The following is a 57,671-nucleotide window of genomic DNA, read 5'->3' as shown; positions in this document are numbered from 1 at the left end:
ACTATTTACAATATTTCTAAATACATTGAATTTACTCTCAGTAAATATCTCAGATAAATCTTTTATTTTCATGCCAAATCTTGTATCAGGACTATCGCTCCCATAATTATCCATGGCCTCTTTATAAGTAATTCTGTCGAAGTTTAAATCAACTTTAATATCACCAATAGAAAAAATATCTCTTACTAACTCTTCCATCTCTGACATAAATCTGTCCTGTTCGAAAAATGACATTTCAATATCTATTTGGGTAAACTCAGGCTGTCTATTAGCTCTTAGATCCTCGTCCCTAAAACATCTAGCAATCTGAAAATATTTCTCTACTCCAGATGACATTAAAAGTTGCTTAAATAATTGAGGTGATTGTGGTAATGCATAAAACTTGCCTTTATTTACTCTGCTTGGAACCAGGTAATCTCTTGCACCTTCTGGAGTACTCCTGGTTAAAATAGGAGTCTCTACTTCCCAATAACCTCTCTCAGTTAAAAACTGTCTGGTTTTTTGCATTACAAGGTGTTTTATTTTTAAAGCATTCTTCATTTCTGGCCTTCTTAAATCAAGATATCTATATTCTAATCTTAAATCTTCACCAACATCTGCATTATCTTCAATTAAAAATGGTGGTGTTTCTGATTCAGCCAGTATTTCAATATCATGACCTTCTAGCTCAATCTCACCTGTAGACATTTCTGGATTAATATTATCATCAGGTCTTGCTCTCACTTCACCTTCAATTTTTATAACATATTCAGATCGTAATTCATCAGCAATCTTAAAGGCATTTTTAGATATAGACTGATCGAATACAGCCTGAACTATTCCACTTCTATCTCTAATATCTATGAATATTAATGAACCATGATCTCTTCGTTTTTGTACCCAACCACATACAACTACTTTTTCTCCAATAAAATCTTTATTTATTTCTATATTTTTATTGCTTCTAAATTTCTCAATAACATTGGATTCCATCTTGTCACTCCTAACATATACTAATTATCTAATAAATCACTAACCTTTTCTGATAATTCACTTAAAACTACAGAAAATTCTTCTCCACTTTTCATGTTTCTTAATGTAGCCTGGCCAGATTCAAGTTCTTCATTACCTAGAATAATTGTGTAATTACTATTTTTTCTATCAGCATCTTTCATTTGACTTTTAACACTCCGGCCAAAATAATCCTTATCAGCAGAAATCCCGGATTCTCTTAATTGATTTAAATACTTAAAACCTTCTCTTTCTGCACTTTCTCCAATAGTTACAATATAAATATCAATCCCTGATTCTATATCTAATTCCTTGCCCTCTAATAAGATTTCTAAACGCTCAAGGCCTAGAGCAAAACCAACTCCAGGGATATCTCTATCTCCAATTTCTTCAATTAAACCGTTATAACGACCACCAGCAAAGATTGCATCCTGTGAACCAAGCTCATCTGATTTTATTTCAAAAGCTGTATTTGTGTAATAATCTAAACCTCTCACAAGAGTAGGTACTTCTCGATATTCAATCTTTAAAGTATTCAGCCCATTTTTAACTTTTTCAAAATCATCTTTACATTTATCACATAAGTTATCAGTTATTTTAGGGGCGTCTTTAATAATCTCCTGACAACTTTCGACTTTACAATCAAGTACCCTTAAAGGATTAGTTTCAATTCTTCTTTTACAATCACCACATAACTCTTGATTAACTTCAGAAAAATAATTTTTTAATTTTTCCAAATAAGGTGGTCGACATTCTTTACATCCAACAGAGTTTATTTCAACGAAAAAATCAGATAATCCAACTTCTTTTAAAAAGTCAATACCTAATTTAATAATCTCAACATCAACTAAAGGATTATCGCTCCCTAATACTTCAACCCCAAACTGGTGGAATTGTCTATATCTTCCAGCCTGTGGCCGCTCATATCTGAACATTGGCCCTGAATAAAAAAACTTAAAAGGTAAAGCCTTACCATAAAGCTTATTTTCAATAAAAGACCTTACTACAGGAGCAGTACCCTCTGGTCTTAAAGTAATACTTCTTCCACCTTTATCTTTAAAAGTATACATCTCTTTCTCAACAATATCAGTCGACTCTCCAATTCCTCGAATAAATAGATCCGTAGATTCAAATATTGGAGTTCTTATCTCTTTATAATTATACTTTCTGCATATCTCTTTCGCTTTTTCTTCTAAATATTGCCATTTAAAAGAGTCCGGGGGCAAAATATCATTTGTCCCCCGGGGAGCATTAATAGTCATAAATAAATCCTTCCTTTCAATATAAACTATCTACTTTTATAAATCGCCTTCTATTTCAACATCTTCATCAGTCTCTAGATCTTCTGCTTCAAGTTCTTCAAGATCTTCAGCATCCAGCTCTTCTACGTCTTCATCGGCAGGGGGTAAAGCTTCATCTGTCCCCATTCCCTGCATATCCTGTTGTAATTCTATAAATTTATTCATTTCTTCTGAAGCACGCTCTTCATCACCTAATTCGTTAAAAGCTAGATTTAATTGATACCTTGCCATTAAATTATCACCAGCATATTCTGACGCAAGATCATATTTTTCTGTAGCTTCATCAAGATCTCCTTCTTCTCTAAACAACTCTCCAAAATGGTATGCAACTTCCCAGCTTTCAGGATGCTCTTCCATCGCTGTTTCCATTGTAACTATTGCATTATCAAAATCACCATCATAGAAATAGCTTTCTGCTAGATAAATATATAATGCAGGGTCATTCTGCATTTCAACTGCTTCATAAAAACTTTCTCTGGCACTGGCATAATCATCATTCTGATAATACCTCATACCTCTTAAAGCAGCATCATAAATTTCAATTTCAGCATTATTTCTGGCTTCTTGTAACCATTCTTCAAACTTTTCTTCTTCTAATTCAGCAATCAAGTTATCCCTTATTTCGCTTTTAGTTGATTCTAATTCTTCTTCAGACATTTCATCAATTTCTTCCTGAGAATAATTTTCATTTAACCTTTCATCAACTAAATCATCATCAACATCTACTTCTCCTTGAATATCTTCAATAGTAGCTTCCACTAAGTTTTGCTGTTGAATAGATGCTCGTATGCTGTCCCTAAAGTCTTCTATTGTGAAACCTTGATTAGCCATTAACTCTTCAAGTTCTTCCATACTTAATTGATTCTGTTCTAATACTTGATTTATCGCCTCTTCAACCTCTTCTTCACCAACCTCTACACTAATGTCTCGCTCCTGTGATTCTAGTTGTAATAACCTCTCTTCAATAATAGAATTTAAAATACTCAATCTAAATGGTAACATCTGTGTTCTTGAAAACTGTGCAGTCTGTTGAGCATAATTCTGTAACATATTAAAATACTGTTGACGTGAAATTTCATTGCCATTTACAGAAGCAATAGCATCATCAACGTCCATTGATTGCTGCTGGCCTCCGCCTGAGCCTCCACCCATGTAAGCGCCATAACCCATAAAAGCACCTGTTATAGCAAAAGCTAATACAACTAAATAAACAACAAATTTACTATTTTTTCTCAATTCATTAAACATTAATATAAATACCTCCTATTAATCTATTAAAAATAATATTCTTTAAATTCTTTAATAGTTGTTTCTGGACCATGTCCAGGATATACTTTAGTATCATCTGAAAGTTCAATTAAATTATTAATTGAACTATTCAGCTTATCCTTATTGCCGCCAGGAAGATCAGTTCTTCCTACTCCATGCTTAAAAATTGTATCTCCACTAAATAATAACCCATCATCTTCATTATAAAGACTTATACTCCCAGGGCTATGACCTGGACAATAAATTATATCAAACTTACTATCTCCAATAATTAAATTATCCTTTGATTCAAGAAAAAAGTCAGCACTTGGGCTTATGATTTCAATTCCCATATATTTTGATAAATTCTTTTCTGGGTCAGAAAGGTTTTCTGCTTCCTTACTCCTAATTCCTAATTTTACATTAAAGTTATTTTTTAAAAATTCATTTCCCCCAATATGATCAAAGTGACTATGGGTATTAATGATATATTTTAAATTTAAATCAAATTCTTCAATTTTATTTTTTATTTCAAAAACTTCTTTTTTAGAACCAGGATCAATAACAATAGCTTCATTTAAATCCCAGATCAAATAACCATTTACTGAATTCATATTAAAAGCAAATCTTATATAATCGATTTTTAAATCACCCCCAGCAAATTAATCTAAAACTCTTTTTTACTATCTAGCAATAAAGTCACTGGACCATCATTATTTAAAGTCAAATTCATATAAGCTTTAAATTCACCATGGGCATAATCAAGCCCAGTCTCTTTAACCTTATTTATAAAGTAATTATATAGTTTTTCTGCCTTCTCTGGGGAAGCTGCCTGACTGTAACCTGGCCTTCTGCCTGACCTGCAATCGCCAAAAAGAGTGAATTGAGAAACTATTAAAATCTCTTTATCTAGATCTTTTGCTGACAAATTCATCTTTCCTTCTTTATCATCAAACACTCTTAAATTAACAATCTTATCAACAAGATAATCTACATCATCTTTGCTATCTTCTTCTCCTACACCCAGTAAAATGCATAAACCCTCATTAATCGATCCAATTATCTCATTATCAACTTCTACTTTAGATTCAAGTACTCTCTGAACAACAGCCCTCATAAATTACCTCCTGTATATTTTAAAATCAACTAGGTTTTGCCCTACTAACCGATAAAACACCAGATATATTCTCTATTTTTCTTATGAGATCATTCATATGCTCTCTACTACTTAATTCAACAGTTATTTTCACATATGCTTGATTATACTTATTACTATTAGCTATAACTGAATGCAATTCTATTTTCTCATTGGATATTAAACTTGTAATATCATTTAATAATGCAGATTTATTAACAGCTTTAATAACTAAATCTACTTGATATGAATCAGATCTCTGATTATTCCATCTTACCTCAATAAACCTATCTTCATTATCTAAACTCTTAAGATTTGGACAATCGGATCTATGAACAGATACACCTCGCCCCCTTGTTATATAACCAATTATATCATCTCCAGGAACTGGATTACAACACTGTGCAACCCTTACTAATATATCATCCATTTCTTTAACCTGAATGCCTTTATCAGGACTTTTCTTTTTAGGAGTTGTAATTAAATCCTGTAATTCATCTTTTTGCTTATATTTATCAGGTAATTGTTTTAGCACCTGTTTTAAAGCTATTTGATCATAACCAATTGCCTCATATAAAGATTCTGGATTATCTCTCCCTAAACTTTTTGCAAGATCTTTTATAATCTTATTTCTCTCTGAATCAGGAATCTCTACTTTTTCTTTATCAAGATAATCAAATAATGTCTTCTTTCCATTTGCAACAATCTGCTCTTTTTGTTGCTGTTTGAACCAGCGTTTTATTTTACTTCTAGCTCTTGAGGTTTTTACAAAGTTTAACCAATCCCTTGTTGGTCCTGTACTGCTATTTGAAGTTAATATTTCAACAAAATCACCGTTATCTAACTTATATTCTAAAGGAACTATTTTGCCATTCACTTTAGCTCCTACACAATTATGACCTACTTCTGTATGAATGTTATATGCAAAATCAACAGGAGTACCTCCTCTTGGAAGTGAAACAACATCACCCTGAGGAGTAAAAACAAATACTTCATCCTCAAATAAATCAATCTTTAATGTCTCAATAAATTCATGAGGTTCCTGTAGATCTTTTTGCCATTCTAGCAGCTGTCTTAACCAGGATAGTTTTTCTTCAAACTCTTCATTGTCATTATCCCCTTCTTTATACCTCCAGTGAGCTGCAATACCGTATTCTGCTGTTCTATGCATCTCAGGAGTCCTAATCTGAACCTCCAGGGGATCTCCTTTCGGCCCAATTACTGTTGTATGAAGTGATTGATACATATTTGATTTAGGCATTGCAATATAATCTTTAAATCTGCCTGGCATAGGTTTCCATAAGTCATGAATAACACCTAAAACTTCATAACATTCCCTTACTGAATTAACTATCACTCTGATAGCAGTGAGATCATATACTTCACTAAAGTCAACTTCTTTCCTTTCCATCTTTTGATAAATACTGTATAGATGTTTCGGTCTTCCATAAATTTCAGCATCTATTTCCTGTTCAGATAATTTATCATTTATATGAGAAATTGCTTTCTTAATTTCCTGTTCTCTTTGTTTTCTATTTGCAGCAACTTTTCTTGAAATTTCATAATACATATCAGGTTTTAAATATCTAAAACTCAAATCCTCAAGCTCCCACTTGATTCTAGACATACCAAGTCTATGAGCTAAAGGGGCATAAATTTCAAGAGTTTCTTCAGCTTTTTCAACCTGTTTATACTTCTTCATATAGCCTAATGTTCTCATATTATGAAGTCTATCAGCTAATTTAATCAAAACAACTCGAATATCATCAGCCATAGCCAGGAACATTTTACGTAAACTTTCTGCCTGCTGTTCTTCTTTAGTTTTAAATTCTAACTTAGTAAGTTTAGTTACCCCATCTACTAAAAGTGCAACCTCTTCACTAAATTCTTTAACAATATACTCTCTTTTAATCTCAGTATCCTCTAAAACATCATGCAAAAGAGCTCCTATAATAGTCGTCAAATCTAACTCAAGCTCAGATAAAATATAAGCAACCCCAAGAGGATGTTCATAGTAAGGTTCTCCAGAAACACGGTATTGACCCTTGTGAGCAGAATGACAAAGTTCGAAAGCCTTTTCCAATCTATTAATATCTGGATCTTCCATATAAGTATTTATTTTTTTGATTATCTTTTTAAGATCCATAAAAATTCTCCTATTTTAAAAAAACCGATTTAATCACTGATTAATGAGTAAATATCATACCCCTTTAATTCAGCTCTACCTTCTAATGCTAATAATTCTAATAAGAAGCCAATCCCTACAACTTCACCTTCAAGTTTTTCTATTAGATTAATAGCTGCTCTAGTAGTTCCACCAGTAGCTAATAAATCATCAATTAATAATATTTTATCACCTGGTTTTACTGCATCTTTATGAATTTCAATAGTATTAGTACCATATTCTAATTCATATTCAGCTGAAATAACCTCAGCAGGTAATTTCCCAGGCTTTCTAATAGGAATAAACCCTTTATTTAATCTCATTGCTATCTGAGGCCCAAACAAAAAACCTCTGGCTTCGATAGCAGCAACATAATCTATTTCAAAATCAGAATAATATTCAACCATCTTGTCAATAACATAATTATAAGTTTCAGGGTTATGCAGAATAGGAGTAATATCCTTAAACAAAATCCCCTCTTTAGGAAAATCTGGTATCTCCCTGATAAACTCCTCAATATTCATTATAAATCCTCCTTTAATTAATTTTCAACATTAATATTATATACCATTATAAACAATAAGTCCAATTATATAATTAGCCACAGCTCAAATATTCTCCTATTAAAAAAACTCTGATATTCTATATCAGAGTTAGAATCTACCTGATCTTAAAATAGAAATCACAAGCCATATTCCCATTATGCCTGCCATAGAATAACCAATAAATCCTAAAATCGGAACCCCCCTAAAAAGAGGTTCAATTTCAGATTGAATTATCATTGAAGAACCAATAATAAGAGCTGAGATAATCATGCTAATAGAAATACGATTAGATGCAAAATCAATCTCTTTTATAAGTTTATCTAAATTCATATGTTTAAAATTAATTGATAACCTATCATCTTTAATCATTTTCATTATCTCTGAAATATCTGAAGGATAACCTTTTATATCATTTATAAACCTCCAGAGCTTTAAAGATGCTCTCTTAAAAACATTATTAGGTTTCAATCTATCATAAATCAGGTCCTGAATAAAATCATTACCAATTTCAACTATATTAAACTCAGGATCAAGGGTTGCGCCAACACCTTCATTTAAGCTTAAAGCTCTAAACAATAAGAAAAACTCCTGTGGAAGCCTTATATGATGCTTAAATACAATCTTTTGTAAATCTTCAAATAATAATTTAAAATTTATATCTTCTAGTTTCCTATTATAATAATTATAAATAAATTCTTCTATATCTAATTTAAACTTTCTGGTATTTAAATCAGACGGCATATCTCCAATTTCTAAAATTGTATCAGTAATTATTTCTACATTTCTTCTTAATAATGCTGCAAAAAGCAAAGAAAATAAATCTCTGTCCTCACTTGATATCTGACCCATCATACCAAAATCAATATAGGCTATTTTATTCCCATCAATAATAAAAATATTACCTGGATGAGGATCAGCATGGAAAAACCCATGGATCATCACCTGTCTTAAAAATGAATGGGCTCCAACCCTGGAAAGTTTTTTATTTTCAATATTTTCATATGATTCAATTTCACTTAATTTTTCACCCTGTATCTCTTCCATTATTAATACCCTTTTAGTTGAATATTTTTCATATACTCTTGGGCTTATTATTGAATCATTATCTGCAAAATTTGCCTGAAACCTTTTTATATTAGCTAATTCCTGTTTAAAATTCAATTCTTTTTTCAAACTTTCTTTGAATTCTTCAACTAAGCCAACTGGATCAATAAACTCAGGTAATATATTTCTTTCAACAGCCAATTCAGCAAGGTCCGTAATTATTTCTAAATCAACATTAATTTTTTCCTGGATATATGGCCTTTGTACCTTAACCATAACCGGATTGCCATTACTTAAAATAGCTCTGTGAGTCTGAGCTATAGAAGCGCCTGCTGAAGCCTCCTCCTCAAAAGTTTCAAAGACATTTTCCTGGTAATCATCGCCTAACTCATCTTTTAAAAGCATATCTATCTTTTCAAAACTCACAGGAGGTACTTTATCCTGGAGCTTTTTAAACTCTAATATATATTCAGGAGGAAAAATATCAGGCCTGGTACTCAAAATTTGGCCCAACTTTACATAAGTTGGGCCTAATTCTTGAAATACCTGCCTTAATCTAACAGGTAGACTAATATCATCTGGTGTCTCACTAATTTCAAATCTTTTTTTAAGTGGGACAAATTTCTTCAAGTCAAATCTATCCAGAATAAATCCAAGGCCATTTTTTACAAACACCTGGCTTATCTGTCTATACCTTTGAAGATGCTTATATTTTTTTCTGATATTTAAAGCCATATTATTATCCCACTTTATATTTCTGTCTTATTTTGAGATGCTCCATTTTCTATATTACTTAATTTACCTTCAATGCGAGCAACCCGTTCTTTTAATTTATCAAACTCATCAACTCTAACAACACCTAAATCATCTAGTTTTTCATCAAAGATATCTTCCAATTTATCTTTCTGCTCATCGCCTTTTTCTTGCCAGCGTTCTACCAGTTCCTTACCCTGTTTCTTAGTAAGTTCTCCTTCTTCAACTAAAGATTGAACTAGCTCTTCTAACTTATTAACTGTTAAATCAAGGGAACCAATACCACGATAAAATAATTCTTCTAATTTACCCATTTAAAATCCCCCTAAAGTTTTTATTTTGCAGTTTCAACTTTAGCCTGCCAGCTAACCAAAATAGGACTGGCGACAAATATAGATGAATAGGTTCCGACTGCCATACCAACAAAAAGAGCTAACATAAATGTCTGTATCGCTGCTCCACCAAAGAGATAAATTGCCAGAATAGCAACTAAAGTAGTCATGGAGGTGTTTATTGACCTTGGCAAAGTATCAACAACTGCTCTATTTGCAAGTTCTGTAAATGAACTCCTTTTATGGATCTTCATATTTTCTCTTATTCTATCAAAAATTACAATAGTATCATTTATTGAATAACCAATTATAGTTAATAAAGCTGCAATAAATGCTGTATTTATCTCCCTACCAAGTAATGCAAAAACCCCAATTGTAAAGACCACATCATGGGCTAAAGTCATTAAAGCAGTAATTGCAAATTTAAACTCAAATCTAAAACTAATATAAATTACAATTGCTATTGCAGCAACTAATAAAGCTAATAATGCTTGCATTCTTAATTCTTCACCTATAACAGCTCCAATAGATTCACTTCTCAATAAATCAGTGCCTTCAAAGTTTGCTGCCATAGCATCGTTAACTTCTTGAATCTCTTCCTGACTTAGTTCAGATGATCTAATAATAACGCCATATTCTTCTGCATCTCCACTGTCCTGAAGTTGAGCTTCAGTAGCTATATTAATTTCCTGTAATACTCCTCTTACCTGTTCAGTATCTACTGCTTCAGTAAAGGAGTATTCAATTATACTTCCACCCTGAAAGTCAATACCTAAATTCAAGCCACTTATGACTAAAAATAAAAGTGCTAATACCATAAATGCACCTGATATAGTAAACCATAACTTTCTTTTTGACATTAAATCAAGATTTTCAGTAAACTTCATTCGAAATTACCCCTCCCTAACACCAAATGAACTTGCAGACTGTAACAAATTAGTTCCAGAACTCAAGTCAATAAGCGTTTTTGTTACAAAAAATGCATTGAACATACTTAAAACAATACCAATAATCAATGTTACAGCAAATCCTCTAATTGCTCCACTGGTAAAGTAAGCTAAAATAGAGGCAGTAATTAAAGTAGTTACATTAGCATCAACTATTGTCATATAAGCCCTCTTGAATCCAGCATCAATAGCTGCTCTCAATGTCTTTCCACTCTTTCTCTCATCTTTTATTCTTTCAAAGATTATAATATTTGCATCTACTGCCATACCAATTGATAATATTAGTCCAGCAATTCCAGGTAAAGTTAACACTGCCTGTAACCCTGATAGAGTTCCCATAAATAAAACACCATAAATAATTAAAGAAGCAGCTGCAATAATACCTGGGAATTTATAATAAAATGCGATATAAGCTGCAACTAAAAGTAAGCCCAATAAACCTGCTCTAATACTCTGTTGAATAGCAATAGCTCCAAGAGTAGGACCAACTGTTCTACTTTCAATTACTTCAACAGGAACAGGTAATGCACCTTCACGAATCAATATTGCATGTTCCTGAGCTTCTTCAACACTGTCATAACCAGTAATCTGACCAGAATCTCTAATTACAGCCTGGATAGTTGGGTTAGTTAATTGTTCTTCATCTAAATAAACTCCCATCTGTTGTCCCATATGCTGTCTGGTTATATTCTCAAATTCCCTGGCACCTTCTCTGTTCAAACTAAAAGTAACAACAGGTCTTCCATATTCATCGTGGCTAGCTCTAGCATCACTTATATTCTCACCTGACATAACAGTTTCTCCATCTATTCTAAAAGTCAGCATAGCTGTTCTACCAATTGTAGATATTGCTTCTGATGGATTATCAACTGCAGGCAATTCTACAATAATTCTATCACTGCCCTCTCTCTGAATTACAGGTTCAGATAATCCTATCTGGTTAACCCTTCTTTCAATAACACTTAAAATACCTGTCATAACTTCATTATCAATATCTCTATCTTCAGTCGGCTGAGCCTGTAATACTATATGAGAACCACCTTCCAAATCAAGGCCTAAGTTTATCCCATAAAAACCATATAGGCCGACAGCCAATGCAATAATTAAAAATATAAATCCTATCTTAAATCTTCGTTTTTGCTTGTACCTCATATTCATCCTCCCAACAACAAATAATTAATTTTAATTGTTATCAATATTATAATCTTCATGCTGAATTAGTCTCATCTCTGTTACAGGCCAAAAGACCCAGGAAGCCTTGCCATGAATGGAATCTTCATCAACATAACCTACTAGAGACTCAAACCTGCTATCTGCACTATGATTTCTATTATCACCTAAAACAAAATAACTATCCTCAGGAACTTCAAATGGTCCTGAGCTTCCAATTTCACGCATTGGCTCTTTAATATAATCTTCTTCAACTGGCTCTCCATTAATATATAATGTTTCTTCTCTAATATATATCCTATCTCCAGGTAGCCCTAGAACTCTTTTAATATACCTTTTATCTTCTGCTCCTTGAGGAGTAAAAACAACTATTTCTCCTCTTTCAGGGCTTCTAAAGCGATATATCAGTTTATTAGCAATTAATCTCTCGCCATTTTGTAATGTTTCTTCCATTGAACTCCCTTCAACTACAAAGGACTGAGCAACAAATGTTATTATCAAAAAAGCTAAAACGCCTGCTATTACTAGAGATTGTATAAATTCTTTAATATCACTACTATCCACAAAAATTACCTCCATCCAGGCTTATTAAAGACTTACTCAATTTTAGTTATCATCATTTTCTTCATCGTCTTCACTCTTATCAATATGACTAATTGAAGATTTCAGTAAATCAATATCTACATTAGATGAAACTCTTAACCTAACAATATTATCTTTAATTTTAACAATCTTTCCTTTAATTCCTCCAGCGGTAACTATCTTATCACCTACCTGAAGATTGCTTAACATATCCTGATGCTCTTTTTGCTGCTTCTTCTGCGGCCTAATCAAGAAAAACCAAAAGACTCCAAAAATCAAGATCCACGGTACTAAAGATAAAATAAGTTCCATTAAAAAAACTCCTCCTTATATTCTTTGTTAATTCTCTAACCATCTTTTTTTATATTCAACAAAAGTCTTGATAATCCTTCATTTTATTGAAGATTAATTACATACAGTCTGGTTAATCTAAATAATTACTATAAAACTTATCAGCAAAATCACTAAAATAATCACCATTAATACTTTTCCGAATTTTAGCCATCAGATCAAGTAAGAAGAATATATTATGATAACTGGTTAAAATAACTCCTAAAATTTCATTCCTATTTAGAAGATGCCTGATGTATGCTTTGCTATAATTTCTGCAAACATAACAATTACATTCTGGATCCGGAGAACTAAAATCTTCACTAAATGAAGCATTCCTAATAGTAATTCTTCCCTGTGAGGTATAAATACTCCCATGCCTAGCAATCCTTGTTGGCATAACACAATCAAACATATCAATACCTCTCCTAACGCCTTCAATTAAATCTTCAGGTGTTCCAACTCCCATCAAATATCTTGGTTTTGACTCTGGTAACTCAGGAACAGTAACTTCCAGCATTTTATGCATTAGTTCTGTTTCTTCACCAACACTTAAACCACCGATAGCATAACCAGGAAAACCCAGTTTAATAGTTTCTCTTGCACTAATCTTCCTTAATTCAGGATAAGTTCCACCTTGAACTATACCAAACAACTGCTGATCCTTAACACCAACCATCTCTTCTTTACATCTTTCTGCCCACCTTAATGTTCTTTCCAGAGACTCTTTAACATAATTCTTATCTGCTGGATATGGTGCACACTCATCAAAGGCCATTATAATATCTGCACCTAAATCTTTTTGAATCTGGATTGATTTTTCTGGTGAAATAAAATGTTTAGAGCCATCTAGATGTGATTGAAAATATACACCTTCTTCTTTGATCTCATTTAAATCAGAAAGACTAAAAACCTGAAAGCCACCACTATCAGTTAAAATCAATCTATCCCAATTCATGAAATCATGAAGACCACCTGCATTGGCGATCAATTCTGAACCAGGTCTTAAATAGAGATGATAGGTATTAGCAAGAATAATACTTGCACCACATGCTTTTAAATCTTCAGGTCTTAATGCTTTAACAGTTGCCTGGGTACCAACTGGCATAAAAATTGGTGTATCAATCTTTTTCCCATCTATATCTATTAGCCCTTCTCTAGCCAGTGAATTACTATCTTTATTTTTTATTTCAAAATCTAATGTCATATTATCTTCTCCAATTTCTAAATAATAATCATCGCATCTCCAAAACTATAAAACCTATAGTTATTTTCAATTGCATAATTATATGCATCTAAAACTTCTTCTTTACCAATTAGAGCCGCAACTAACATAATTAAAGTAGATTCTGGAAGATGAAAATTAGTTAAAAGCCCATCAATAATTTTAAAATCATATCCAGGATAAATAAATATATCAGTCCAGGCTTTTGCCCCTACTCTATTCATTATTGAAGAAGCAGCAGATTCCAGAGCCCTTACAGATGTCGTCCCTACTGAAATTACTCTTCCACCATTCTTTTTCGTATTCATTATATCATTAGCAGTCTCTTTGTCAATTTCATAGTATTCCTCATGCATATCATGCTCTTCTACATCATCGACTTTCACAGGTCTAAATGTCCCCAATCCTACATGAAGAGTTAAATAACTTAAATCAACACCATAATCTTCAAGTTCTTTAAGAATCTCTTCAGTAAAATGTAAACCAGCAGTTGGTGCTGCAGCAGACCCTTCTTTATCAGAATCAGCATAAACTGTTTGATATCTATCAGGATTTTCAGGCTTCTTTTTAATATATGGCGGCAAAGGCATTTCTCCTAATTGATTTAACTTAGCCTGCAGATTTCCTGATGGCTTAAATTCTAAAACTCTGCCACCAAAATCAGTATACTCTAAAGCTTCAGCTACCAATTCATCATCAAATCTTATTTTTGTACCAATTTTCACTCTACGTCCTGGCTTAACTAATGCCTCCCAGCGATCTGGACCAAGCTCATTTAATAATAATATTTCTATCTCTATTCCAGAAATTTCTTTTTCACCATATAATCTTGCTGGAATAACTTTACTATTATTAAAAACTAATCTATCTCCAGGTCTGAGGTATTTTTTTAGTTGGTAAAATTTAAGATCATCAACTATATCACCAGATCTATTTAAAACCAGGAGATTAGAATGATCTCTCTGGTCAGCAGGTTCCTGTGCTATCAATTCTTCAGGTAAATCATAATTGAAATCAGATGTTCTCATTAACATACCTCCAAACAGAACTAGTCAAACAAAGTCTTCTCATCATCACCTTCATTAATATTTAAATGTTTATAGGCTAATTTCGTGGCTTTTCTTCCCCGGGGTGTCCTTTCTAAAAACCCTAACTGTAATAAATAAGGTTCGTAAACATCTTCAATTGTTTCAGTTTCTTCACTAATCGCTGCAGCAATAGTTTTTAAACCGACAGGACCACCACCAAATTTATTAATAATAGATTTTAATAATCTATAATCAAGCCTATCCAAACCTAATTCATCTATTTCTAATAATTTAAGTGCTTTACTGACTACATCAGGGGTAATAACTCCATCTGCTTTCACCTCTGCATAATCTCTAACTCTACGCAATAATCGATTAGCAATCCTCGGAGTTCCCCTGGAACGACAGGCTATTTCTTCTGAACCATCTTCAGAAATTTCAACTCCTAAAATCCTGGCTGATCTCTGAACAATCTGGCTTAACTCTTTATTATCATAAAACTCTAATCTATTTATAACACCAAATCTATCTCTTAAAGGAGATGAAAGCTGTCCAGCTCTTGTTGTTGCACCAACCAAAGTAAATTCTGGCAAATCAAGCCTTACAGATCTTGCAGAAGGGCCTTTACCAATCATAATATCCAGGCCATAATCTTCCATAGCTGGATATAAAACTTCTTCAACCATTCTATTCAACCTGTGAATTTCATCTATAAAAAGAATATCTTTTCCAGTCAAATTAGTTAAAATACTGGCCAGATCGCCAGGCCTTTCAATAGCCGGTCCACTGGTAGTATGAATATTAACATTCAACTCATTAGCAATAATATTAGCCAGTGTTGTCTTTCCAAGACCAGGAGGTCCATATAACATTACATGATCTAAAGCCTCTCCCCTTTGTCTGGCAGCCTGGATAAATATTTTTAATTTTTCTTTAACTTTTTTCTGCCCGACATAATACTTTAATTGTTTAGGTCTTAAAGTCTTATCAAAATCATCATCCTGCTTTTCTTCAGGAGTAACAACTCTTTCCTGATCCATAATATCCTACTCCTTGCCAAGATAATTTAATACTTGCATAATCCGATCTTCCAGGTCTCCTGCTAATTCATTACTTAACTCATTTACTGCATTATTAATTTCATTATCTTGATAACCAAGATTATTTAAAGCAGAATAAAGTTCATCATCATGGGCTAAAGTTTTTGAACCAGATTGACTACCGGCCACAAGCAAAATATCATCCAGTTTATCCTTTAATTCTAAAATTAATCTCTGCCCACTTTTTGGTCCAATCCCATTTACCTGCTTTAGAACATTTATATTTTCATTAACTACTGCCTGGGCAAATTTTTCTGGAGAAAGGGTCGATATTATACTCAATGCAACTTTCGGACCTATTCCGGAAACTGATAATAGCTTAATAAATAGTTCCTTGCTTTCCCTTTCTTTAAAACCAAATAATTCTAAAGCATCTTCCCTTACATAAGTATATATATATAACTCACAATCGTCACCACTTTGATAATAACTGAAAGCAGATGGTAAGTTAACCTGATAGCCAACTCCATTAACAGATACTATTAATTCCTCTGTTTTAGCTTCAACAACTTTACCATTTAAATATCCAATCAAATTTGGTCACCCCATCTTTTATTAAAGCCATAATTATGTCCATGGCAAATAGCTACTGCCAGCGCATCTGCAGCATCATCAGGCTCAGGAATTGACTCTAAATTTAATAAAGCTTTAACCATATGCTGTACTTGATGTTTGCTGGCTCTACCATAGCCAACAACTGCCTGTTTAACCTGCAATGGGGTGTACTCAGACACGTCTATACCAGCATCTGCACCTGCCAGCAAAATCACTCCTCTTGCCTGGCCAACCCTGATTGCTGTTTTCACATTCTTATTAAAAAATAGCTCTTCAACAGCCATACAGGCTGGCTGATTTTTTTCTATTAATTCTTGCAACTTATTATAAATTATTTTTAGTCGACTAACATCTGACATTTCAGCCTCTGTCTTAATCACATCATAATTAATCAACTTAAAAGAATTATTATTTTTTTCTATAAAGGCATAGCCTAAAGTAGCCAGGCCTGGATCTACCCCCATTATCTTCAAAAGAACACCCCCGACAATAAAATCAAAAGACACTGAAAAATCAGTGTCTTGAAAATTAAAGAATCATAAGATTACTCTTCATTTTCTATCTCCTCAAGAACTGATTCAGGGATATTAAAATTAGCATATATCTCCTGAACATCATCATGCTCTTCTAATTCATCCATCAAATTAAGGATTTTTTTTGCTCCTGATTTATCAAGGTCTACAGTATTATTTGGAAGCATAACTATATCTGAATCTTTAAATTCAAAGTTATTTTCCTCTAATTCTTCTTTAACAGACATGAATTCTTTAGGGTCCGTTAAAATTCTGATAATTTCACCTTCAAGCTTAACATCTTCAGCCCCTGCCTCTAAAGCTTCCAATAAAACTTCATCTTCATCAAAACTATTATTTGAATTATCCAACACTAACTGCCCTTTTCTATCAAACATCCAGGCAACGCAACCTGATTCACCCAGATTTCCCCCATTCTCAGAAAGTATATGTCTGATTTCAGAAGCCGCACGATTTCTATTATCTGTAGTTATCTCCAGATAAAGAGCTACACCTTCAGGACCATAACCTTCATAATCAAAACTCTCATAATCAACACCCTCTAATTCACCTGTACCTCTTTTTATAGCCCTTTCAATATTTTCATTGGGCATATTATTATCTCTTGCTTTATCAATAACCATTCTAAGTTCAGCATTCATTTCAGGATCGCCGCCACCTTCACGGGCAGCCACTGCTATTCTCTTGCTTAACTTAGAAAACAATTTTGCTCTTCTTCTATCCTCTTTCTGCTTTTTATGCTTTATATTGGCCCATTTAGAATGACCAGCCATAACAATCCCTCCTACATACATACTGCATATAATTTTAACATAAAACAAACATATTTTCAATCAAATAAACCCATGGCCAGGCCATGGGAATGAAATACTGGTAAGTTGGCCTGTAAGCCGGGTTCTGTCTTAAATGGTCATCTATCTGCAGCTATAGTTACCTATAGCCGTCAAGCGTCCTTACCCGGAGGAAAAGCGGGCAGCTTTATTTCCTCTCTATTTGGACTTACTCCAGGTGGGGTTTACCTAGCAGTCCAGTCACCTGAACTCTGGTGAGCTTTTACCTCACCTTTTCACCCTTACTGTTAAAAACAGCGGTATCTTTTCTGTGGCACTTGCCTGGGAGTCACCTCCACTGGGTATTACCCAGCACCCTGCCCTGTGGAGCCCGGACTTTCCTCAGTTTCATTCAAAACTGCGACCATCCGGCCAACTTACCAAAATATATTTTATTTTTTAGCCTTATTAATTATAGCACCAATTCTTATTAATATCAAGTAGTATATAAGTTCCAGATTGAGCTTTGACCTTCTAATTCTATTATATCAGGTTTCTTCGCTCTAGAATACTCCACTTCAGTTAAATAATTTTTGATTAACTCAGGAAAAACTTTTTCAGTACCATAATGTCCTGCATTTATTAAAGCAACTCCTGATTCAAGAGCAGATTGGGCCTCATGGTATTTAATATCCCCTGTAACCAGCACATCTGCACCCTGTCTGGAAGCAGCTTTAATAAAATCAGCACCACTTCCGCAGGCTATAGCAACTTTTTCGATTTCTTTATCTTTATTTCCTGCTACCTGGGAATAATCTAAATTCAATTTATTATTTGCAAATCTAGCAAATTCAGATAAACTCATAACATTATTTAAAAAACCTATCCTGGCAGGAAAATACTCGCCCTGCAACTGCTCAGGTTGAAAGAGATCAAAAACCGGTTCCTCATAAGGATGCATCTCAAAATAGGTTGATATTAAATTATCTAAATCCCTTTCATCTACAACAATCTCCAGCCTGTATTCTTTAACTTCCGATCTTTCACCATGAACTCCCTCAGCTGGATTGCTCCCTTTTAAGGGCCTGAATGATCCATTTCCTTTAAATGAAAAACTTACCTGATCATAATTCCCAAACTTTCCAGCTCCAGCATCAAATAGAGCAGTTCTAACTTTTTCAAAGTCTGACTCCGGTATATAACCAACAAATTTTTTAAAAGGTAAATTATTACTCAAATTTTCTACATTATCAAGTTCAAGCAAATTAGATAGATAGTCATTTAACCCATTCTCAGCATGGTCAATATTTGTATGAGCAGCAATTATACTCAACTCAGATTGAATAGCCTTAGTAATTATTTTGCCAGTGGTATTACCTGTATGCACATTTTTTATCCCTTTAAAGATTAAAGGATGATGAACTATTAATAATTGACAACCGGTTTCAATTGCTTCATCTACAATCTCTTCTGTGGCGTCTAAGGCAACACCTATCTTATCAACTGGCCAATCTGGATTACCAACCTGGATTCCAATATTATCCCAATCTTCAGCTAAAAAAGATGGAGCTAACTTATTAATCTTCCCAGCTATTTCACTAACAGTAATCATAATTTACCCCCTTAAATATAATAAAACCCTGTTCCAGTAAAGAACAAGGTTATTAATTACATGGTGGGCCCACCAGGACTCGAACCTGGGACTAATCGGTTATGAGCCGATTGCTCTGACCAACTGAGCTATGGGCCCTATTAAATTTCTCTCAGCACATGTTACATTATAGAATAAAAACTTTAATTCGTCAAGGGTTAATCCAAATAATCTTTTAATTTTTTGCTTCTGGTAGGATGGCGGAGCTTTCTTAAGGCTTTTGACTCTATCTGCCTTATTCTCTCCCTGGTGACTCCAAATTCCTTCCCGACTTCTTCCAGGGTACGGGGTCTGCCATCTTCAATTCCAAATCTTAACTCTAGAACTCTTTTCTCCCTATCAGTTAATGAATCTAAAACCTGGTCAATCTGTTCTTTTAAAAGAGAGTAAGAAGCTGCTTTGGCCGGAGCAGGGGCATCTTCATCTTCAATGAAATCCCCTAAATTGCTATCTTCCTCTTCACCAATTGGAGTTTCAAGGGATACAGGTTCCTGGGAAATCTTCATGATCTCTCTTACTTTATCAGGACTTAAGTCCATTTCTTCACCGATCTCTTCCGGGGTAGGCTCTCTTCCTAATTCCTGAAGAAGTTGCCTGGAAACCCTGATTAACTTATTAATCGTTTCTACCATATGCACAGGAATCCTAATAGTTCTGGCCTGATCAGCAATAGCTCTTGTTATTGCCTGCCTTATCCACCAGGTAGCATAGGTACTAAATTTATAGCCTTTAGTATAATCAAATTTCTCAACAGCTTTCATCAGGCCCATGTTACCTTCCTGAATTAGATCTAAAAATAATAATCCTCTGCCCACATATTTTTTTGCTATACTAACAACTAACCTTAAATTAGCTTCTATTAGTTCCTGCCTGGCTGTTTCATCGCCTTCTTCAATCCTTTTAGCAATACTTACCTCTTCCTCAGCTGTTAAAAGATCAACTTTCCCTATTTCTTTTAAATACATTCTAACAGGATCATCAATTCCCACACCCTGGGGAATTGATAAATCTAAATTTTCATCATCCTCAGGCTCATCTTCGCCTTCTTCAATAACATCTATATCCATTTCATTAAAGATATCATAGACCTGTTCTATATCCTCAGAATCAAGTTCAACATCTTCTAAAGCATCCATGATCTCTTTATATGTCAATTTTCCTTCTTTTTTTCCATAGTTAATCAACTTTTTAACTTCTTTAATCTTACCGGGACTTGCATAATCATCTGACATTATACGTCCCTCCTTTCTAATCTTAATAACCTTTTATAATATAATAATAAATCATTTATATAATTGCGATCATTAGAATTCCTTAATTCATGTAAAATATTACTTATCTCATCCTCTATATTACCGGTTATTACTTCTTTAATCAAATTTTTAAAGCCATTTTTTGATGGAAGTCTATCTTTAGCTAGAAAATATCTGGCTAAATTATCTCTTTTCTCCTCAGGTAGAACAGAAATAACCTCAGTAGCAGTAATCTCAATATCTTCCCAGAGTTGTCTGGCAATTTCAGCTGTATCATCAGAAAAATAAGCTGGGTTAAGTTTATCAATACCTAACTCCCGGTATTCCTGGTCCTGTAACATATAAGCCAAAACCTGCCATTCAGAATCATTAATATCTTGATCAGTCTTCTTTTTTTCTTCTCTATTTTTCTGCTTCCACCGTTTCGATTTCTTTTTCTCTTTCTTAACTTTCTGCATCTTGTTTTTTATTTCTTCATAGCCAATCTCAGTCTTTTCAGCCAGCACCTTTGCATAAGCATCCTGGGTCAGCTCATCTTTGATAGTAGCGAGAAAATCTACACCAGCCTGAGCTGCTTTTAACCTGCTATTAGCTGATTGGTCCTGATATTTTTCCATTATTAAATCAATTCTATACTCAATTAAGTCAGGAGCTTTAGATTCCAGCTCAATGAAAGCATCACTGCCTTTATTTTTAATGTAATCATCAGGATCAAGGTCCTGGGGTAACTCAATAATTGCTACATCAAGCCCTGCCTGACGCAAAATTTCCAGGCCTCTCAAAGTAGCCTTATCACCAGCAGTATCAGCATCATAGGCTATATATACTTTATCACAATATCTTTTTAATAAATTTGCCTGTTCCCTGGTTAAAGCTGTTCCTAAAGAGGCAACAAAATTCGTTAGTCCAAACTTATGGGCAGTCAAAACATCAGTATAACCTTCAACGATAACAGCTTCATTTTTATCCTGAATCCCCTCTTTTGAAATATTAAGACCATACAGTAATTTTTTCTTAGAAAAAACAGGGCTTTCAGGTGAATTCAAATATTTAGGAAAATCTTCTGGGTCTATAACTCTTCCTCCAAAACCAATAACTTCTGATCTTACATTATAAATTGGAAAGATAACTCTATCTCTAAAACGATCATAATAGCTATTATTTTTCCCAGCTACAACCAGACCGGATTTTATTAAAACTTCCTGATTAAAACCTTTATCAGACAGAAAATTATATAGCCCCCTCCAGCTATCCGGGGCATATCCTAAATTAAATTTTTTAATATCTTCTTCATTAAATCCTCGATCATTAAGATATTCTTTAGCTTTACTGGCAATATCATTGTTTAAAAGTAAATAATTATAAAATTTTGAGGCTAAATTATTAGCAGAAAAGATAGCCTCTCTTAGCTTCATCTTTTCTTTATCAATCCCGCCCTTAATATCAACTTCTATGCCTGCCCTTTCAGCAAGAGTTAAGACTGATTCCTGAAAAGACAAATTATCGATTTCCTGAATAAAATTTATTGAATCTCCTCCAGCCCCACAACCAAAGCAATAATAAAACTGCTTATTAGGATTAACAGTAAAGGAAGGAGTATTTTCCTGGTGAAATGGACATAGAGCAACATAATTTTTACCTGAACTGCTCAGGTCTACATACTCCCCGATTAATTCAACAATATCTATCTCTGCCTTTATTTGATTAATTATATCTCTTGATATAGAAGCCATAATTATCAATCCTATATTATATTTCGTTATAGTTAAATAAAATCCTGCATGTTCCTAAAAGAAAGAAGATGATGGAATAAAAAGCTCCCTTCCCTGATTTATCGCATACCGATCAGTCATGCCTGCAATATAGTCTATTACAGCCTGTTCTTTACCTTCATCATCGATCCGCTCATAAAACTCTGAAGGCATAGCTTCAGGTTTCTCATAATAATGAAAATATAACCTCTCTAGAAGTTTCTGAGCTTTTTCTTCCTCCACCTTAGCTTCAGAACCTATATATACATTATTAAAGAGAAAATCTCTTAATTTATTTGTAACCTTATCCACCTCATCAGACATTTTAATAATATCACTTTTAGAACTTGTAGATATTATATCTTTTACCATAATATCAATTCTATCAGATTGCCTTTTACCCAACACCTCAATGCAGCTATAAGGTATATCCTCCAGGCAAATAATATCTGCTCTCATAGCATCATCAAGATCATGATTGATATAAGCAATTCTATCAGCAATTTTTACTATCTGCCCCTCCAGAGTTTCAGGCAACTTTTCTCCTGTATGATTTAAAATACCATCCCTGACCTCATAACTCAAATTCAAACCGAACTTATTTCCATTTCGACTCTCTAACTTATCAACAACCCTTAAACTCTGGTAATTATGCTGAAATCCTTTGTCTGAAAGTCTATTTAGAACCTCCTCACCAGCATGGCCAAAAGGAGTATGGCCAAGATCATGGGCCAGAGCAATAGCTTCAGTCAAATCCTCATTCAATCCTAAAGAGCGGGCAATAGTTCTTGAAATTTGGGATACCTCAAGGGTATGAGTCAGTCTTGTTCTAAAATGATCTCCCAAGGGTGAAATAAAAACCTGGGTTTTATGCTTTAAACGCCTGAAAGCTTTTGAATGAATAATCCTATCTCTATCCTGTTGAAATATCATTCGATATTTGCATAATTCTTCAGGATTTCTTCTGCCTTTGCTTTCAGAGCTAAACTGGGCTCCAGGTGATAACTTATCCATCTCAATTTTCTCGAGCTTTTCACGGCTAAACATATTAAAAATATTCCTGAACTTCATTTGCCGATTCTTCAATCGACTTATTAGTTACATTAATTACCGGGCAACCAATCTTTTTCATTATCTGATCAGCATAATCAAGTTCCTCATTTATTCTTTTTATTGAGGCATATTGACTATCCTGACTCAAACCTAGAGCTTTTAATCTCTCCAGCCTTATCTCATTTAATAAGAGGGGGTCAATAGTCAGGCCAATAACTTTATTTTCAGGGTTTTCATACAATAATTTAGGCACGTCTACCTCTGGCACCAGTGGGATATTTGCTGCTTTATGACCCCGATATGATAGATATATACATAGAGGAGTTTTGGATGTTCTGGATACTCCAATTAAAACAACATCAGCAAGTTCAATCCCCTTTTTATCATTTCTATCATCATATTTTACTGTAAATTCCATTGCTTCAACCCTTTTAAAATAATTCTGATCTAGCTGATGTCTGATCCCAGGCTGCAAAACCGGCTTGGAATTAAGGAGATTTTCCATCTTCTCCATAATTGGACCCATAACATCAATCATAATTATATCTCTTTCTCTACCAAATGTATAAAACTCTTTTCTAAGCTCAGGATTAATCAGGGTATATACTATCATGGCATCTTTATCAGCAGCTTTTAAAACAATATTCTTTAACTCTCTCACAGTCTTAACATGAGAAAATTTTACTGTTTCAATTCGATCAGTGTCAAACTGACTGGCAGCAGCATCAACAACACTATTAGCTGTTTCCCCTAAAGAATCAGAAACTACATATACAGTTTTTTTATCACCCATGGACTATGCCTCCCTAATTTTCATCTAAAGCTATCTCATTTATATCCATAACTGGTTCAATTAAACTGGCAACTCTTTCTAATAAGCCAATTCTATTTTTTCTGACTTCCTCATCATCTACCATTACAACAATGTTGTCAAGGAAATTATCAACCATATCTTTTAAAGCTGCAATCTCTTCTAAAGCCTGATAATAATCGTCATTATTAAAGTAAGCCTCTATCTTATCATTAATCTTAACATACTCATCATAAAGAACTTTTTCTTCAGATTCTTTAATCAGATCAGAGTTAATCTCATCTAAACCTTCTGCCTGAGCAGCCAGGTTTCCACATCTCTGTAAGCCATATAATAACTTAACAAAACGGTCATAATCTTTATTTCTAAATTTCATTATAGCAGCAAGCCTATTTTTAAGATCTTGAAGATCATAAAAATCAACTGCTAATGCCGCATCTAATACATCATATCTAATTCCATTTTCAGAGAAATAATTTTCAACTCTCTGTTTAAAGAAACCAAAAACTTTTTCTTCAGTCTTAGTATCTATTTCAAGAAGATCACCAACAATTCCAACTATGCTATTCAGCTTAAGAGCAATCCTACCATCAAGAATTATTCTTATAATCCCGGTAGCCTTTCTTCTAAGTGCAAAGGGATCCTGGCTGCCAGTTGGAATATTGCCTAAATAAAAATTACTTACAATATCATCGATCTTATCAGAGATACTAAGCAGTCTGGCCTCTATACTTTCTGGCAGGCTATCATCGGCCCCAGCCGGTTTATAATGCTGGCCTATAGCCCTGGCAACCTCGCTGGTTTCACCGGCTTCAGCAGCATATTTAGCACCCATTATTCCTTGCAAAGATGCAAACTCTCTAACCATACTTGTAGCAAGATCAAATTTAGCCAGTTTTGCAGCTCTAATTAAATTATCTCGATCATTTCCAGTTAAATTAACCAGGCCTGCAACCTGGCCTGCTATCTTTTTTAATCTATCAACTTTATCAGCTAAAGAGCCAAGCTCCTCCTGATAAACTATTTCATTTAACCTTTCATTGAAATAGTCAAGCTCTTTAGATATATCATCATTGTAAAAGAAAACAGCATCTGAGAGTCTAGCCCTTATAACCTTCTCATTTCCATCTATAACATTTTCAATTTTTTCTGAATCTCCATTTCTAACTCCAATAAATGCTGAATGTAAGTTTTCCTCTTTAATAACAGGAAAATATCTCTGATGTTCTATCATTGATGTCGTCAATACCTCTTCAGGCAACTCTAAATATTCATCCTTAAAGCTCCCTTTAAAAGCTGTTGGATACTCAACAAGATTAACCACTTCTTCTAATAATCCCTCTGACCTATAAATCTCTTCATTTTCAGCCAGGATATTATCTATCTGCTTTAAAATTAATTCTTCCCGCTTATCCTGATCAACTATTACTGACTCATCTTTTAGTCTCTCAAAATAATCTCCTGCTTTAGCTATTTTAAATTCAGCCTCTCCTAAAAACCTGTGGCCGTTACTAAATCTATTAGATTTTAAACCAGCTAACTCAAATTCAATAACCTGTTCCCCTAATAAAGCCATAATCCAGCGGATAGGCCTGATAAAACGATACTCATTATCCCCCCAGCGCATCTTCTGAGGCTGTGGCAACTTATCAACAATATCAGGGATAATTCTTCCTAAAACCTCAGCAGTCGGCTCACCTTCTATAACTTTTTCAGCATATAAATAGCCATCCCTTTCGACTAAATCATCAACTTCCATTTGTTGTCCCCTGGCAAAACCCTGGCCAGCTTTAGTAGGATTACCATCGTCATCAAATGCTATTTCAACTGATGGCCCTCTAACGACCTCTTCTCTATCAGCCTGTTTATCTGATAAGCCCTGACCAAAGAGAACAAGCCTTCTTGGAGTTGAATAAGTTTTAAGGCTATCGTATTCTATTAATTCCTCTTTAAAACTTTCCCTGGCCAATCTCAGTAAATTATTTCTTAAATTAACTACCATTTTAGCCGGGATTTCCTCAGTCCCTAATTCAAATACAAATTTATTGCTCATTACCTGAATCCTCCTTTTCTTCCTGAACTTCCAGATATACCCTGGCTGTCCTTTGTGCTAAATTTCTTACCCGCTTAATATATTTAGTTCTCTCTGTAACACTAATAGCACCTCGGGCATCAAGTATATTAAAGATATGAGAAGATTTCAAAGTATAATCATAAGCAGGCAGGGCCAGATTATCATTTAATGCTTCCTCTGCTTCAGCTTCAAAATCATCAAATAATCTATGAAGGCGAGCTACATCTGCCACCTCAAAATTATATTTAGATTGTTCATATTCATTCCGGTAATAAATATCACCATAGGTTACTCCCTCAACCCAGGTAAGGTCATAAACATTCTCAACCTCCTGGAGATACATAGCAATTCTTTCAAGGCCATAGGTAAGCTCAACAGTAACAGGCCTGGCATCTAAACCGCCAACCTGCTGGAAATATGTAAATTGAGTAATTTCCATACCATCAAGCCAGACTTCCCAGCCAAGCCCCCAGGATCCTAGAGTTGGAGCCTCCCAGTTATCCTCAACAAAGCGAATATCATGTTCAAGGGGATCAATACCTAATTCTCTTAAACTATCAAGATAAAGATCCTGAATATTTTCAGGTGAAGGCTTCATAATAACCTGAAATTGAAAATGTCTCTGAACCCGGTTAGGATTATCGCCATATCTACCATCCTGTGGCCTTCTTGAAGGCTGAACATAGGCTGAATCCCAGGGTTTTTCTCCTAGAGCTCTTAAAAAGGTGCCTGGACACATTGTTCCAGCTCCTACCTCAACATCATAGGGTTGCTCAATAACACATCCCTGTTCACCCCAGTATTGACTTAACTTCTGAATAATATCCTGAAATAACATAAAACCATCTCCTTGGTTATAACATTTTAATTAAATCAAAAATACCTCACCCCGTAAGGGACGAGGTACTTCTATCTATAAAGATCCAGCATACTTAATGCTTTAAAATCTAAATCCAGATGATACTTAATAAAATCCAGCAATAATTTATTTAACTTATTAAAAGAATTATCAGCTATTGCAGGAAATTTATCAGCACCAAAACCTTTTGCTTTCGACCTGAGCAAAAATTTAACCTGATTTTTATTCAAACTCACTGAATGCTCACTATTTAAACTGGCTGGATTACATTTATTACAAAAAAACCGGCCTTCATCTATCAAAAAATAATAATCCTTATTGCCAGACAGAGCCTGGCAGTTATCACAGTCAGCTAATTGCAAGGGATAACCTAATAAAGAAAGGGCTGCAGTATTAAATATCACCATTAGCTTTTTAAATTGAATATCCCTCTCAATACCTTCCAGTTTTATCAGACTGAGAATAAGATGATTGAAGTACAAAGGGTTCTTCTCAGCAGTACCAGTCAGATAATAGAACTCCAAAATATAATTTCCATAAGAAAGCTTATTATAATCGTTTTTAACACCTGGAAAATTATATTTTGATTCAACATCAATTATCTTCCCTAATCCTTCGCCCTGGAAATAAGTCAAATTAAGCCAGTTAAACGATTGAACCAGGCCCAGATAAGAACTTTTAAAGGATTTGCCTCCACTAAAGGCCAGCCTTAAAAGACCGGCATCTTTAGTATAAAAGGTCACTAACTGATCCTTTTCCCCTAAATCTGAGCGTTTTAAAACGACTGCTTCAGTAACCTTTTCAGCCACTTTTAATCTAGTCTACTTCATCAGTAACTATTGCAACACCAGAGCTAGCACCAATTCTGTTAGCGCCGGCATCAAGCATGGCCAGGGCATCTTCAAAATTCTTAATACCACCGGATGCTTTTACACCAACATCTCTACCAACTGTTTTTCGCATAACACTAACTGCTTCAACAGTAGCATTACCAGGTCCAAAACCAGTTGAAGTTTTAACAAAATCTGCACCTGCATCCTTTGCAATCTCACAGGCCTTGACTATTTCATCTTCCTCCAGGTAACAGGTCTCTATTATTACCTTAACAATGATATCTGAAGTAATCCCTGCAGTATTTGTCGAATCAACGACTGATTTAATATCTGATTTAACCAGATCAAATGCCTTGGACTTAAAGGCACTTAAATTCATGACCATATCAATTTCCTGAGCACCATTTTTAATAGCATTCCTGGTCTCAAAAGCCTTGGTCTCAGTAGTATTTGCCCCTAGAGGAAAACCAACGACTGTCGTTACCTTAACTGAACTATCCTTTAGTAATTTATTGGCATAGGGCACAAAAATAGGATGAACACAGACTGTTGCAAATTCATGCTCCAGAGCTTCCTCACATAATTTCTTTATATCCTCCACCTTGCCAGTAGGATTTAAAAAGGTATGATCGATCATTTTTGCCATATCTTTAGGTTTAATTGCCATTTTTAAATTCACTCCTTAACTAAAATATAAATAATCTTACTAAAACTCTTTTAGTGACATCTATTTTTATATTCTCGATTAAAAATCATACTCCTGCTTATTTTTCATCTTTATACCCAAATCTTTTTAACCATTGATCATTTTTTCGCCATTTTTTCCTCTCTTTTACCCAGAGATCAAGGAAAACCTGACTGCCCTGTAATTTTTCAATCTCTTCCCTGGCTTTTTGACCAATTTTCTTTAACATCTTTCCATTTTTACCGATAATAATCCCTTTATGGCTCGATCTTTCAACAAAGATATTGGCCCTTACATATATCATACCATCATCCCGCTCTTTAATCTCTTCAATCATTACAGCAGTCCCATAGGGAATCTCATCCCGTAATAAATGAAAAATCTGTTCCCTGATTAATTCTGCAACTAAATCTCTCTCTAATTGATCAGTAAACATATCTTCAGGATAATACTTTGGACCCTCAGGCAACTTTTCAACCAGTATCCTCTCAAGATTGTCAAGCCCTTTCCCCTGAGTTGCCGAAATAGCAATAGGCTCAAGGCCTGTCTTCTCTTTATAGGTCTTTAATCTCTTTACAAGCTTTTTATTACTAACCTTATCAGCCTTATTGGCAACAAGAATTACCTCTGTACCAGTATCCTTAATCTGATCAAAGATAAATTGATCACCTTTGCCAAAACCAGTTGTGCTATCAACAACAAAAAAGATCAAATCTATATTCTTTAAGCTACTATAAATCTGATCAAGCATATATTCATCAAGTTTATTCTTAACTTTATGAACACCTGGAGTATCAACAAAAACAGCCTGAAAATCATCGGTAGTTAAAATAGCCCTTATCTTCTGTCTGGTCGTTTGAGGCCGGGCAGATACAATCGCTGCCTTCTCACCAATCAATCTATTTACCAGTGTCGACTTACCGACATTAGGCCTGCCAACAACAGTTATAAAACCTGATTTAAAAGCCATTATCTATCCATATCCTTTGAGGTGAAAAAACCTGGCAAAAGTTCTGCCGCAGTCGTAAATTCCTTATCTTCAGCCAGATTATATAGATGAATATCCATCTCTGGAGAAAACTCATTCATAACCTGACGGCAGGCCCCGCAGGGAGAAACAGGCCCAGGTGTATCACCAACAATTGCCATAGCCTTAAACTCAGTCTCTCCAGCAGAGACTGCTTTAAAGATAGCAGTCCTTTCAGCACAGTTAGTCAGGCCAAAAGAAGCATTTTCAATATTACAACCAGTATAAATATTACCGCCCACCGTCAAAAGGGCTGCTCCAACTGGAAATTCTGAATAGGGAACATATGCCTTCTCCCTTGCCTCTCTGGCCTTCTTTTTTAGCTTTTCTATAATCTCTTTATCCATATCTATCTAACCTCCATACATTTACCTATAAAAACCTAATTATATTCAACCCTGGCAGAAATCGGCATTATCTGAATCCAGGTTCTACCTGAATCTATCAGGACCTCCTGGCCATCATCATCTAAAAGGGTTATCCGGCCATCATTTCTTGTCCAACTAATTTCCTGCTTGCCTCCATTATTAAATAAATAACCTTTACCGCCAGAATCAAGATCTACAGATAATCTGCCAACATCATCAATCACATTTGTATCTGCATGCAAAACAACAATATTATCAGCAGTTAACTGCTGGCCTGATTCAACTTTATGGGGCTCGTTATTTATATACCTGGCATAACTATTTTCTGACTGATCATATCTGTAACTGACCAGATAATTACCCCAGTAAAAAAGATCAACTTTTTCAATTTTTTCAGCTTTAGCTACAGTTGGATTATCCCTTTTAGAGAAATTAAATTTATAAACTGACAGATCCTGCTGCCAGTCAAGGCCACCAAGATAATCCTTGATTTTATCATTTCCGGTAAAAAGGTTATGGGGCATTCTCCTGTCGCTGCAACGCCAGTAATACTGGCTCCGGCTAATCTCATCTAAACTTATAACATCATCAGAAGATATCCTGGCATATCCGCCTTCGCTGGCACCTGCATGGAGTAAAAGAGCTCCATGTTCAGCAGATAAAACCCCCATATAATCTCTAACACTTCTAATCGGGCCAACCTTCTCCGGTAAATCTCTGTAATAAACAGGTAAAAACCTGGTAATCCCACCTTCAGAGAGAACCTCATAAACAAAGTCAGCCTCTTCAAGTCCTGCCTGAGGCCTGGATCTTGGATGATTCTCAACAACTGCCATTACCGGCATTTTTATAGACTGCCTATCGCCTAAGCGATAATAATCTGGCAGTGTAAACTTATCATCAACAGCCAGCCCAAAGTTTCTCTCATAAAAACTGAAAAAGTCATGATAACCTAATTCATAAAAAACCTGATACATCTCATCAGCAACTCGATCAGTCTCTGCAAGAAAAACACAGCCTGCAGGTAAAATTAAACTTATTGCTATAATCAATATAAAAGCTAAATATTTTCTATAATTCAAACCCTTCAACCCCATATCTAAATAATAATCAGTCTAACGGGTAAATCCATGATCTTCTAATAATTCTTCTTCAGCCTTGCGCATTTCAGCTTTATCGGCATCAGATTTATGATTATAACCTAAAATATGAAGCAATCCATGGACCATTAAAAACCCAACCTCTCTCCGCAGGCTGTGGCCATAATCCTTGGCCTGCTCTAAAGCCCTGGGCAGAGAGATAATCACCTCGCCAAGAAGCTCTTCATCAATCGGGAAAGAAAGAACGTCAGTCACCTCATCTTTATCTCGATAAGTCTTGTTTAATTCCTTTATCTTTGAATTACCAACAAAGGTAATACTAATCTCAGCATCATTAATGCTTTTATCCAAAAGAAGGTTATCAGCCAGCTCCTTTAAATCAGCAAGCAGATTGGAGTCAAGGCGTTCATCATCAATCAAATTATTTAACATCACATTATTTTGCTTTGCCATTACTCTTCTCCCCCATTTCCTCTTCAATATCATCAGGATAATCAACCCTCTGATGATAGATACCAGTTAAAATTCGGGTAAAGCTTTCAGCTATAGTATTTAAATCTTTAAGGGTCAGTTCAGAGTTATCAAGTTGATTTTCAATCAACTTTTCTCTAATTAAGCCTTTAATCAGGACCTCAATCCTATTATGATTGCTCTTATTAAAGTTCTTGGAACGAACAGCAGCCTCACAAATATCAGCCAGCATAATAATAGCTGCCTCCTTGGATTCAGGTTTAGGGCCATCATACCTAAAATTAGATTCATTAAAGTTAGAGTTATCACTATCTTTTAAAGCCTCCTGATAAAAATAGGAGATCAAATTAGTCCCGTGATGCTGTTCTATAATATCAACAATTGCAGGTGGCAGATTATATTCCTTTGCCATCTCAACCCCATCCTTGGCATGGGATTTAATAATTAGAGCACTTAAATTAGGCTTAATGTTATCATGGGGATTCTCGCCACCAAATTGATTATCACTAAAGAAATACGGCCTCGATAACTTCCCGATATCATGATAATAAGCACCTACCCTGGCCAGCAGAGAATTTGCACCGATATTATCGGCTGCAGTTTCAGCAAGATTACCGACCAAAACACTATGGTGATAAGTTCCAGGAGCCTCAACTAATAATTTCCTCAATAAAGGTTGACTGGGATTGGAAAGTTCCAGCAACTTAACAGAAGAAGTCAGGCCAAAGAGACTTTCTAAATAGGGTAAAAGCCCATTGGCAAATATAGCCACTAAAATACCATTCAATAACCCTATACCCATAATAGTCAGAGTATCAATAGCTGAATAAGCCGGTTCAATAAATGAAAACATAACCAGAGTTACAATCAAAGCAGCACTTACATTAAAGCCAGCCCGGACTAAATCATTTCTCTGACTCAAATTCTCAACACTAAAGATTCCAACCATACTACCGACAAAAGCAAGGGCCGCAATACTAAAGGCACCACCAAAGATTAAAGGCAGCAATAAAGTTATATAAAAAGTTACAGCAACAGCAATTGAACTATTTAATAATACCGATAATAAAATCGGTACCATAGCTGCCGGAGCCAGATACATCAACAAATTCAGATCAAAAGCAGTCAGTATTCTGGCCAGAATAAATAATATCAATAGCAGAATCTGGATAAGATTTATACTCTTATTTTCTTTCCAGATCTTTGGGTGATACCCTCTAATATAATAGACCATAACCAGCGTAATTATAATAAAATAAAGGGCAATACCGGTTATCTGAAACCAGCTTAGATCAGATTTATTTAAACCAAACTGATCAAGTAATTCAAGATGCTCAGAAGTAAATTCTTCTCCTCTATTAATTATTACCTCTCCAGTAGCTATCTCTCTAGTTACCGGGTCAACCTGATTTGCCATCTCGCTTCTTAACTCTTCAGTTGCCGTCTCATCATAAATTAAATTAGGAACTAAAGCAGGCTCAATAAAACTTAATAAAAGCTCACGGACATCACCACTAATATCTGTATCGATTAGTCTCTGCTCCAGCTCATCATAGATTTCATCCATTTGATCACTGGCAACCCTGCCATTGTAAACCTCTCTCAATACACCTTCCGTTACCTCTTCAAATCTATCCAGCTCATCTGAGCTAAAACCAACCAGCAATTCAAGCTCTTCCTGGGAAAAATTTTGATTCAAAAAGTTAAGCTCATAATTCAGATCTGCAATATTATCTGTTTCAGAATCAAAATCATGAATAATACTGAAGGTCTGACTTATCTGATCCATTGTATCATTAAAAGCCACTCTATTCTCTTCATAAACAGGGTCGACACCTGTCCTGGCCAGCTCCCTCCTCAGATCAGTCTCCTCAGAATCAATTACAACAGCAGACTGAGGGGCTCTGATAGTTAGCGGGCTCTCATCGCCAACTTCATATTGACCGGTGGCTGGAATCAAATGGCCTGTCAGAATAAATATTATACCTAAACAGAAGATAATCCCGATAACCAGCTTCCTAGTATCGTCACTCAAATTGGCCGGGGATATCTTCGATTCCTTTAATATATCAAAATATTTTTTGATTTTCTCTAAATATTTATTCATTAATAACACCTACAGATAAAAACAGAATTTATTTACCACTCTCTTCATAAGCAGAGATGATCTTTCTAACCAGATTATGCCTGACAACATCAGTCTCATCGAGATAAATAAAATCAATTCCATGAATTCCAGCCAGAATCTTCTCAACCTCTCCCAGTCCAGATTTCTTACTATAAGGCAGATCAACCTGAGTTATATCTCCGGTTATTACAGCCCTGGAATTAAAACCAATCCTGGTCAACATCATCTTCATCTGCTCCGAGGTTGTATTCTGTGCCTCATCAAGAATTATAAAAGAATCATCTAAAGTTCTCCCCCGCATATAAGCCAGTGGAGCAACCTCTATAATATCTTTCTCCATATAACTATTAACCTTTTCAGGCCCCAATACATCAAATAACGAATCATAGAGTGGCCTTAAATAAGGGTCAACTTTCTCCTGCATATCCCCTGGCAGAAACCCGAGATTCTCTCCGGCTTCAATGGCCGGCCTGGTTAAAACTATCCTATTCACATTATTATTAAGAAGGTTTTTAACAGCCATAACTACCGCCAGATAGGTCTTACCTGTACCAGCAGGCCCAATCCCAAAGACTATATCCGATCTTTTCATCGCATCAATATAAATCTTCTGGCCAAGGGTTTTAGCCTTAATCTCCCTGCCCTTATAATTAACCTGTAAAACCTCATCATATAAATTCTTAAAACTTAAATCACTATCATTTTGAAGCTGTTCAATAATATATTTAAGCTGCCTTGAATTAACAGGGTTGTCACTCTCCTGTAAATCAAGCATCTCCTCAAGAGTTCTTTTGGCAATAAAGACATCCTCTTTATCGCCCTGTATCTTGATCTCAGTCCCCCTTGAGATAATTTTTACATCCAATCTATCTTCTATTATCTTTAAGTTATCATCTAACTGGCCAAAAATATTTCTGGCCTTATCATAATTATTTACTGTAATAATTTCTTCTGTATTGCTCACAATATTCCTCCTTGTAACAGATAATTATTTAAATATTTATCAAGCCCTTCAATTAATTATAACATATCAGGCTCTGCTTACAAATTAACATAAAAACAGCCATGTTCTCACATGGCTGAATATATAAGTTTATTTATAATTTAATCAAGGCTCAGGCCTGTTTAAAACAGATAATTACCCAATTATACTCCAGGTCTTATCCAGGAATGCTCCAGCTTTCCTCCGGGATTGCTCCGGGATTGCTCCGGGAATGCTCCGGGTTTGCTCCGGCTCAAATTCGATAAACTTTCGGTGATTCTTCGGTCTCTCTTCGGTTTAGATTCGGTTTAGATTCGGTTTAGATTCGGTATAGCTACGGTTTAAATACGACAGAGCTACCCTCATGATCTAATTTATCTCCTCCAGATAAATAGATGAAATTTATTACCTGAACAAATATTATATCATATAAACCAATAAAAAGCTATACCTAAACTAAAAATAATTAATTATTTTTAGCTGTCAGAGCTAAATGGCCTAAAACTACTGTATTAAACTCATCCATTTTTTCATAGCAGGAAGCATGCCCGGCATCATTAATTGTAATTAACCTGCTATCAGCAATTTCATCAGCAATCTCCTTCATCTTTTCTAAAGGAGTTAAGATATCCCTCTCTCCAGCAACTAATAAAACAGGCATCTCTATTTTGGCTAACTGATTTTCAATATCAAAATCATAGGAACTCTCGGCCAGCCGATTAAACCTGGTCAGCCACTTTTCATCTAAAACATCAGCAAGAATCTCTTCCCGGGATGCTAAAAACTCCTGATTATGCTTATAAAAATAATCAGAGTAGATAAAGGGCATCGCTAACTTAAAAAACTTCCGGCCATCCTTTAAATCAGCAGCCTCCTGCCAGGCCTGACTGGCAGCTTTAAGGTAGGGCGTAACCCTGGAAACAGTATTGGCTAAAACCATCGATTTTATCCGTTCAGGATATTTAATAGCCATTAACATGGCAACCATTCCGCCATAGGAAATTCCTACAGGAATTACCTGTTCAAGTTCAAGCTGATCCATTAATTTAATAATATCTTCTACATGAATATCGATCCTGTAATCTTCAGGATAACTATCTGATAAACCCTGGTCTCTAAAATCAACCCTTAAAACTCTATAATTATTCTCAGTATATACTGGAACAAAATCAGCCCAGCTGGCTGTGCTCATCATAATCCCATTCAAAATCAATATTACTGGACCACTTTCACCATCTAAATGATAATTTATTTTTAAACTGTCATCCACAACAAATTCTGCCATCAACATCACCTCAAATTAATAATCTTTTGACGCCTTTATATTAAAGATATCCTTTGGAAAGTAATCAGGTTTCTGAGTAATCTTGTGATCAGCTGAAATATATCTAACTGTCCCAGTCTTACTCCTCATAACCAGTGAATAGGTAGTCGCTTTGTTCCCATGATAGCGAACCCCCTTTAAAAGATCACCATCAGTTATACCAGTAACTGCAAACATAATATCATCGCCAGCTGCCAGATCTTCAGTCTTATAAATCTTATCAAGATCAGTAATTCCTAAATTCCTAGCCTTCTCTTTATCAGCCTCATCACGATAAACTAACCTGGCTTGAATCTCTCCGCCTAAACATCTAAGAGCAGCAGCTGTCAGAACCCCTTCAGTTGCTCCGCCGATACCGATGGCAAGATCTATTCCGTTATCTTTTAGGGCAGTGGCTATTCCGCCAGCAACATCACCATCAGCAAGTAGCTTTATCCTGGAACCGACTGCCCTAATCTCTGAGATCAAATCTGTATGCCGTTCTCTATCTAGCACAACTACAGTCAGATCTTTTACACTTTTATTTAATGCTTCAGCTACAGACCTTAAATTATCCTCAACACTGGCATCAATATTAATAGCACCCCTGGCTTCAGGTCCAGCCATTATCTTATCCATATAAATATCTGGAGCCTTTAAAAGTGTCCCTCTATCAGCCACAGCAATCACTGATAAAGCATTCGGCAGACCTCTGGCAACCAGACTGGTCCCTTCAACTGGATCAACTGCAATATCCAGTTCTGGTCCACCTTTCTGATCACCGATCTTTTCACCAATATATAAACGAGGGGCTTCATCTTTTTCACCTTCACCGATTACAACAACCCCATTTATATTTACAGTCTCAAACATAGTCCTCATAGCATCAACGGCTGCACCATCTGCTGATTTTTTCTGACCCTTACCCATCCATGGAGCAGAGGCCAGAGCAGCAGCTTCCGTTACTCGTACAAATTCTATCGCTAATTCTCTTTGCATTATTTAATCACTCCCTATCTCAGTTGCATAATCAACCAGCGCATTACTAATCGAAGTTTTACTTATTCTACCAATGACCTTTTCATCTTCTACAACAGGCAATGAATCAACCTTATTATCAACAATCTTTCTGGCAGCCATTAATAAAGTTTCATCCTTAATGGCTGTTATCAGCTTCGGTACCCTGGTCATCGCCAGACTTACCGGTATTTCATTTAAATCACGATTCCCCATGGCCATCTTTAATAGATCCTTTCTGGAAATAACCCCAACCAGTTCATCATACTCATCAATTACAAAGACAGTCCCGGTATCTTCAAGGAACATCGTCACAATTGCATCATAAATACTTGTATCTTCAACAAGGTTTACAGGTAATGACATAATCTCTTTAACCTTAATATTAAAAAGTGAATCAAGAGAGCCTGGTTCAGGCCTTTCTCCTTTATAGAAATAACCAACCCTGGGCTTAGCATCAAGTATATCAAGCAAAGAAAGCACTGAAAGATCATTTCTAATGGCAGCCCGGGATAACTCGAGATTATCTGCAATCTCCTGGCTGGTTATCGGTTGATTATTCTTTACAAGATCAATTATTTCTTTCTGTCTTTGATTTAATTCCATATCCTATCATTTCCTCATATTTCGCAAGATTAACCTCTGTTCAACCTGGGCTACAAGCCTCCTTGTATAATTTACAGTATCAGGATTAACACTGATACTATCGATTCCAGCTTCAACTAAAAACTCAGCAAATTCAGGATATACTGAAGGTCCCTGGCCACAGATAGAGACTGTATTACCATGTTTGCCAGCAACATTTATCAATTCCTGGATAGCAGTCTTAATAGCAGGATTCCGCTCATCAAAATAACCCATCCGGTTTAAAATTCCAGAATCTCTATCAGCCCCCATAATTAATTGGGTCAGATCATTGCTACCAATACTGAAACCATCTATTAGCGGACAGAAATCTGCTGCCTGAAAGATAACTGAAGGAACTTCAGCCATAATCCAGATCTTAAAATCTCGGTTCCGTTCCAAGCCTTCTTCTTTTAAGATTTCAAGAGCCCGTTCAACCTCCCAGGTGGTTCTAACAAAGGGAAGCATTAAATTAACATTGGTCAAATTATATTCATCCCGTACTTTTTTAACAGCCTTACATTCAAGTCTAAATCCTTCAATATAATCATCAGATATATACCTGGAAACTCCACGCCAGCCAATCATCGGATTATTTTCAACAGGTTCAACCTTTTCTCCGCCTTTAAGACCTCTAAATTCATTGGTCCTGAAGTCGCTCATCCGTAAAGTCAATGGCCTTGGATAAACCTCCTGAGCAACCATAGTAATCGCCTCTGAGAGTTGCCTAATAAATAAATCCCCTTCACCCTGCTGTAAAAGATAAATAGGGTGGGCACCAATCACATTTGAGAAGATAAATTCAATCCGCATCAGACCGATCCCATCAAAATCTAAATCTTTATAGCGGTTAATCAGATGGGGCTCACCTAAGTTCATGTAAATTTTTGTTCCAGTTACTGGTTGAGTCTTGATATTTTCTGGAGCCTGTAAAACTGGACCAGTACTCTGCTCAGCAGTTTCATCCTTTGATTTAACTTTGCCTTCAAAGACAACACCTCTGGTTGAATCAACTGTTACAATCTGATTATTCTCTAAAATCTTTGTGGCATCTCCACAGCCAACAATACATGGAATACCAAGTTCCCTGGAAACTATAGCTGCATGACAGGTTCTACCGCCTTCATCTGTAACAACTGCTGCAGCCCTCCGCATAGCTGGAACCATATCTGGATTGGTCATTGAAGCCACCAGAATATCGCCCTCTTTGACCATTTCAAGCTTATTAAAATCTTCAACAATCACAACCGGTCCACTGGCATTTCCAGGAGAAGCATTTAAACCTCTAACAACAGGCTGAAGTTCTGCTGCAGAATCAACTAAAACCTCATCATCCTCTTCAAGATCAAGGGTAGTTATCGGTCTGGACTGCAAGAGATAAACCTCAGAATCTTCACCGGCAATAGCCCATTCAATATCCTGGGGAGCATCATAAATTTTTTCAATTTTTAATGCCTGTTTATAAAGTTTATCTATTTCTCTATCAGTCAAAGATGATTCTATGACAGCATCTTCACCGAGATAAGAAGCTGTTTTAACAACTTCTGTGCCGACACCTGAATCTCCTTTTTCTACTATCATTTTTATTTTTTTGCCAAGGTTTTTCTCTATAACTTTTCCATTATTTTTATCAAGTAAATAATCATCAGGGGTAACAAGCCCGGAAACAACAGCCTCTCCCAGACCCCAACTTGAATTTATTAGTAAATGATCTTTATTTCCTGTAGTTGGATCGACTGTAAAAATAACTCCAGCTTTTTCGCCACTGACCATCTGCTGAACAACAACACTTAAAGCTACATCAGTCTGAACAAATCCTTGATCCTGGCGATAGTAAATAGCTCTGGCAGTCCAAAGTGAAGACCAGCATTTCTTAACATGGTATAGAAGTTCATTGGGGCCAGAAATATTTAAATAAGTATCCTGCTGGCCGGCAAATGAAGCATCTGGCAGATCCTCTGCAGTAGCTGAACTCCTGACAGCAACATTCTCTGTCTTAACTCCTTTAGCTTTTAGCTGTTCATAGGCCTCTAAGATATCAGCTTTGATTGCCTCAGGCATCTCGCCTTCAGCCATAAATCCTCTAATTTCCCTGGATAACTGCTGGAGTTCACTGGCATTTTCTGTATCAAGACCAACTAATAAGCTCTTAATCCTATCCTGGAGATTATTTTCTACTAAAAAATTTCTATAAGCTTCAGCTGTTATAGAAAACCCTGGGGGAACATTTACACCATTATTAGTAAGTTCTCCTAAATTAGCACCTTTCCCACCAACCAGATTAATATCGCCTTTACCAATTTCTTCAAACCATTTAATATACTTCATTTAATTATCACCCCTATATTATATTAAATATAGTATATCACAATTAGCTAAAAAAATAAATAGTGTACCATAAAAAAGCATAAAGCCTAATTAAATAGGCTTTATGCTACACTATTAATTTATTCTTTTTCCTTATATACCGGTTTATACGGTTTCAGACTTCTAGGTGGTGACAATATCTCTTTCATTATTATTCCATTCATCAATGACTTGTTATCAAAACTTAAGTCATGGCCAACTTCACCACTGCCGCCAATCTCACCTGATTGAATTGCAGATTTCTTTCTTGATTTTAAACCAACTAGTCTTTTTTTATCTTTTTTATCCTTTTCTTCCTGTCTTGCCTTATATTCTTTAACGGTATCTGACTCCAGAACTTCAGGTTTTTTCTTCTGTTCTCCCTTTTCTCCCCCAAATTTATCGTCAATCTCAGATAAATCAAGTTCAAAACCTGGAGGCGGTCCCTTTCTAGAACCTGGAGCAGGTCTGGAAGTTTTTGGCTGCTTCCGGTTAGAGCTTCCACCACTGCTTTTATCAGAACCACTGGCATCTTCAGCCTTTTCTTCAATACCTTTAAAGACTCGAATAATAAACCTGATTATCCGTGTAATAAATGCAATGAAGAAAAAGGCAAATAATAGGAGTGAAAGTAGACCTTCCATTTAAATCACCCCTTAGTTTTTATCCTTATTTTTGCTTTTCTTATTCTTTTCTCTATCCTTTTGAGTATTATCCCGCTCTTCTTCCTGAGACGATGAAATACTCTTTCTCATCTTAGTATCTGATTCTATATTTTTAAAGTTCATATAATCCATAACGCCTAAATTACCATTTCTAAAGGCTTCAGCCATGGCAAGAGGTACTTCAGCTTCAGCTTCAACAACCTTAGCCTGCATTTCCTGAACTCTGGCTTTCATTTCCTGCTCTTCAGCAACAGCCATAGCTCTTCTTTCCTCAGCTTTAGCCTGGGCAATATCTTTATCAGCCTCAGCCTGATCTTTCTGTAAAGTTGCTCCAATATTCTTGCCAACATCAACATCAGCAATATCAATAGATAAGATTTCATAGGCTGTACCTGAATCAAGACCCTTCTCAAGGACTGTTTTCGATATAGAGTCAGGATTTTCTAAAACATTTTTATGGGATTTAGCAGAACCAACTGTTGTAACAATACCTTCACCAACTCTGGCAAGAACTGTCTCTTCACCGGCTCCACCAACTAATCGTTCTATATTGGCTCGAACTGTAACTCTAGCAGTAGCCATTACCTGAATACCATCCATTGCAACTGCAGTAACCACTGGTGTATGAATAACCTTTGGATTAACACTCATTTTTACGGCTTCTAAAACCTTTCTACCGGCAAGATCAATAGCTGCAGCCCGTTCAAAGGTAAGCTCAATTTCAGCTCTATGGGCAGCAATCAGTGCATCTACAACCTCATTAACATTTCCTCCAGCCAGATAATGGGCCTCAAGCTTATCACTGCTTAATTTAAGTCCAGCTTTATGAGATTTAATCATCGGGCCAACTATCTGTCCTGGTGGTACTCTCCTTAATCTCATACCTATCAGATTAAAAAATCCAATCTTAACGCCAGCCGCTGTTGCAGAAATCCATAAACCTAATGGAATGAAATAGAAAAATACGATCAGAAATAAAATTACTAAAACAATAATAGCAATTGAAAAAATATCCATTCTCTCACTCCTCCTTTTTGGGTTTCACAATAACTCTTCTACCTTCAACTTTTACGACTATAACAGTTGTCTCGGCTTCAATATAACCGCCTTCACTTACAACATCGATCCTTTCACCATCAAAATCAGCAATACCTGCCGGCCTCAATGTACTAACAGTTCTACCTGTCTTGCCGACTAAATCTTTATAATCTTTACTGGAGACATATCCTGTCTCAGTTGTCAGACTCTCGCCTAGAGAAATTCTTCGCCAGAAATAACTTGTTCCAAAAAACTTAATTAAAATAATAGTCCCAATAGTAGAAAGGACTAGAACTGCAGCCATAATAGTCCAGGCCATTGAAGAATCTGGAAAGATAAAAAATAAGCTGGCAAAGATAGCTGCAATTCCTGTTATACCTGTAAAACCAAAACCTGGTATAACAAATATCTCAATAGCAATCAATAAAAGTCCAGCTAAAAATAAAACGACTAGACCCATACCTGCATATCCCTGGATCAAATAACCAGAGAAAAATAGAGCCAGACTGGCAACTCCAATCGTTCCACTAACACCAAAGCCTGGTATTAACGCCTCACCAATTAAAGCTATAATCCCTAAAGATAACAGAAAGACAGAAACAAATGGATTTGTTATTAACCCGGCAAAACTTTCCAGACCTGTCTTTTCTATTCTGGTTAAGTCAGCGTCAGAATATCCAAGATAGCCTAAAAATTCATCAAAGTTAGCAAATCTTCCATCAGCAAATCCTAATTCTACTGCCTGTGATGATGTCAATGATAATAATTTTCCACTCTCTATCACATCTTCAATTTCAATATCAGCATCTACCATGGCAGCTGCAATTTCAGGATCTCTGCCTCTTCTTTCAGCTGTAGCTGCAAATTCAGATCTCAAAGCTGAGATATATTTTTCATCATAGGGTCTTGTCTCTGCAGCCCCCATACTGCTTCCTTCACTCATATAAATCCTATCTGCACCTAAGGCAACTAAGGTGCCAGCCGACCAGGCCCGATTACTTATATAAGCAACAATTTCTCCAGGATAATTCACCAACTGATCTCTGATTGAAATCCCGGAATCAACCAGTCCACCATAGGTATCTACATCAACAATTACAAGTTCAGCCTGGTTTTCCAAAGCCTCTTCTAAACCTCTATTCAAAAATGTAGCCATTCCTGGATCTACATCACCATGAAGGGGAATAAAATAAACCCTGGCAGAAACAGGTGCTGCCAGTATAAATATAAATAAAATTCCGAAAATAAAACCTATAAAATATTTATTAAGTCCTTTGCTACCTGCCATATTTACTCCTCCTTAAATTTAGCCTGGAGGCCATTGGAGTTGTCTGCCGCCTAAAAGATGAAAATGGAGATGATTAACTGTCTGTCCGCCTTCTGGACCACAGTTATTGACAATTCTAAACCCATCTTCAAGCTCTCTTTCTTCAGCCAATTCAACAGCAACCTGATGAACTCTCCCAACTAAATTATAATCCTCAACATCTAAAATAGATGGAATGTGCTCTTTAGGGACAACCAAAAGATGAACTGGAGCCTGGGCATTTATATCAGCAAATACCATAAGCTGATCATCTTCATAGATAAATTCTGTATCCATTTCACCATCTCTTATCTTACAAAATATACAATCATCCATAGTTAGCCCTCCTTGAAATATAATATATTTAAGTCTTACTTGATTATACCATAGAATTAAAAATTTTGCAGATAATCTATTCAATTATTTTTACAGGATAGGGTTCTTCACCTTTAGCCTCTAACAATTCAACAGTTTTCAACTTATTAACTAAATCCTCCTGGTATTCAACTCCTACCCGGATATAATTGCCAGTATATCCAGTTATCATCCTGTCAGAACGGTTATCTTCAAATAAAACTTCCAGCTGGTTATCCTGTACAGAGCTCCTGTACTCCCTGGCCAGTTCAGCTCCTAATTGGTTCAATTTATTATATCGTTCTTTTTTAAGATCCCCATCAATATTATCTTTCATCCTGGCTGCTGGTGTCCCTGGTCTGGGTGAATAGGAAAAGATATGGAGTCTGCTGAAACCAGCTGCTTTTACAACTTTTAACGTCTCCTTGAAATCAGCCTCTGTCTCACCTGGAAAACCAACAATAATATCAGTAGTTAAACCGATCCCAGGGACTCTATTTTTAATATTCTCGATATACCCTAAAAATTCCTGCTGATTATATGGTCTATTCATTTTTTCTAAAATTCTGCCACTCCCACTCTGTAAAGGTAGATGGAGATGTGAACAGATTTTATCTGAATTCCTCATAATCTCAAGCATAGAATTAGTGACCTCGCCGGCCTCAATTGAGCTTAACCTGATTCTGAAATTACCTTTGATATCTATTAATTCTTTTAAGAGATCAGCCAGATAATCCTTGTTACCATCAAAATCTTTACCATAGGCTCCAAGATGGATCCCTGTTAAAACAAATTCTTTAACACCTTGAGCGGCAAGTCTTCTAAATTCTTCAATCACATCTTCCTGGGCACGGCTTCTGATCCTACCCCTGGCGTATGGGATTATACAATAACTACAGAACTGATCGCAGCCATCCTGTATCTTAATATTAGCTCTCGTTGTCTGATTTAAATCAACAAGCTTAAAATCTTGAAATTGATCAATCTCTTCATATTCTTCCCGGCTTCCTAACCACCTATCATCTCCACCAGCCTTTAAATCATTTAAAAGCTGAATCAGATTATCTTTATTAGATGTTGAGATCAAATAATCAACTTCCTCTACATCCTCAACCTCTTCTGGAGATACCTGGGTATAGCATCCAGCCATAATTACAATAGAATCTTTGCCGCCTCGTCTTTTAGCCTGACGGGCAAGACTTCTTGATTTACTGGCTGCTGAAATCGTAACAGCACAGCTATTTATTAAATATAAGTCTGCATCAGATTCAAAATCAACGATCTGATAACCGGCATTTTTAAACATCTGCTCTAATGCTTCAGCCTCATACTGGTTAACTCTGCAGCCTAAATTTTTAATTGCAGCTTTTACAACTGAATTTACCATTTAAATCACCATCCAAATCATATTTCCCCTCTTTCGTATAATATCAAACCTGTTACCAGAGGAGCAACTGTTTCAGTTCTTAAAATTCTTGGACCTAAATTAAACCCATAAGTATTATCAACAGATAAAATCTCATCAATCTCAGTATCTGTAAAACCACCTTCAGGCCCAACCAGAATTAAAAATCTTAGATCTTCATAATCACAACTGGTTTCAAGCTTATTTACAACCTCTTTTAAACCACTGGCTTCATTGCGGGCCCTGGCTATCAGGATTGCATCAAATTCAGAAAAGCTCCCTTTAAGTTGAGCTAAATCAACCGGGTCAAAAATTTCAGGGATTTCCCCTCGTTCTGATTGCCTGGCAGCTTCCTTAATAATTTTCTGCCACCGCTTTATTTTTTTTGCTTTCCTGGATTCCTTGATTTTAACAACTGTTCTTGCAGTCTCTAAAGGATAAAAGCCGACTGCCCCAATCTCTGTCGACTTCTGTAGAACATATTCAAAATTACCCTTTTTAGCTATTGCCTGGGCGATATAGATCTGAACCCTGGGTTCGCCGGCTGTTTCTTCAATTGCTATAATTCTACATTCAGCTATTTCCTGTTTAACTTCCAGAATTTCAACTTCATATTTTAGGCCATCTCCATCAAGCAATAAAATATTATCCCCTGATTCATGGCGGAGGCTATTAAAGATGTGATTATATAGCTCACCAGCAATAGGTACAATATCACCTTCATTTAGATTATCAGGCTTATCCTTTAGGAAAAATCTACGCATTGCTATCACTCCGTCTGGCAATTAATGATCGCCATTCATTTCTCTCTATCTCTTTTATTATATCAAAATTATTGGCCAACAATCTAGTTTTTAATTTTTCTGACTGTTTATCAATATACCCACTCAGAATGATAAAACCTTCATAAGCCACCCTGTCAATAATTCCATCAAAATTAGCATGGATTATTGGGGCAAGCAGATTGGAGACTACCAGTTGAAACTTTTTAAGTTCAGACTGGCTAATATCAATAACTGCCGTTTCAATCTCTCCTGATAAATCATTATGTTTAAAATTATTAATAGAGTTTTCGATGGCAGCTTCAGAAATATCTATAGCCATTACCTGACCAACTCCAAGCTTTTTGCCTCCAATTGCCAGGATGCCGCTCCCTGTTCCAATATCAAGCATAGTTTCAACCATTTGATCTTTTATTAGATCTGTTAAATTTTTTAAAGCCAGATATGTGCTTTCATGGCTTCCAGTTCCAAATGCCTGGCCAGGATCTATAATTATAACTTCTCTATCATCAGCTTCAACCTGGTCAGCCTTCCAGGGAGGCAATATAATCCAGTCATTCCCAACTTTAACAGGCTGATAATTCTCCTGCCAACTTTCAACCCAGTCTTTCTCCTGATATAGCTCTCTTTTTAAAGTATAATTAAAATCTCTTTTATTAAGATAAGAGATTAATTTAAGCCAGTATTTATCATATAACTTATTCTCATTATTTCTAATAGTAGCCTTAGTTTCAATATAACCAGAAAATAAAATTCTGCCGTCAGAGAGACTTTCAGCAAGAAACCCCTCAGGAAAAACCTGAGAGTATAAGTTCTCGCCAACAGCCTCAAACTCTGACGGCAGTTTTAAATGGTATGCTATATAATTCATTAGTTACCTCCAAAGGCATCTTTAACCCGGCTAAAAAATCCTTTGCTTTCTGGATTTATCTCATCTCCACTTATCTTGGCAAATTTCTGGAGAAGCTCTTTCTGTTCAGAATCAAGGGATTTTGGAATAACAACTTTAATTTTAATATACTGATCACCGCGACCACTGGAACGGAGATGATTAATACCTTTATTCTTTAAGCGAAGGCTATCTCCAGGCTGTGTTCCTTCAGGAATTTTCAATTTAACTTCTCCCTCAAGGGTTGGGACCTGAATCTCATCTCCTAAAGCTGCCTGGACAAAATTAATTGGCAGCTCATAATAGACATCATCACCCTTTCTTTCAAATAGGTCATGGGGCTTAACATCTACTCTTACAAAGAGATCTCCAGATGGTCCGCCTCGTTTACCGGCACCACCTTTACCAGATAATCTAATTCTCTGTCCACTGGAAATGCCGGCAGGAATTTCAACTTTTATATCTCTCCTCCGGGTTACTCTACCTTCTCCGTTACAATCAGGACATGGTTCATCAATAATTTCACCCCGGCCCTGACAGCGATCACAGGTCTTAATCTGGGCCATATTTCCAAATGGAGTTCTCTGATTAACCCTTATCTGACCGCTACCATCACATTTTGGGCAGGTCCTCGGGTTGCTGCCTGGTTTAGCTCCTGAACCATCACAGGTCTGACAGGTCTCCTGCCTTGGAATTCTAATAGTCTTTTCAGTACCAAAGGCAGCATCTTCAAAAGAAATTTCCATCCGATACTCCAGATCTCTTCCCCTTGTTGGCCTATTCTGGGAGCGCTGGCCCATTCCTGAGAAGCCTCCGCCCATAAACATTTCAAAGAGGTCTTCTAAGCCACCAAAACCTCCCCGGGCAAAGTCTTCATAGTTGAAGTCATCATCGCCAATACCGGCATGGCCATATTGATCATAACGGGCCCTTTTATCTTCATCACTTAAAATACCATAGGCCTCTGATATCTCTTTAAATTTTTCTCCGGCTTCAGGATCATCTGGATTACGATCAGGATGATATTTCTTTGCCAGTTTTCTATATGCTTTTTTAATTTCTTTCTGATCGGCATCGCGATCGACACCTAATATATCATAATAATCTTTTTGGCTAGCCATAAAGAATCACCTTCCTGCATTTAGAAAAACAGTTAAAAGAAGGGAGCATACGGCTCCCTCCTTCAACCAGTAAATCATTTTTATTAATTTCTATCTTCTTCATCAACTTCCTCATAATCAACATCTATCGTGTCATCATCTTCTGAACCAGCATCCTGCTGGGCTCCAGCAGCTCCTGCTCCAGGCTGTCCTGCTGCACCCTGGCCAGCAGCTTCCTGCTTGGAGTAGAGTTCCTGACTCAACTCAGTCATCTCTTCAGTCAATGTTTCCATCTTCTCATCGATTAAATCAACATCTATCTCTTCGCCTTCAAGGGCAGATTCGAGATCCTCTTTAGCTTTTTCAACCTTTTCAACCAGTGCATCATCAATATCATCACCGGCTTCATCCAGAGTTTTCTCTACAGAGTGGACCATTGCCTCAGCTTCATTTTTCTTTTCAATTTTTTCGACTTTCTTTTTGTCTTCCTCGGCATGCTTTTCTGCCTCTTTTACCATTTCTTCAATTTCCTCTTCACTTAAACCGCTATCTGATTTAATAGTAATATTCTGCTCATTGCCAGTACCTTTGTCTTTAGCGGAAACATTAACGATACCATTTTCATCAATATCAAAGGTGACCTCAATCTGTGGCACCCCTCTTGGAGCAGGTGGAATATCAGTCAACTGGAAACGTCCAAGGGTCTTATTATGCTTGGCCATCTTTCTTTCACCCTGGAGAACATGAATATCAACAGTTGTCTGGTTATCTTCAGCAGTTGAGAATACCTTGCTCTTAGATGTTGGAATAGTTGTATTTCTATCAATTAATTTAGTAAATACTCCACCAAGTGTTTCGATACCTAATGATAGTGGTGTTACATCCAGGAGAACAAGATCATCTACCTCTCCTGAGAGGACTCCAGCCTGAATTGCAGCGCCAACAGCTACAACTTCATCAGGATTGATTCCTTTATTAGGAGCTTTCCCGACATGTTCTTCAACAGCCTCCTGAACTGCAGGTATCCTTGTTGAACCTCCAACAAGAATGACTTCATCAATTTCACCATTACCAATTCCTGCATCTTTAAGAGCCTGTCTGGTTGGCTCCATTGTCTTTTCAACAAGGTCTTCAGTGATTTCATTAAACTTAGCCCTTGTTATATCAACATCAAGATGCTTTGGCCCATCATCTGTTTGAGTTATAAATGGTAGATTTACATTTGTTTCTTTAACACTTGATAACTCAATCTTTGCTTTTTCAGCAGCATCTTTTAAGCGTTGAAGTGCCATTTTATCTTTCTTTAAATCTATTCCATATTCATTCTTGAATTCTGAAGCTAGATAATCAATAACTCTTTCATCAAAATCGTCGCCACCTAATTTATTATTACCGCTGGTAGCAACAACTTCAAAGACGCCATCTCCAATCTCAAGAATTGAAACATCAAAAGTACCTCCACCGAGGTCAAAGACTAAAATAGTCTGATCTTTGTCATCATCAAGGCCATAAGCCAGTGCAGCAGCTGTAGGCTCATTAATAATTCTCTTGACTTCCAGCCCGGCAATCTTACCGGCATCCTTTGTTGCCTGACGCTGACTGTCGCTAAAATAAGCTGGAACAGTAATTACAGCTTCTTTAACTTCCTGGCCTAAATAATCCTCAGCATCCATTTTCATCTTCTGAAGGATCATTGAAGAAATCTCCTGAGGAGTATACTCTTCGTCCTTTAGATTAACTCTGTAATCAGTACCCATTTCTCTTTTAATAGATTGTACTGTCTGATCTGCATTTGTTATTGCCTGCCTTTTGGCATGTTCACCAACAATTCTTTCACCTTTTTTATTATAGGCAACAACAGAAGGTGTTGTTCTGCCACCCTCTTTGTTAGGAATAACAGTTGGTTCATCACCTTCCATAACAGCCATACATGAATTGGTTGTACCTAAATCAATACCTAATATCTTACCCATTATAACATCCTCCTTAAAACATTTTATATTTTAGCCAGCTACTTTAACCATAGCCGGTCTTACAACAACATCTTCATAAAGATAACCTTTTTGAACTTCTTCAATAACAGTTCCTTCTTCTTCTTCAGATTCAACTTTTTCAACAGCTTCATGATACTTATGATCAAATTCTTCACCAACAGCAGTAATCTCTTTAACCCCTTCCTGTTTTAAAACAGTCCAGAGCTGACGATAGATCATCTCTACGCCCTGAGAAAAACCATCATCATCACAACCACTGGCGAGAGCTCTCTCGAAATTATCTAAAACAGGAAGAATCTGCTCAATTATTTCTACTTTATACTTAATGGCAAGATCAGCTTTCTCTTCTCTTGTTCTCCGACGATAATTGGCAAAATCAGCCTGGGAGCGTTTTAATTTATTGAGGTATTTCTGATTTTCTTCTTCCAGACTGTCAACCTGTTCTTCTAATCTTTCTATCTTCTCCTGCATCTCTGCAGGTTGTAATTCACATTCGATAGTTTCATCTTTTTCTTTTTCAACATCTTGAGATTTATTGTTTTCTTGCTCTTTCATCTCTTCATCTTTAGAGCTCATATTTATCACCTACCTGTACTAGAAATTAACTTGCTCAATAATTCTGCAGCCAGATCAACTGAAGATATGACTTTTGAGTACTCCATTCTTGTTGGGCCAATAATTCCTATCCGGCCGCTTGCTCCTTTAGCTATGTGATATCTGGCTAAAACTAAACTGCAATTTTCCATATCCTCTAACTTATTTTCAGCTCCAATTCTAATTGAAAGTTCTTCGTTAATATCATTTAAAATCTTCTGGAGCTCTTCTTCTCTATCAAGGATTCTTAAAACCTTTTTTAAGCGATCAATATCATTAAACTCAGGTTGTTCTAAGATATATGAAGTTCCATCCAGATGAATTTTCATCCCACTTTTAGTGGATATACTGGACATCTCTTTTTGTAATGATTCAAGAATTTCAGCAGTATAATTAATCCGCCGCTGCAATTCAATCTGGAGATTATTTAAGAATTTCTTATCTACATCTTCAATTAGAACACCCTTTAATCGTTTATTTAAGATTCTATTTAAATCCTCTAGTTGCTTCTCATCCAGGTCTTTATTCAAATTAATTATTTTATTATTAACCAGACCATTATCTGTTATTACCACCAGCAGCAATCTCTTTTTACTGACCGGTAATAACTGAATTCTATTAACCCTGCTTTCAGTAAAAGCCGGCTCACTAATAAAAGCTGTATATTGAGTTAAATTAGCAAGTAATCTAGTCATGCCTGACATTACATCCTCAATACCAGAATATTCTTTTGCCAGCTGTTGCAGATAGCTCTCAATAGAAGGTGGAGAGTTTAACTCACTCTTCTCCAGGCTATTCACATAAAAACGATATCCCATATCAGTCGGGATACGTCCAGCTGAAGTATGTGGTTGTTCTAAAAACCCCATCTCTTCTAAATCAGCCATTTCATTCCTGATTGTTGCAGGGCTAAAACCAAAATCATATTTTTTAGCAAGAGTTCTTGAACCTACCGGTTCAGCAGTCAAAATATGCTCCTGGATGATGGTCTTTAAGACTCTAATCTTTCTATCTGTCATTTCTTCAACCATCTTAATCACCTCTGTTTAGCACTCAAGGCTAGAGAGTGCTAATAACTATTTATAAAATACCATACTGATATTTTTTTGTCAAGGCAGATTAGTCAATAAACGCCAAAAAAACCTGGTTAGCAAATAACTTGCCCTGATCGGTTAGTTTAATAACTCTATCAGTACTTTTTATCAGACCTTTATCCTCTAACTTATTGATTTTATCTCCATAAAAAACGTCTACTTTCTGACCAAATAGATCATAGAACTCTTTCTTTAAAATGCCCTGCTCCATTCTTAAACCTAAAAACATAAATTCACTTCTTAGCTCCTTAATGATCAACTCATCAATTTGATGTTCTGCCTCTTGATTTTTAGAGTTTAATTTAATATATGAATCTAAATCTTTTAAATTCTCGATTCTATTAAGCTCAATAAAGGAATGTGCTCCAGGCCCTAAACCTAAATAGGGGATAAACCTCCAATAAGAACTATTATGAGCTGATTGATAACCTGGCAAAGCAAAGCTGGATATTTCATAATGGTCATAGCCAGCAGATTTTAAGATCCTTTCGGTATTCTTATAATTTATGGCATCAACGTCCTCAGATATTTCAGGAAGCTCTCCATTTGCAACTGCCCTAAATAATTCTGTTCCTTCCTCCAGCTGCAGATTATATATAGAAAAGTGGTTCGGCCTATATTTTACCAGCTCTTTAAGGCTTGTAAGATAATCAAAACTTTTCTGCCCTGGTAGGCTTGAAATCAGATCCACACTAAAATTAACTCCAAGCTCATGCAGAAATTTAATAACTTCCCTGGCCTGTTTGCTATCATGGCGTCTGTCTAATAACTTTAATTCTTCATCATTTAATGACTGAACTCCTAAGCTAAACCTATTAATTCCAGCCTGCTTAAATTCTTTCAACTCTTCAAAAGAGTTAATATCTGCTGGATTTATCTCCAGTGTAATTTCTGGATCTAATTTTAAGCCAAAGTTCGATTTGACTTTTTCTATTATTAAATTAAAATTAGCTGGATTAAATAAAGAGGGAGTGCCTCCACCAAAATAAATAGTCGAAGGCTCTGGATATAAACTGCTAAATCTCCTCCCTGATAAATCCAGCTCAGCAATTAAGGCTTTTATATATTCTGATTTCAAATCAGCTTTTCCAGTCAATGAATAAAAGTCACAGTATGAGCATTTTGATTTGCAAAATGGAAAATGAAAATAGAGGGATAACCCTCTATCTCTAAATTTATTTAATAGCTCTTTCTTTGAATTAGTCATCATCGTTCCTCTCAAGAACAGCCATAAATGCATCCTGGGGTATCTCTACACTTCCAACCTGTTTCATCCGCTTTTTCCCTTCTTTCTGTTTTTCAAGTAGCTTTCTCTTTCTACTTACATCTCCACCATAACATTTCTGGAGAACGTCTTTCCGCTGGGCAGGAATATTAACTCTGGCAACAACATCATTGCCAATCGCAGCCTGGATAGGAACTTTAAACATATGACGGGGGATAATCTCTTTTAATTTTCTTGCAAGACTTTCTCCCAGTTTTCTGGCATTATCCCGGTGAACAATTGTTGATAAAGCATCAACTGGCTCTTTATTGACTAAAATATCAAGTTTTACTAGATCAGATTCCCGATAGCCAATCTGTTCATAATCCAGAGTTGCATAACCTCTGGTACTGGATTTTAACTGGTTAAAGAAATCTGTAATAATCTCATTCATCGGCATATGATAATTAATAACCACCCGATTCTCATCAAGATATTTCATATTAACAAATTCGCCTCGATTATCCTCACATAATTTCATAACAGCACCGATATAGTCTTCTGGCAAACTAATATAAGTCTTAACAAATGGTTCTGCAACTGTCTCTATCTCATTCTGTTCAGGAAAGTTAGATGGATTTTCTATCTCCAGTTCTTCTCCTGATTTCTTTTCAACTTTATAAATAACGCTGGGAGCGGTAATAACTAAATCTAAATCATATTCTCTTTCCAATCTTTCCTGAACAATCTCCATATGGAGCAGACCTAAAAATCCACATCTAAATCCAAAGCCTAGAGCCTCTGAAGTTTCAGATTCAAAGGTTAGGGCAGCATCATTTAACTGTAATTTCTCCAGTGCTTCCTGAAGAACTTTATAATCATTATTATCTGTTGGGTACATCCCACTAAATACCATTGGTTGAACTTTTTTATAACCTGGTAAAGGCTTGCTGGCTGGTTTATGATAATTCGTAATCGTATCTCCTACCCGGCAATTCCTGACATCTTTAATCCCGGCCATTAAATAGCCAACTTCTCCAGCAACAAGTTCATCAACCTCTTTAAATCCAGGATTAAAAATACCAACTTCATCAACCTCATATTTTTTCTCGCTGGCCATTAAATAGATCATATCGCCTTTTTTAACAGTACCAGAAACAACTCTGATATGGGGAATAACTCCCTGGTATGAATTGTAGATCGAATCAAAGACCAGTGCCTTCAGAGGCTGATCTAACTCAGCTTCAGGAGCTGGAATTCTTTCAATTATCGCATCTAAGACCTCTGTTATGCCAATCCCCTCTTTGGCAGAAGTTAAAAGAGCCTCATCAGGGTCTATCCCTAAATCCATCAATTCTTCCTTCACCCGATCAGGATTAGCAGCTGGCAGATCAATCTTATTAATAACTGGTATAATCTCAAGGTCATGCTCTAAAGCCAGGTAGATATTGGCCATTGTCTGGGCCTCAACACCCTGGGCTGCATCAATAATTAAAAGAGCACCCTCACAGGCTGCCAGGCTTCTTGAAACCTCATAAGCAAAATCAACATGGCCTGGAGTATCTATCAGATTAAGCTTGTAATCTTTATATTTAAGGGAAACTGCCTGAGCTTTTATCGTAATTCCCCTTTCTCTCTCTAGATCCATATTATCAAGAACCTGTTCCTGCATATCTCTATCTGTAATTGTTCCTGTCTTCTCCAAAATTCGGTCAGCTAAAGTAGATTTCCCGTGATCAATATGTGCAATTATACAAAAGTTTCGTATATTTTCGTTCTTCAAAGTAAAGCCTCCTGTTAAAATTATATAGACACGCTTACAATTATACCATTATATTAAGAAGCTAATCAAGCTAATAAGAAATTTAAACTCTTTTTGCTTGCAATTTATTATTATATTTGGTAAAATGATATTCGCTGAAGAAAAAAGATTTCATCTGGTTAAACCAGATTGATTAGGAGGTGTTTTAGAAATGCCAATAATTGAATCTGCTAAAAAGCGGGTAAGAACTTCTGCTAAGAAGGCCGAGCAAAATAAAAAGTGGAAAAAGGCTATGAAGCTTGCCATTAAAGACTATAAGAAGCTAATTGAAGGTGATCCTTCTCAGGAAGAAGCTAAAGAGAGTCTGGCATATGCTTACAAAATGATTGATAAAGCTGTTAAAAATAATATTATCCACGAGAATAATGCTGCTCGCAAGAAATCTCGCTTAACCAGAATGCTTAACGAAAAATTTAACTAAAAATAAACCAGGCCTCCTCGCTGTTATTGAGTGGCCTGGATTTTTTTATGGATTGAATTTTAATAAAAATTCTTCTACTAATTCTTCAGGTTTTCCGCCCTGGCCTGTGACAATATTATAATTTACCTCCCAGAGTTTTTCCATAAATAATTCAAGTTTTAAAAATGAAACCTTCCCGCATTGCTGATAAACTTTTTTGACTGGATAGGGATGTTCATTTATCTCTTTAGCAATTTTTTTATGATTTAATCTTTTTTTCTCTTTAAGTTCTTTTGTTTTGATTAATAATTCCAGTTGCCTGTGAATCATAATCAGAATATATATAGGACTCTGTCCATCCTTTATTAACTCTCTATATTCCTTTAAAGCTTCATTCTTTTTGCCGGCCATCCAGTTATCTATCATATTAAATATAATATTTTCTGCCATTAAACCATCCCGACTTAAAATCTGATAGGAATCTTTAAGTCCAATTTTATCTTTCTCATAATTTAATGTTATTATCTTTTCAATTTCTTTATCAAGGGCTTCCAATCTATTATCAAAAAGATACTCTAAATATTTTACCAGCCTGTTATCAACTGTTTTTGATGATTCCTTAAATTTCTTTCTAATCCAGTTATCTAAATCTCTATATTTAGGTCTTTTGAATTCAAAAAACTTACCATATTTCTTGAATTCTTTATAGATTTTAATTCTCTTATCTGGACTGCTATTTAAAAGAAAAACTACTGTTATTTTTTCTAAATCCTTTGAAAATAAATCAATAATTTTTCTGTCATATTTATTTTTGCTGGCAAATAGCTCTTCACATTCAACTATCACCAGTTTATATTCTGTCATCAGGCTAATCGTCTGGACTGCCTGAATTAAATTTTGCAAAAAATTTTCAGCCTGATCATCAATTCTCTCTCTATGTATTTCTTCTATTCCAGCTTTTTTGATCTCCTCTTCAATATTATTTAATTTTTCTCTAATCAGATAGCTCTCTTCACCTGCAAGCAGATAAAAAGAATTAAGGGATTCTGCCACGGTTTGACCTCCTTTTCGATTCAAATAATCTACTATAAATCATAACATATTTTATAAATAAAGAACAATAAAGTTTATTATAGAAATTAAAACTACTGCTTTCCAGGTTAAAGTTAAAAGAGATCTACTCTTCAACCAGTTAGGCCTGCTAGAATTATTAAAGACTGCAAAAATTGTGATATATAAGACTATCAATGGCAGCGGCATAAAAAAATAGCCTTGATAATGATGTAATCTTCCTATGAGATTTAGTTTGTAATTAAATGGCAGGCCAGCCAGATAGCTGCCTGTATTGATAAAAATCGAAATTAAAAAATCACTTATTTTAGATAAAAATAAGCCAATATCAGGAAATGCCCAGTGGAAAACTAAAATCATTAAATTTAAGATATAAATCGGAATAAAAAACGGTATCATAATCAAATTGCTAATCAGACCATTTAAGTTAAACCCCAGACTTATCCAGCTTAACCAGGGAAATGAACCTATGGTGGCAGCTAAAGATACAGCCACCGGTGATGGCAATTTTTTAAATCTATTTATAAAGAAATAGATGCTGATTACTACTAAAAATGATATCTGAAATCCGGCCTGGTAGAGCATACCTGGCTCAATTAAAAGGATTAAAATACCGGCAACCCCGAGTAAATTCATAATTGATATTTTAATATTATTGACTATTAATATTCTGGCAACAACCCACATAAACCCTGCTCTCATTAAAGATGGTGATGCTCCTGCCAGTAATATATAGCCCAGTAAAATTGAGATTTCAATTGTTAATTTTAAATAAGTATTAATAGGTAAATATTTAAACAACAAATAGACTAATAAAGCTGCATATCCAACATGCATGCCTGATAATGCCAAAAGATGACCAACCCCTGCATCCCTTAGCATAACAGTCAGAGAACTTATTCCTGATCTCTCACCTAAAATAATAGCCCCAACTAAGTTGGCCCTCTCGACAGAATAATATACCTCATAAACACCTAATAATTTTTCCTGAAAACTAACCAGTCTATCAACCCTTAATAAACCTATAATATCGATCCCTTTAAAATTAAACTCATATATCAACCTCAAAGCATGAATGAAGGCCAGACTTATAAAAAGATTATTATGTGATAGATTACTATAAAGATTAAATTTTAAAAAAATAATTATAAATACCAGAGTATATGATATAAAAGTTATATTGAAAGTATTATTTGCTAATATTAAGATTATAATCTCCTGCCAGATTACAAATAAAATAAAGATAATAAAAATGATGTGGGTATGGATATATTTTAACATCAGATTTTAATATCATCTTTAATATTATTATATGTCTGAACTCCAATCCCGGCAACATTCTTAATTTCTTCAGGATTTTTAAAACCATTATTATTATCTCTATATTCTATAATAGCTTCTGCTCTTACTCTACCAATCCCTGCTAAAGAAGAGAGCTCTTCTATTCCTGCTGTATTTATATTAACCTGCCCGCCTGATTGAATCTGTGTATTAAGCTTAGAATAATCAGCCGGAGCTTCTGACGAAAGATAGGAAGGAATTATAATATGTTCGCCATCATTTATTATCCTTGCCAGATTTATTTGATCCAATGCAGCTTTAGATGTCTCACCGCCTGCTACAGAAATTGCATCAATTAACCTAATCCCCTGAGAAAAACTAAAAACCCCTGGATTATTTACTTCGCCACCAATATGGACTATTATTTCGTCGTCTTTAATATTGAAATCTTTGCTATTAATACTGTTATCACCCATTACCTCTACCGCAGGTATTTCTTGAGTAGAAAAATTAAAATCTCTGCCCCCTGCCCAGAAAGCTATCACAGCTATTAGCACTAAAATAATCCAGTATTTCTCCTGATC

General features: G+C 35.6%; 55 protein-coding genes, 1 tRNA gene and 1 other RNA gene (2 of these 57 only partly in view). 1 reads left to right on the top strand and 56 read right to left on the bottom strand.

All coding sequences use genetic code 11. The features are described from left to right. The 53 genes from aspS to lepA form a co-directional block, all read right to left on the bottom strand. A protein-coding gene (gene aspS / locus I0Q91_RS03125; protein WP_270452804.1) for an aspartate--tRNA ligase crosses the window boundary here: on the bottom strand, nucleotides 1-972 show its 5' portion. The gene continues 804 nt to the left of window position 1, outside the view; 972 of the gene's 1,776 nt are visible here — the first part of the coding sequence; its start codon is at nucleotides 970-972; its stop codon lies beyond the left edge, outside the window. A gap of 20 nt (nucleotides 973-992) precedes the next feature. Then, entirely contained in the window at nucleotides 993-2,252 is a 1,260-nt protein-coding gene (gene hisS / locus I0Q91_RS03120; RefSeq protein WP_270452803.1) for a histidine--tRNA ligase, read from the bottom strand. A gap of 36 nt (nucleotides 2,253-2,288) precedes the next feature. Then, nucleotides 2,289-3,539 carry a SurA N-terminal domain-containing protein gene (locus tag I0Q91_RS03115; protein WP_270452802.1) on the bottom strand — a complete coding sequence of 417 codons (1,251 nt, stop codon included), beginning with the start codon at nucleotides 3,537-3,539 and terminating at the stop codon, nucleotides 2,289-2,291. Between the two features lie 26 nt (nucleotides 3,540-3,565). Beyond that, on the bottom strand, nucleotides 3,566-4,153 hold the full coding sequence (locus I0Q91_RS03110) for an MBL fold metallo-hydrolase (protein WP_270452800.1): 588 nt from the start codon (nucleotides 4,151-4,153) through the stop codon (nucleotides 3,566-3,568). A gap of 53 nt (nucleotides 4,154-4,206) precedes the next feature. Beyond that, the gene (gene dtd / locus I0Q91_RS03105; protein ID WP_270452799.1) at nucleotides 4,207-4,656 is read right to left on the bottom strand and encodes a D-aminoacyl-tRNA deacylase; all 450 of its coding nucleotides are present in this window, start codon (nucleotides 4,654-4,656) and stop codon (nucleotides 4,207-4,209) included. A gap of 25 nt (nucleotides 4,657-4,681) precedes the next feature. Next, nucleotides 4,682-6,820 carry a RelA/SpoT family protein gene (locus I0Q91_RS03100; RefSeq protein WP_270452798.1) on the bottom strand — a complete coding sequence of 713 codons (2,139 nt, stop codon included), beginning with the start codon at nucleotides 6,818-6,820 and terminating at the stop codon, nucleotides 4,682-4,684. Between the two features lie 29 nt (nucleotides 6,821-6,849). Beyond that, nucleotides 6,850-7,362, bottom strand: a complete 513-nt coding sequence (locus I0Q91_RS03095) for an adenine phosphoribosyltransferase (protein WP_270452797.1) — start codon at nucleotides 7,360-7,362, stop codon at nucleotides 6,850-6,852. A 129-nt stretch (nucleotides 7,363-7,491) separates the two neighbouring features. After that, nucleotides 7,492-9,162: an ABC1 kinase family protein gene (locus tag I0Q91_RS03090; RefSeq protein WP_270452796.1), complete on the bottom strand. Its 1,671-nt coding sequence runs from the start codon at nucleotides 9,160-9,162 to the stop codon at nucleotides 7,492-7,494. Between the two features lie 14 nt (nucleotides 9,163-9,176). Beyond that, a complete protein-coding gene (locus tag I0Q91_RS03085) occupies nucleotides 9,177-9,494 on the bottom strand; it encodes a phasin family protein (protein ID WP_270452795.1) in 318 nt (105 codons plus the stop codon). 20 nt (nucleotides 9,495-9,514) lie between these two features. Then, nucleotides 9,515-10,399 (bottom strand): protein translocase subunit SecF, encoded by an 885-nt coding sequence (gene secF, locus I0Q91_RS03080; RefSeq protein ID WP_270452794.1) that lies wholly within the window; start codon nucleotides 10,397-10,399, stop codon nucleotides 9,515-9,517. Between the two features lie 6 nt (nucleotides 10,400-10,405). Further along, nucleotides 10,406-11,611: a protein translocase subunit SecD gene (gene secD / locus I0Q91_RS03075; protein WP_270452792.1), complete on the bottom strand. Its 1,206-nt coding sequence runs from the start codon at nucleotides 11,609-11,611 to the stop codon at nucleotides 10,406-10,408. Between the two features lie 30 nt (nucleotides 11,612-11,641). Then, nucleotides 11,642-12,208, bottom strand: coding sequence for a signal peptidase I (gene lepB, locus I0Q91_RS03070; protein WP_427854491.1), 567 nt, complete (start codon nucleotides 12,206-12,208; stop codon nucleotides 11,642-11,644). A gap of 27 nt (nucleotides 12,209-12,235) precedes the next feature. After that, complete coding sequence (yajC, locus tag I0Q91_RS03065; RefSeq protein WP_270452789.1) at nucleotides 12,236-12,523, bottom strand: preprotein translocase subunit YajC; 288 nt, start codon at nucleotides 12,521-12,523, stop codon at nucleotides 12,236-12,238. Between the two features lie 112 nt (nucleotides 12,524-12,635). Further along, nucleotides 12,636-13,748 carry a tRNA guanosine(34) transglycosylase Tgt gene (gene tgt / locus I0Q91_RS03060; RefSeq protein ID WP_270452788.1) on the bottom strand — a complete coding sequence of 371 codons (1,113 nt, stop codon included), beginning with the start codon at nucleotides 13,746-13,748 and terminating at the stop codon, nucleotides 12,636-12,638. 17 nt (nucleotides 13,749-13,765) lie between these two features. Further along, entirely contained in the window at nucleotides 13,766-14,794 is a 1,029-nt protein-coding gene (gene queA / locus I0Q91_RS03055) for a tRNA preQ1(34) S-adenosylmethionine ribosyltransferase-isomerase QueA (protein WP_270452787.1), read from the bottom strand. Nucleotides 14,795-14,814: 20 nt separating this feature from the next. Next, on the bottom strand, nucleotides 14,815-15,834 hold the full coding sequence (ruvB, locus tag I0Q91_RS03050; protein WP_270452786.1) for a Holliday junction branch migration DNA helicase RuvB: 1,020 nt from the start codon (nucleotides 15,832-15,834) through the stop codon (nucleotides 14,815-14,817). Nucleotides 15,835-15,840: 6 nt separating this feature from the next. Further along, nucleotides 15,841-16,428 carry a Holliday junction branch migration protein RuvA gene (ruvA, locus tag I0Q91_RS03045; RefSeq protein WP_270452785.1) on the bottom strand — a complete coding sequence of 196 codons (588 nt, stop codon included), beginning with the start codon at nucleotides 16,426-16,428 and terminating at the stop codon, nucleotides 15,841-15,843. Next, nucleotides 16,425-16,922 (bottom strand): crossover junction endodeoxyribonuclease RuvC, encoded by a 498-nt coding sequence (ruvC, locus tag I0Q91_RS03040; RefSeq protein WP_345790924.1) that lies wholly within the window; start codon nucleotides 16,920-16,922, stop codon nucleotides 16,425-16,427. Before ruvC ends, ruvA begins: the two co-directional genes overlap by 4 nt. A gap of 71 nt (nucleotides 16,923-16,993) precedes the next feature. Next, on the bottom strand, nucleotides 16,994-17,755 hold the full coding sequence (locus tag I0Q91_RS03035) for a YebC/PmpR family DNA-binding transcriptional regulator (RefSeq protein WP_270452784.1): 762 nt from the start codon (nucleotides 17,753-17,755) through the stop codon (nucleotides 16,994-16,996). Between the two features lie 97 nt (nucleotides 17,756-17,852). Then, an RNA gene (gene rnpB / locus I0Q91_RS03030) (RNase P RNA component class A) lies at nucleotides 17,853-18,192 on the bottom strand. A 56-nt stretch (nucleotides 18,193-18,248) separates the two neighbouring features. Next, nucleotides 18,249-19,364, bottom strand: coding sequence for a Nif3-like dinuclear metal center hexameric protein (locus I0Q91_RS03025; protein WP_270452783.1), 1,116 nt, complete (start codon nucleotides 19,362-19,364; stop codon nucleotides 18,249-18,251). A gap of 61 nt (nucleotides 19,365-19,425) precedes the next feature. Then, nucleotides 19,426-19,502: transfer RNA gene (locus tag I0Q91_RS03020), tRNA-Ile, on the bottom strand. Between the two features lie 59 nt (nucleotides 19,503-19,561). After that, nucleotides 19,562-20,635: an RNA polymerase sigma factor RpoD gene (gene rpoD, locus I0Q91_RS03015; RefSeq protein WP_270452782.1), complete on the bottom strand. Its 1,074-nt coding sequence runs from the start codon at nucleotides 20,633-20,635 to the stop codon at nucleotides 19,562-19,564. Beyond that, complete coding sequence (dnaG, locus tag I0Q91_RS03010; protein WP_270452780.1) at nucleotides 20,635-22,389, bottom strand: DNA primase; 1,755 nt, start codon at nucleotides 22,387-22,389, stop codon at nucleotides 20,635-20,637. The genes rpoD and dnaG overlap by 1 nt, the downstream gene beginning before the upstream one ends. Before the next feature lie 54 nt (nucleotides 22,390-22,443). Further along, nucleotides 22,444-23,454: a deoxyguanosinetriphosphate triphosphohydrolase gene (locus I0Q91_RS03005; protein ID WP_345790931.1), complete on the bottom strand. Its 1,011-nt coding sequence runs from the start codon at nucleotides 23,452-23,454 to the stop codon at nucleotides 22,444-22,446. Between the two features lies 1 nt (nucleotide 23,455). Further along, on the bottom strand, nucleotides 23,456-24,253 hold the full coding sequence (locus I0Q91_RS03000; RefSeq protein WP_270452777.1) for a pyruvate, water dikinase regulatory protein: 798 nt from the start codon (nucleotides 24,251-24,253) through the stop codon (nucleotides 23,456-23,458). A gap of 13 nt (nucleotides 24,254-24,266) precedes the next feature. Then, nucleotides 24,267-26,324, bottom strand: a complete 2,058-nt coding sequence (gene glyS / locus I0Q91_RS02995) for a glycine--tRNA ligase subunit beta (RefSeq protein WP_270452776.1) — start codon at nucleotides 26,322-26,324, stop codon at nucleotides 24,267-24,269. Further along, entirely contained in the window at nucleotides 26,314-27,183 is an 870-nt protein-coding gene (gene glyQ / locus I0Q91_RS02990; protein WP_270452775.1) for a glycine--tRNA ligase subunit alpha, read from the bottom strand. Before glyQ ends, glyS begins: the two co-directional genes overlap by 11 nt. A 71-nt stretch (nucleotides 27,184-27,254) precedes the next feature. Further along, a complete protein-coding gene (gene recO / locus I0Q91_RS02985; RefSeq protein ID WP_270452774.1) occupies nucleotides 27,255-28,013 on the bottom strand; it encodes a DNA repair protein RecO in 759 nt (252 codons plus the stop codon). Between the two features lie 7 nt (nucleotides 28,014-28,020). Then, on the bottom strand, nucleotides 28,021-28,704 hold the full coding sequence (gene deoC / locus I0Q91_RS02980; RefSeq protein ID WP_270452773.1) for a deoxyribose-phosphate aldolase: 684 nt from the start codon (nucleotides 28,702-28,704) through the stop codon (nucleotides 28,021-28,023). Between the two features lie 97 nt (nucleotides 28,705-28,801). Then, nucleotides 28,802-29,692, bottom strand: coding sequence for a GTPase Era (gene era / locus I0Q91_RS02975; RefSeq protein WP_270452772.1), 891 nt, complete (start codon nucleotides 29,690-29,692; stop codon nucleotides 28,802-28,804). Further along, nucleotides 29,692-30,096 (bottom strand): cytidine deaminase, encoded by a 405-nt coding sequence (locus I0Q91_RS02970; protein ID WP_270452771.1) that lies wholly within the window; start codon nucleotides 30,094-30,096, stop codon nucleotides 29,692-29,694. The genes era and I0Q91_RS02970 overlap by 1 nt, the downstream gene beginning before the upstream one ends. A 35-nt stretch (nucleotides 30,097-30,131) precedes the next feature. Then, nucleotides 30,132-31,199 carry a DUF3048 domain-containing protein gene (locus I0Q91_RS02965; RefSeq protein WP_270452770.1) on the bottom strand — a complete coding sequence of 356 codons (1,068 nt, stop codon included), beginning with the start codon at nucleotides 31,197-31,199 and terminating at the stop codon, nucleotides 30,132-30,134. 33 nt (nucleotides 31,200-31,232) lie between these two features. After that, the gene (gene ybeY / locus I0Q91_RS02960) at nucleotides 31,233-31,670 is read right to left on the bottom strand and encodes an rRNA maturation RNase YbeY (protein ID WP_270452769.1); all 438 of its coding nucleotides are present in this window, start codon (nucleotides 31,668-31,670) and stop codon (nucleotides 31,233-31,235) included. Further along, the gene (locus I0Q91_RS02955; RefSeq protein ID WP_270452768.1) at nucleotides 31,654-33,795 is read right to left on the bottom strand and encodes an HD family phosphohydrolase; all 2,142 of its coding nucleotides are present in this window, start codon (nucleotides 33,793-33,795) and stop codon (nucleotides 31,654-31,656) included. Before I0Q91_RS02955 ends, ybeY begins: the two co-directional genes overlap by 17 nt. Before the next feature lie 28 nt (nucleotides 33,796-33,823). Continuing rightward, a complete protein-coding gene (locus tag I0Q91_RS02950; RefSeq protein ID WP_270452767.1) occupies nucleotides 33,824-34,780 on the bottom strand; it encodes a PhoH family protein in 957 nt (318 codons plus the stop codon). Nucleotides 34,781-35,264: 484 nt separating this feature from the next. Beyond that, complete coding sequence (locus I0Q91_RS02945) at nucleotides 35,265-36,083, bottom strand: alpha/beta fold hydrolase (protein WP_270452766.1); 819 nt, start codon at nucleotides 36,081-36,083, stop codon at nucleotides 35,265-35,267. 15 nt (nucleotides 36,084-36,098) lie between these two features. Next, the gene (glpX, locus tag I0Q91_RS02940; protein WP_270452764.1) at nucleotides 36,099-37,100 is read right to left on the bottom strand and encodes a class II fructose-bisphosphatase; all 1,002 of its coding nucleotides are present in this window, start codon (nucleotides 37,098-37,100) and stop codon (nucleotides 36,099-36,101) included. Between the two features lie 3 nt (nucleotides 37,101-37,103). Further along, nucleotides 37,104-37,724: a transcriptional regulator CcpN gene (ccpN, locus tag I0Q91_RS02935; RefSeq protein ID WP_270452763.1), complete on the bottom strand. Its 621-nt coding sequence runs from the start codon at nucleotides 37,722-37,724 to the stop codon at nucleotides 37,104-37,106. A gap of 6 nt (nucleotides 37,725-37,730) precedes the next feature. Next, a complete protein-coding gene (ppsA, locus tag I0Q91_RS02930) occupies nucleotides 37,731-40,070 on the bottom strand; it encodes a phosphoenolpyruvate synthase (protein WP_270452762.1) in 2,340 nt (779 codons plus the stop codon). A 119-nt stretch (nucleotides 40,071-40,189) separates the two neighbouring features. Next, complete coding sequence (locus I0Q91_RS02925) at nucleotides 40,190-40,732, bottom strand: hypothetical protein (RefSeq protein ID WP_270452761.1); 543 nt, start codon at nucleotides 40,730-40,732, stop codon at nucleotides 40,190-40,192. 12 nt (nucleotides 40,733-40,744) lie between these two features. Beyond that, entirely contained in the window at nucleotides 40,745-41,770 is a 1,026-nt protein-coding gene (gene floA / locus I0Q91_RS02920; protein ID WP_270452760.1) for a flotillin-like protein FloA, read from the bottom strand. A gap of 4 nt (nucleotides 41,771-41,774) precedes the next feature. Further along, a complete protein-coding gene (locus tag I0Q91_RS02915) occupies nucleotides 41,775-43,079 on the bottom strand; it encodes an NfeD family protein (RefSeq protein ID WP_270452759.1) in 1,305 nt (434 codons plus the stop codon). 18 nt (nucleotides 43,080-43,097) lie between these two features. Then, nucleotides 43,098-43,433 carry a histidine triad nucleotide-binding protein gene (locus I0Q91_RS02910; RefSeq protein WP_270452758.1) on the bottom strand — a complete coding sequence of 112 codons (336 nt, stop codon included), beginning with the start codon at nucleotides 43,431-43,433 and terminating at the stop codon, nucleotides 43,098-43,100. Between the two features lie 76 nt (nucleotides 43,434-43,509). Further along, complete coding sequence (mtaB, locus tag I0Q91_RS02905) at nucleotides 43,510-44,838, bottom strand: tRNA (N(6)-L-threonylcarbamoyladenosine(37)-C(2))-methylthiotransferase MtaB (protein WP_270452757.1); 1,329 nt, start codon at nucleotides 44,836-44,838, stop codon at nucleotides 43,510-43,512. Nucleotides 44,839-44,855: 17 nt separating this feature from the next. After that, nucleotides 44,856-45,620 (bottom strand): RsmE family RNA methyltransferase, encoded by a 765-nt coding sequence (locus I0Q91_RS02900; protein ID WP_270452756.1) that lies wholly within the window; start codon nucleotides 45,618-45,620, stop codon nucleotides 44,856-44,858. Then, entirely contained in the window at nucleotides 45,613-46,509 is an 897-nt protein-coding gene (locus I0Q91_RS02895; RefSeq protein ID WP_270452755.1) for a 50S ribosomal protein L11 methyltransferase, read from the bottom strand. The genes I0Q91_RS02900 and I0Q91_RS02895 overlap by 8 nt, the downstream gene beginning before the upstream one ends. Then, nucleotides 46,509-47,648 carry a molecular chaperone DnaJ gene (gene dnaJ / locus I0Q91_RS02890; RefSeq protein WP_270452754.1) on the bottom strand — a complete coding sequence of 380 codons (1,140 nt, stop codon included), beginning with the start codon at nucleotides 47,646-47,648 and terminating at the stop codon, nucleotides 46,509-46,511. The genes I0Q91_RS02895 and dnaJ overlap by 1 nt, the downstream gene beginning before the upstream one ends. Nucleotides 47,649-47,731: 83 nt before the next feature. Then, nucleotides 47,732-49,600 (bottom strand): molecular chaperone DnaK, encoded by a 1,869-nt coding sequence (gene dnaK / locus I0Q91_RS02885; protein WP_270452753.1) that lies wholly within the window; start codon nucleotides 49,598-49,600, stop codon nucleotides 47,732-47,734. Between the two features lie 30 nt (nucleotides 49,601-49,630). Next, entirely contained in the window at nucleotides 49,631-50,197 is a 567-nt protein-coding gene (gene grpE, locus I0Q91_RS02880; RefSeq protein ID WP_270452752.1) for a nucleotide exchange factor GrpE, read from the bottom strand. Between the two features lie 5 nt (nucleotides 50,198-50,202). After that, nucleotides 50,203-51,246 (bottom strand): heat-inducible transcriptional repressor HrcA, encoded by a 1,044-nt coding sequence (gene hrcA, locus I0Q91_RS02875; RefSeq protein ID WP_270452750.1) that lies wholly within the window; start codon nucleotides 51,244-51,246, stop codon nucleotides 50,203-50,205. A gap of 88 nt (nucleotides 51,247-51,334) precedes the next feature. After that, the gene (gene hemW / locus I0Q91_RS02870; RefSeq protein WP_270452749.1) at nucleotides 51,335-52,516 is read right to left on the bottom strand and encodes a radical SAM family heme chaperone HemW; all 1,182 of its coding nucleotides are present in this window, start codon (nucleotides 52,514-52,516) and stop codon (nucleotides 51,335-51,337) included. Continuing rightward, nucleotides 52,509-54,296, bottom strand: a complete 1,788-nt coding sequence (lepA, locus tag I0Q91_RS02865; protein WP_270452748.1) for a translation elongation factor 4 — start codon at nucleotides 54,294-54,296, stop codon at nucleotides 52,509-52,511. Before lepA ends, hemW begins: the two co-directional genes overlap by 8 nt. A gap of 190 nt (nucleotides 54,297-54,486) precedes the next feature. Between lepA and rpsT the strand changes: the two genes are divergently transcribed. Next, the gene (gene rpsT, locus I0Q91_RS02860) at nucleotides 54,487-54,756 is read left to right on the top strand and encodes a 30S ribosomal protein S20 (protein ID WP_270452747.1); all 270 of its coding nucleotides are present in this window, start codon (nucleotides 54,487-54,489) and stop codon (nucleotides 54,754-54,756) included. Nucleotides 54,757-54,801: 45 nt separating this feature from the next. Here rpsT and holA read toward each other — a convergent pair whose 3' ends face one another. The 3 genes in view from holA to I0Q91_RS02845 are tightly spaced (at most 51 nt apart) and all read right to left on the bottom strand, a layout consistent with a single transcriptional unit that may run on beyond the window. Then, a complete protein-coding gene (gene holA / locus I0Q91_RS02855; protein ID WP_270452745.1) occupies nucleotides 54,802-55,788 on the bottom strand; it encodes a DNA polymerase III subunit delta in 987 nt (328 codons plus the stop codon). Between the two features lie 51 nt (nucleotides 55,789-55,839). Continuing rightward, complete coding sequence (locus I0Q91_RS02850; protein WP_270452744.1) at nucleotides 55,840-57,087, bottom strand: ComEC/Rec2 family competence protein; 1,248 nt, start codon at nucleotides 57,085-57,087, stop codon at nucleotides 55,840-55,842. After that, nucleotides 57,087-57,671, bottom strand: partial view of a helix-hairpin-helix domain-containing protein gene (locus tag I0Q91_RS02845; RefSeq protein ID WP_270452743.1) — the 3' portion only. Its footprint extends 9 nt past the window's final position; the window shows 585 of its 594 coding nt (coding positions 10-594); its start codon lies off the right edge, out of view — the gene reads right to left on this strand; it ends in the stop codon at nucleotides 57,087-57,089. The genes I0Q91_RS02850 and I0Q91_RS02845 overlap by 1 nt, the downstream gene beginning before the upstream one ends.

Origin of the sequence: Halonatronomonas betaini (assembly GCF_015666175.1) — a bacterium.
Lineage (GTDB): Bacteria > Bacillota > Halanaerobiia > Halanaerobiales > Halarsenatibacteraceae > Halonatronomonas > Halonatronomonas betaini.
This window is presented reverse-complemented; position numbering and strand designations above follow the sequence as displayed.

Bases quoted from the DNA above. Each gene is read 5' to 3' on its own strand.
- I0Q91_RS03085 (WP_270452795.1), bottom strand. From the start codon at position 9,494: ATGGGTAAATTAGAAGAATTATTTTATCGTGGTATTGGTTCCCTTGAT.
- deoC (WP_270452773.1), bottom strand. From the start codon at position 28,704: ATGGCAATTAAACCTAAAGATATGGCAAAAATGATCGATCATACCTTT.
- I0Q91_RS03005 (WP_345790931.1), bottom strand. From the start codon at position 23,454: ATGTTTAGCCGTGAAAAGCTCGAGAAAATTGAGATGGATAAGTTATCA.
- era (WP_270452772.1), bottom strand. From the start codon at position 29,692: ATGGCTTTTAAATCAGGTTTTATAACTGTTGTTGGCAGGCCTAATGTC.
- I0Q91_RS03115 (WP_270452802.1), bottom strand. From the start codon at position 3,539: ATGTTTAATGAATTGAGAAAAAATAGTAAATTTGTTGTTTATTTAGTT.
- floA (WP_270452760.1), bottom strand. From the start codon at position 41,770: ATGGATATTTTTTCAATTGCTATTATTGTTTTAGTAATTTTATTTCTG.
- I0Q91_RS02895 (WP_270452755.1), bottom strand. From the start codon at position 46,509: ATGAATTATATAGCATACCATTTAAAACTGCCGTCAGAGTTTGAGGCT.
- I0Q91_RS02945 (WP_270452766.1), bottom strand. From the start codon at position 36,083: ATGGCAGAATTTGTTGTGGATGACAGTTTAAAAATAAATTATCATTTA.
- grpE (WP_270452752.1), bottom strand. From the start codon at position 50,197: ATGAGCTCTAAAGATGAAGAGATGAAAGAGCAAGAAAACAATAAATCT.
- ybeY (WP_270452769.1), bottom strand. From the start codon at position 31,670: ATGGCAAAGCAAAATAATGTGATGTTAAATAATTTGATTGATGATGAA.
- queA (WP_270452787.1), bottom strand. From the start codon at position 14,794: ATGAGAACATCTGATTTCAATTATGATTTACCTGAAGAATTGATAGCA.
- hemW (WP_270452749.1), bottom strand. From the start codon at position 52,516: ATGACTAATTCAAAGAAAGAGCTATTAAATAAATTTAGAGATAGAGGG.
- I0Q91_RS02900 (WP_270452756.1), bottom strand. From the start codon at position 45,620: ATGCGTAGATTTTTCCTAAAGGATAAGCCTGATAATCTAAATGAAGGT.
- dnaG (WP_270452780.1), bottom strand. From the start codon at position 22,389: ATGGCTTCTATATCAAGAGATATAATTAATCAAATAAAGGCAGAGATA.
- I0Q91_RS02915 (WP_270452759.1), bottom strand. From the start codon at position 43,079: ATGGCAGGTAGCAAAGGACTTAATAAATATTTTATAGGTTTTATTTTC.
- dnaK (WP_270452753.1), bottom strand. From the start codon at position 49,600: ATGGGTAAGATATTAGGTATTGATTTAGGTACAACCAATTCATGTATG.
- I0Q91_RS03110 (WP_270452800.1), bottom strand. From the start codon at position 4,153: ATGAATTCAGTAAATGGTTATTTGATCTGGGATTTAAATGAAGCTATT.
- lepB (WP_427854491.1), bottom strand. From the start codon at position 12,208: ATGGAGGTAATTTTTGTGGATAGTAGTGATATTAAAGAATTTATACAA.
- I0Q91_RS02970 (WP_270452771.1), bottom strand. From the start codon at position 30,096: ATGGATAAAGAGATTATAGAAAAGCTAAAAAAGAAGGCCAGAGAGGCA.
- glpX (WP_270452764.1), bottom strand. From the start codon at position 37,100: ATGCAAAGAGAATTAGCGATAGAATTTGTACGAGTAACGGAAGCTGCT.
- ruvB (WP_270452786.1), bottom strand. From the start codon at position 15,834: ATGGATCAGGAAAGAGTTGTTACTCCTGAAGAAAAGCAGGATGATGAT.
- I0Q91_RS03095 (WP_270452797.1), bottom strand. From the start codon at position 7,362: ATGAATATTGAGGAGTTTATCAGGGAGATACCAGATTTTCCTAAAGAG.
- secD (WP_270452792.1), bottom strand. From the start codon at position 11,611: ATGAGGTACAAGCAAAAACGAAGATTTAAGATAGGATTTATATTTTTA.
- I0Q91_RS03100 (WP_270452798.1), bottom strand. From the start codon at position 6,820: ATGGATCTTAAAAAGATAATCAAAAAAATAAATACTTATATGGAAGAT.
- glyQ (WP_270452775.1), bottom strand. From the start codon at position 27,183: ATGTTATTTCAGGATATTATTCAGAAGTTAAGTCAATACTGGGGTGAA.
- secF (WP_270452794.1), bottom strand. From the start codon at position 10,399: ATGAAGTTTACTGAAAATCTTGATTTAATGTCAAAAAGAAAGTTATGG.
- I0Q91_RS03025 (WP_270452783.1), bottom strand. From the start codon at position 19,364: ATGATTACTGTTAGTGAAATAGCTGGGAAGATTAATAAGTTAGCTCCA.
- I0Q91_RS03035 (WP_270452784.1), bottom strand. From the start codon at position 17,755: ATGGCTGGTCATTCTAAATGGGCCAATATAAAGCATAAAAAGCAGAAA.
- hisS (WP_270452803.1), bottom strand. From the start codon at position 2,252: ATGACTATTAATGCTCCCCGGGGGACAAATGATATTTTGCCCCCGGAC.
- tgt (WP_270452788.1), bottom strand. From the start codon at position 13,748: ATGACATTAGATTTTGAAATAAAAAATAAAGATAGTAATTCACTGGCT.
- I0Q91_RS02850 (WP_270452744.1), bottom strand. From the start codon at position 57,087: ATGTTAAAATATATCCATACCCACATCATTTTTATTATCTTTATTTTA.
- rpsT (WP_270452747.1), top strand. From the start codon at position 54,487: ATGCCAATAATTGAATCTGCTAAAAAGCGGGTAAGAACTTCTGCTAAG.
- I0Q91_RS03000 (WP_270452777.1), bottom strand. From the start codon at position 24,253: ATGGGTGATAAAAAAACTGTATATGTAGTTTCTGATTCTTTAGGGGAA.
- yajC (WP_270452789.1), bottom strand. From the start codon at position 12,523: ATGGAACTTATTTTATCTTTAGTACCGTGGATCTTGATTTTTGGAGTC.
- ppsA (WP_270452762.1), bottom strand. From the start codon at position 40,070: ATGAAGTATATTAAATGGTTTGAAGAAATTGGTAAAGGCGATATTAAT.
- ccpN (WP_270452763.1), bottom strand. From the start codon at position 37,724: ATGGAATTAAATCAAAGACAGAAAGAAATAATTGATCTTGTAAAGAAT.
- I0Q91_RS02925 (WP_270452761.1), bottom strand. From the start codon at position 40,732: ATGGAAGGTCTACTTTCACTCCTATTATTTGCCTTTTTCTTCATTGCA.
- dnaJ (WP_270452754.1), bottom strand. From the start codon at position 47,648: ATGGCTAGCCAAAAAGATTATTATGATATATTAGGTGTCGATCGCGAT.
- I0Q91_RS03090 (WP_270452796.1), bottom strand. From the start codon at position 9,162: ATGGCTTTAAATATCAGAAAAAAATATAAGCATCTTCAAAGGTATAGA.
- dtd (WP_270452799.1), bottom strand. From the start codon at position 4,656: ATGAGGGCTGTTGTTCAGAGAGTACTTGAATCTAAAGTAGAAGTTGAT.
- mtaB (WP_270452757.1), bottom strand. From the start codon at position 44,838: ATGGTAAATTCAGTTGTAAAAGCTGCAATTAAAAATTTAGGCTGCAGA.
- hrcA (WP_270452750.1), bottom strand. From the start codon at position 51,246: ATGGTTGAAGAAATGACAGATAGAAAGATTAGAGTCTTAAAGACCATC.
- rpoD (WP_270452782.1), bottom strand. From the start codon at position 20,635: ATGTCAGATGATTATGCAAGTCCCGGTAAGATTAAAGAAGTTAAAAAG.
- glyS (WP_270452776.1), bottom strand. From the start codon at position 26,324: ATGAGCAATAAATTTGTATTTGAATTAGGGACTGAGGAAATCCCGGCT.
- I0Q91_RS02910 (WP_270452758.1), bottom strand. From the start codon at position 43,433: ATGGATGATTGTATATTTTGTAAGATAAGAGATGGTGAAATGGATACA.
- I0Q91_RS02955 (WP_270452768.1), bottom strand. From the start codon at position 33,795: ATGAATAAATATTTAGAGAAAATCAAAAAATATTTTGATATATTAAAG.